The organism is Photorhabdus namnaonensis, from assembly GCF_001684335.1.
Lineage (GTDB): Bacteria > Pseudomonadota > Gammaproteobacteria > Enterobacterales > Enterobacteriaceae > Photorhabdus > Photorhabdus namnaonensis.
Genome location: NZ_LOIC01000061.1, coordinates 27,821 through 85,491 on the forward strand (window position 1 = coordinate 27,821; position 57,671 = coordinate 85,491).

The 57,671-nt window shown below is 45.0% G+C and carries 38 protein-coding genes and 3 pseudogenes (1 of these 41 cut by a window edge); 35 read left to right on the forward strand and 6 right to left on the reverse strand.

The window, feature by feature from the left end:
* The 9 genes and pseudogenes from Phpb_RS26765 to Phpb_RS26770 all read left to right on the forward strand — a co-directional run.
* On the forward strand, positions 1 to 142 hold a 142-nt coding region (locus Phpb_RS26765), incomplete at its 5' end, for a PAAR domain-containing protein (protein ID WP_240492520.1).
* Between the two features lie 104 nt (positions 143 to 246).
* Positions 247 to 1,011, forward strand: a complete 765-nt coding sequence (locus Phpb_RS10345) for a Tox-REase-5 domain-containing protein (RefSeq protein WP_065390261.1) — start codon at positions 247 to 249, stop codon at positions 1,009 to 1,011.
* Between the two features lie 12 nt (positions 1,012 to 1,023).
* The gene (locus tag Phpb_RS10350; protein ID WP_065390262.1) at positions 1,024 to 1,746 is read left to right on the forward strand and encodes an Imm52 family immunity protein; all 723 of its coding nucleotides are present in this window, start codon (positions 1,024 to 1,026) and stop codon (positions 1,744 to 1,746) included.
* 46 nt (positions 1,747 to 1,792) lie between these two features.
* Entirely contained in the window at positions 1,793 to 1,954 is a 162-nt protein-coding gene (locus Phpb_RS23715; RefSeq protein ID WP_205634762.1) for a PAAR domain-containing protein, read from the forward strand.
* 9 nt (positions 1,955 to 1,963) lie between these two features.
* Positions 1,964 to 2,131, forward strand: a pseudogene (locus Phpb_RS23720) (zinc ribbon domain-containing protein); the annotation flags it as partial.
* 184 nt (positions 2,132 to 2,315) lie between these two features.
* Positions 2,316 to 3,311, forward strand: coding sequence for an ABC transporter ATP-binding protein (locus tag Phpb_RS10355; RefSeq protein WP_065390263.1), 996 nt, complete (start codon positions 2,316 to 2,318; stop codon positions 3,309 to 3,311).
* Between the two features lie 97 nt (positions 3,312 to 3,408).
* Positions 3,409 to 4,101: an ABC transporter permease gene (locus tag Phpb_RS10360; RefSeq protein WP_240492512.1), complete on the forward strand. Its 693-nt coding sequence runs from the start codon at positions 3,409 to 3,411 to the stop codon at positions 4,099 to 4,101.
* Between the two features lie 4 nt (positions 4,102 to 4,105).
* Positions 4,106 to 4,888 (forward strand): ABC transporter permease, encoded by a 783-nt coding sequence (locus tag Phpb_RS10365; RefSeq protein WP_065390265.1) that lies wholly within the window; start codon positions 4,106 to 4,108, stop codon positions 4,886 to 4,888.
* Positions 4,889 to 4,931: 43 nt separating this feature from the next.
* Complete coding sequence (locus tag Phpb_RS26770) at positions 4,932 to 5,069, forward strand: PAAR domain-containing protein (RefSeq protein ID WP_338046869.1); 138 nt, start codon at positions 4,932 to 4,934, stop codon at positions 5,067 to 5,069.
* Between the two features lie 401 nt (positions 5,070 to 5,470).
* Here the strand turns inward: Phpb_RS26770 and Phpb_RS10375 are convergent, their stop codons facing one another.
* The 4 genes from Phpb_RS10375 to Phpb_RS10390 form a co-directional block, all read right to left on the reverse strand.
* Positions 5,471 to 6,640, reverse strand: coding sequence for an MFS transporter (locus Phpb_RS10375; protein WP_065390267.1), 1,170 nt, complete (start codon positions 6,638 to 6,640; stop codon positions 5,471 to 5,473).
* The gene (locus tag Phpb_RS10380) at positions 6,621 to 8,069 is read right to left on the reverse strand and encodes a class I tRNA ligase family protein (RefSeq protein ID WP_065390268.1); all 1,449 of its coding nucleotides are present in this window, start codon (positions 8,067 to 8,069) and stop codon (positions 6,621 to 6,623) included. Before Phpb_RS10380 ends, Phpb_RS10375 begins: the two co-directional genes overlap by 20 nt.
* A complete protein-coding gene (locus Phpb_RS10385; protein WP_065390269.1) occupies positions 8,069 to 9,373 on the reverse strand; it encodes a KamA family radical SAM protein in 1,305 nt (434 codons plus the stop codon). Before Phpb_RS10385 ends, Phpb_RS10380 begins: the two co-directional genes overlap by 1 nt.
* Positions 9,374 to 9,435: 62 nt before the next feature.
* The gene (locus Phpb_RS10390; protein WP_065390270.1) at positions 9,436 to 10,854 is read right to left on the reverse strand and encodes a hypothetical protein; all 1,419 of its coding nucleotides are present in this window, start codon (positions 10,852 to 10,854) and stop codon (positions 9,436 to 9,438) included.
* Between the two features lie 352 nt (positions 10,855 to 11,206).
* Between Phpb_RS10390 and Phpb_RS10395 the strand changes: the two genes are divergently transcribed.
* Both Phpb_RS10395 and Phpb_RS25715 read left to right on the forward strand, forming a co-directional pair.
* Positions 11,207 to 12,376: a MalY/PatB family protein gene (locus tag Phpb_RS10395; RefSeq protein ID WP_082302560.1), complete on the forward strand. Its 1,170-nt coding sequence runs from the start codon at positions 11,207 to 11,209 to the stop codon at positions 12,374 to 12,376.
* Positions 12,377 to 12,443: 67 nt separating this feature from the next.
* Positions 12,444 to 12,638, forward strand: a complete 195-nt coding sequence (locus tag Phpb_RS25715; RefSeq protein ID WP_131817512.1) for a hypothetical protein — start codon at positions 12,444 to 12,446, stop codon at positions 12,636 to 12,638.
* Positions 12,639 to 12,869: 231 nt separating this feature from the next.
* On the opposite strand, the gene hmpA is transcribed toward Phpb_RS25715, so the two are convergent.
* On the reverse strand, positions 12,870 to 14,060 hold the full coding sequence (gene hmpA / locus Phpb_RS10400) for an NO-inducible flavohemoprotein (RefSeq protein WP_065390271.1): 1,191 nt from the start codon (positions 14,058 to 14,060) through the stop codon (positions 12,870 to 12,872).
* A gap of 368 nt (positions 14,061 to 14,428) precedes the next feature.
* Between hmpA and glyA the strand changes: the two genes are divergently transcribed.
* The 5 genes from glyA to treC all read left to right on the forward strand — a co-directional run bounded on the left by glyA (position 14,429) and on the right by treC (position 21,483).
* The gene (gene glyA, locus Phpb_RS10405) at positions 14,429 to 15,682 is read left to right on the forward strand and encodes a serine hydroxymethyltransferase (RefSeq protein ID WP_065390272.1); all 1,254 of its coding nucleotides are present in this window, start codon (positions 14,429 to 14,431) and stop codon (positions 15,680 to 15,682) included.
* Between the two features lie 193 nt (positions 15,683 to 15,875).
* Positions 15,876 to 17,021, forward strand: a complete 1,146-nt coding sequence (locus tag Phpb_RS10410; protein ID WP_065390273.1) for a 3-phenylpropionate MFS transporter — start codon at positions 15,876 to 15,878, stop codon at positions 17,019 to 17,021.
* A 74-nt stretch (positions 17,022 to 17,095) separates the two neighbouring features.
* Positions 17,096 to 18,043, forward strand: coding sequence for a trehalose operon repressor TreR (gene treR, locus Phpb_RS10415; protein ID WP_065390274.1), 948 nt, complete (start codon positions 17,096 to 17,098; stop codon positions 18,041 to 18,043).
* A 148-nt stretch (positions 18,044 to 18,191) separates the two neighbouring features.
* Positions 18,192 to 19,613 (forward strand): PTS trehalose transporter subunit IIBC, encoded by a 1,422-nt coding sequence (gene treB, locus Phpb_RS10420; RefSeq protein ID WP_065390275.1) that lies wholly within the window; start codon positions 18,192 to 18,194, stop codon positions 19,611 to 19,613.
* A gap of 208 nt (positions 19,614 to 19,821) precedes the next feature.
* On the forward strand, positions 19,822 to 21,483 hold the full coding sequence (gene treC / locus Phpb_RS10425) for an alpha,alpha-phosphotrehalase (protein ID WP_065390373.1): 1,662 nt from the start codon (positions 19,822 to 19,824) through the stop codon (positions 21,481 to 21,483).
* A 91-nt stretch (positions 21,484 to 21,574) separates the two neighbouring features.
* Here treC and suhB read toward each other — a convergent pair whose 3' ends face one another.
* Positions 21,575 to 22,378, reverse strand: coding sequence for an inositol-1-monophosphatase (gene suhB, locus Phpb_RS10430; protein ID WP_065390276.1), 804 nt, complete (start codon positions 22,376 to 22,378; stop codon positions 21,575 to 21,577).
* 132 nt (positions 22,379 to 22,510) lie between these two features.
* On the opposite strand from suhB, the gene trmJ reads away from it, so the two are divergent.
* The 19 genes and pseudogenes from trmJ to Phpb_RS10520 form a co-directional block, all read left to right on the forward strand.
* Entirely contained in the window at positions 22,511 to 23,236 is a 726-nt protein-coding gene (gene trmJ / locus Phpb_RS10435; protein WP_065390277.1) for a tRNA (cytosine(32)/uridine(32)-2'-O)-methyltransferase TrmJ, read from the forward strand.
* 87 nt (positions 23,237 to 23,323) lie between these two features.
* Positions 23,324 to 23,818, forward strand: a complete 495-nt coding sequence (gene iscR, locus Phpb_RS10440) for a Fe-S cluster assembly transcriptional regulator IscR (protein WP_065390278.1) — start codon at positions 23,324 to 23,326, stop codon at positions 23,816 to 23,818.
* Between the two features lie 49 nt (positions 23,819 to 23,867).
* Entirely contained in the window at positions 23,868 to 25,082 is a 1,215-nt protein-coding gene (locus tag Phpb_RS10445; protein WP_065390279.1) for an IscS subfamily cysteine desulfurase, read from the forward strand.
* Positions 25,083 to 25,106: 24 nt separating this feature from the next.
* On the forward strand, positions 25,107 to 25,493 hold the full coding sequence (iscU, locus tag Phpb_RS10450; protein ID WP_065390280.1) for a Fe-S cluster assembly scaffold IscU: 387 nt from the start codon (positions 25,107 to 25,109) through the stop codon (positions 25,491 to 25,493).
* Between the two features lie 94 nt (positions 25,494 to 25,587).
* The gene (gene iscA / locus Phpb_RS10455) at positions 25,588 to 25,911 is read left to right on the forward strand and encodes an iron-sulfur cluster assembly protein IscA (RefSeq protein WP_065390281.1); all 324 of its coding nucleotides are present in this window, start codon (positions 25,588 to 25,590) and stop codon (positions 25,909 to 25,911) included.
* Between the two features lie 37 nt (positions 25,912 to 25,948).
* Positions 25,949 to 26,470 (forward strand): co-chaperone HscB, encoded by a 522-nt coding sequence (gene hscB / locus Phpb_RS10460; RefSeq protein WP_065390282.1) that lies wholly within the window; start codon positions 25,949 to 25,951, stop codon positions 26,468 to 26,470.
* An 11-nt stretch (positions 26,471 to 26,481) separates the two neighbouring features.
* Positions 26,482 to 28,332: a Fe-S protein assembly chaperone HscA gene (hscA, locus tag Phpb_RS10465; protein WP_065390283.1), complete on the forward strand. Its 1,851-nt coding sequence runs from the start codon at positions 26,482 to 26,484 to the stop codon at positions 28,330 to 28,332.
* A 2-nt stretch (positions 28,333 to 28,334) separates the two neighbouring features.
* Positions 28,335 to 28,670 carry an ISC system 2Fe-2S type ferredoxin gene (gene fdx / locus Phpb_RS10470; RefSeq protein WP_036779209.1) on the forward strand — a complete coding sequence of 112 codons (336 nt, stop codon included), beginning with the start codon at positions 28,335 to 28,337 and terminating at the stop codon, positions 28,668 to 28,670.
* Between the two features lie 18 nt (positions 28,671 to 28,688).
* A complete protein-coding gene (gene iscX, locus Phpb_RS10475) occupies positions 28,689 to 28,889 on the forward strand; it encodes a Fe-S cluster assembly protein IscX (protein WP_065390284.1) in 201 nt (66 codons plus the stop codon).
* Between the two features lie 182 nt (positions 28,890 to 29,071).
* Positions 29,072 to 30,367 (forward strand): aminopeptidase PepB, encoded by a 1,296-nt coding sequence (gene pepB / locus Phpb_RS10480; RefSeq protein ID WP_065390285.1) that lies wholly within the window; start codon positions 29,072 to 29,074, stop codon positions 30,365 to 30,367.
* Positions 30,368 to 30,432: 65 nt separating this feature from the next.
* A pseudogene (locus Phpb_RS10485) lies at positions 30,433 to 30,825 on the forward strand (enhanced serine sensitivity protein SseB C-terminal domain-containing protein); the annotation flags it as partial.
* A gap of 1,104 nt (positions 30,826 to 31,929) precedes the next feature.
* Complete coding sequence (prtA, locus tag Phpb_RS10490) at positions 31,930 to 33,372, forward strand: serralysin (RefSeq protein WP_065390287.1); 1,443 nt, start codon at positions 31,930 to 31,932, stop codon at positions 33,370 to 33,372.
* 810 nt (positions 33,373 to 34,182) lie between these two features.
* On the forward strand, positions 34,183 to 34,329 hold the full coding sequence (locus tag Phpb_RS26015) for a hypothetical protein (protein ID WP_165603285.1): 147 nt from the start codon (positions 34,183 to 34,185) through the stop codon (positions 34,327 to 34,329).
* 244 nt (positions 34,330 to 34,573) lie between these two features.
* A complete protein-coding gene (locus Phpb_RS10495; protein ID WP_065390288.1) occupies positions 34,574 to 50,227 on the forward strand; it encodes a non-ribosomal peptide synthetase in 15,654 nt (5,217 codons plus the stop codon).
* A gap of 992 nt (positions 50,228 to 51,219) precedes the next feature.
* Positions 51,220 to 52,362, forward strand: a pseudogene (gene tssC / locus Phpb_RS23725) (type VI secretion system contractile sheath large subunit); the annotation flags it as partial.
* A gap of 52 nt (positions 52,363 to 52,414) precedes the next feature.
* Complete coding sequence (gene tssL, locus Phpb_RS10505) at positions 52,415 to 53,089, forward strand: type VI secretion system protein TssL, short form (protein ID WP_065390289.1); 675 nt, start codon at positions 52,415 to 52,417, stop codon at positions 53,087 to 53,089.
* Entirely contained in the window at positions 53,086 to 54,156 is a 1,071-nt protein-coding gene (locus tag Phpb_RS10510) for a hypothetical protein (protein ID WP_205634763.1), read from the forward strand. The genes tssL and Phpb_RS10510 overlap by 4 nt, the downstream gene beginning before the upstream one ends.
* Before the next feature lie 81 nt (positions 54,157 to 54,237).
* Positions 54,238 to 55,341, forward strand: a complete 1,104-nt coding sequence (locus Phpb_RS10515; protein ID WP_065390290.1) for a hypothetical protein — start codon at positions 54,238 to 54,240, stop codon at positions 55,339 to 55,341.
* A protein-coding gene (locus Phpb_RS10520) for an ImcF-related family protein (RefSeq protein WP_338046870.1) crosses the window boundary here: on the forward strand, positions 55,338 to 57,671 show its 5' portion. It continues 201 nt past the right edge of the window; 2,334 of the gene's 2,535 nt are visible here — the first part of the coding sequence; its start codon is at positions 55,338 to 55,340; the stop codon falls past the right edge of the window. Before Phpb_RS10515 ends, Phpb_RS10520 begins: the two co-directional genes overlap by 4 nt.

Genomic DNA, 57,671 nt, shown 5'->3' on the forward strand with positions numbered 1-57,671 from the left:
TCAATGCAAAGGTGTCTTTCCTATTATTCAGGGGGCTGACTCTTTAACATATAAAGGGAAAGCGATTGCGCTTGAAGGAATGCAAACAGCCTGTGGAGCAAAGTTAATTGCCAGTCAGCATGAGTTTACTCTTGCCAGTTAATGTGAGTTCAATTCATGGCATTTAAAACTCTGGTCGGAAATCCGAACGGCAATTTAAAGATATTCTTTGTATTGCAAAAAATAAGATAAACAGGAGACGTTAATATGCCAATACCCTTATTAGCTCCGGTCGCAGTGGGTGCGGCTGAATATGTCGCCAGCGCCTGTGCCGGAGTATTAATTGCGGTTGGGCTGATGGAAACCGGTAAAGATAAATCCGTTATAGAGGATGACGACATTCACCATAAGAAAACGGATTTTGTGATAAGCCCTGAAATCACGGATGAAGATCGAAATATCGTCTGGAGTGCCGAAGTCCATGCGGATTTTTGGGAGGACGATGATTTAGGGGATGAATCTGTTGATGCCAGTGCGGTTCAGACTAAAGCCCAGTCTGAAACGGAAGAATGTGAAAAAACGGAAACTAAAAAAGCGTGCGAGGCTTGCCTTGCTATTCCGGTGACAAGTGAAAAATATCGCAAGGTGAGTCGCTGGAGCGCCATTACGATTAACTATCAGCGATTTATTGCGAAAACTCAATATAACCCGCTCACACAAATGATCCAGGAATTTCAATGCCTGAAAGTGACCTTTGATGGCTGGAGACCTGCGTATTGCCTGTTTCTGGAGGCCAAAGCGCGGTATGACCAGTTTTTTATTAGTGAGGATGAGCCTAAGGGTTGGTGGAAAGGTGTTAAATCAGCACAAAATCAGGCTGTCAGACATCAGGCCGTCTGTGATGTGCTGGATAGTACTCCTCATGTGGAATGGCACTTTTTACAGCCCATCAGTTATGGATATTTTAAAGTACTGTTTAGTAAATATAAAAATATCAGTGTTCACTATACCCCTTGCGACAGTTTAGTTTAACACGAGGTAAACATGGCAATAGTTCGTATAAAAATTAATGTATATTATGAGCAGAGAGAAACCATTACCGCCCATACAGCTTTGATGGATTTGTTTCATATTACACGGCAAATTGATGTCTTTTTTAACCAAGGAAAAGCTTGGTACTTAACTGGCTACTCCCGAAAGGAGGCCCTAAAACATCTTGTGTTTGATGAACAGGGACCAACGGAGGTTGCCATAAAAAGTTTCGAAAAAGATTATAAGAAAAATTTTCCTGCTCTTATTAATGGAATATGGGATGGTGAAAAGGATGAATTATCCAGTGGCATGAGTTATAGAAAAATGTTAATTGATCGCCCTAATTGGGTCTGGCTGGAAATGAACCTAAGGATTGACAGTCATCAGTTTGATGTTTCTCGATTAATTGATTTTGTCAAATATTTAGCGGCTAGCCGTGATTCTCCTTATATTCAAGTCGAAAATAATGGTTATACCGTAAAAGGCAAACAAGTTTTCCCTGATCGCCTCAGTGTCGGCTGGATGCTTTACCAGCCCCGTATTATTGATAAGTTCTATCTGCCTATGGCGGAAGATGTGCTGCCTGTGTACCAAAATAATGAACAGATCGGCACTCTGATTATCACCAAGAAAGGGATTTTTGATGGAAGAAATCAGGAGGATATTGATAAATCCAATGATATTGAAATTCAGTTGGTGAATCTGGGATTACTGCCATTAATTACCGAAATTTAATGAAAGGTGATGTTATTTACCAATCGGAAAACGATGGAGAATTTTAATGTCAAAAGCGGTTATTCTACTGGGTGATACGACAGATCATGGCGGTAAGGTGATTACCGCTATTGCTCAATATACTCACAATGGTATTCCCATAGCAGGTAAAGAAGATTTGGTGGCGTGTCCCCAATGCAAAGGTGTCTTTCCTATTATTCAGGGCTGACTCTTTCAAAACAAGCGGATTTGGCCATGTCCTTGCTGTGGTGTCGAGCATGATCGTGATATCAACGCGGCGCTCAACATCGAGCGCAAGGGCATACAGGAATTACAGGCGGCGGGACTCGTCGTTTCTGCCCACGGAGGCCAGCGTAAATCCATTGCATCGACGGTTGCGGCCTGAGAAGTGGGAAGCCTTGCCGTTTACGGTGGGGAGCAGTCACTAGAGGTCTACCTGAGGAAGCTTGGGAAGACGTTTTTTGTAACAACGCACTCGGACTCTATGGACTCAGGATAGAACAAGAGACGAATAGGCGATTGGTGCGAGTGGTTGAAAGTTAGTCTAATAATTTAATTAGCGGATTTCTATGAGCATTATTCGAGTAAGAGATTTGAGTAAATCCTACAGTATTTACTCAAAAAACCCTGGTCTGTTGGGCAGTTTAAAGTCGTTCATTAAAAGAGACTATTCAGTCGTACAAGCGGTAAAGGCGATCAATTTCTCCATCGAAGAAGGAGAAATTGTGGGTTTTCTCGGGGCGAATGGGGCGGGAAAAACGACTACTATGAAGATGTTGGCTGGTATCATTCTACCCTCTTCTGGTGATGTTAAAGTTTTGGGACATACCCCTTATGAACGTAGGAACGAATATTTAAAGTCAATATCATTTGTAGCTGGACAGAAACAGCAACTCGCTTGGGATCTTACGCCTAATGATTCCTTTATACTCAATAAGGTTATCTATGATCTCGAAGATAATGAATTTCTCAGATGTCGTGACGAACTGGTTGAACTGCTTTCTATTCGTTCAGTGATTAACAGACCGGTTCGTAATTTGTCTCTCGGTGAGCGTATGAAATGCGAATTAGCTTTATCATTGCTACATAAGCCAAAGGTTTTGTTCCTGGATGAACCCACTATTGGGTTAGATGTTAACATGCAGCGCATCGTCCGAGAATTCATTCTGCATTATAATCAGACGTATAAAGCAACAATTCTCTTGACTTCTCACTATATGGCGGATGTAGAAGCACTTGCGCGACGTGTTGTCATCATCAATTCGGGAGAGATTGTCTACGATGGGCAGCTCTCGCATTTAATTGCAAAACGTTCACCCAAAAAGATTGTAAAGGCTAGTCTTTCAGGTCCGATTAGTCCAGAGCTGAGTTCATTACCCGGCTTGCTATTCTATGATGGTCACGATATTGAATTGATGGTGGAGCGTGACACATTATCTTCTGCAATGACAAGGTTGATGTCGGAACGAGTCGTTCTTGATATCTCGATCCATGATGAACCGATAGATCGTGTGCTGGAGGGGTATTTATCCTCGAATGGTGAGTTTAATGTGCAAATCTTTTAAGCGGACCCTACAGTTATGGAGGGTGCTCATTGGTCAATCTTTCTCTCAGGCTATTGCATATCGAGCGCAGTCGATGGTTTGGATGATAGGTGGTGTAATGCCTATTGCTGTGATGTTAGTTTGGCTTAGTCTGGCAGATGGAGGGGCTATTGGCGGTTATACGCCCAGCGATTTTGCGGTTTACTTTCTTTCCATTTACCTAGTGCGTCAATTAACGTCCATTTGGGTAATGCAACGCTTGGATCGTGATATCCGCCGAGGAGAACTCTCTATGTTATTGTTGCGTCCTGTGTCTCCTCTTTATTGCTATATTGCGGATCATGTGGGACAGATGATTGTTCGAGGACCGATTATATTAGTGGTTTTTATTTCTGGTATCGTTTTAACTGGTAATTTGCAACGCTTGGATATCTGGAGCCTTTTGGTTTTTTTACCCTCACTCATGCTTGCTTGGATTATCATTTTCCATCTTTATTATTGTCTAGGCTTGTTGGCTTTTTGGATTAATAACGCAATGGCATTTGACCCATTGCTTTGGGCGCTTTATACGATACTTGGGGGATCCCTCATTCCTCTTGATTTATATCCGTCTGGTATCGCAGGATTATTGAAAGTTTTACCTTTTGCATCGGCAATCGATTCTCCAGTGCAAATAATATTAGGAAAATTAGATCGTGGAGAATTATTGACCAGTTTTTTGATGCAGTTATTCTGGGTTATAGCGCTCATGTTAATTCGTGTTTTGCTATGGTCGGTAGGATTAAAAAAATATACGGCTTCAGGAGCCTAACTAAATGCGGTACGGTTTATTATTATTGGTATTAATAAGGAATTCTTTCGTCTTAGAGCTTGAATTTCGGCTCAATGCTTTAGTCAACTTGATTAATTCCTCCCTCGCTTGCTTGCTGGCTTTGCTTGTTTTAACGGGGTTCTTCGGTCAAGTATCCCAAGTAGGAGGGTGGAGTTTCAATCAAATGGTTGCTTTACTTGGTGTGACTCTCATTGTGGAATCATTAATCGATAGCTGGTTATTTCCAAGTATCCACTCTTTATCTGAATACATCAGGCGAGGTGACTTGGATTTTATCCTTATTCGCCCCGTCGACCCTCAGTTTTTTATCACATTTCATCGTTTTAATGTGTGGGATGGTGCAAATTTCGTTGTTGGATATATAGTTGTTCTGGTTGCTATGTATCAACAAGATGCTTTGATATTTTCAAACTTTATGCAGTTTAATTTGACACTATTATTGGGTGCGTGCATTTTCTATTCTCTGTTTATGTGTTCAAATCTCATCGCTTTTTGGTTCACCAAAGTTTCTGATGTATGGATTATTTGCTATTCTCTCATGGATATGGGACGGTTTCCTGTTAGTGCTTATCCTGGTGCTATGCGATTCGTTCTGAGTTTTATATTACCAATTGTTTTCGTAAGTAATGTGCCTGTGCAAGCTGCTTTGGGCATACTTAATTTTGGTACGTTGGCTATGGCTTTTATGTACGCATTAGGGGCGTTATTTTTCACCCGATACCTCTGGCTTAAAGCTCTATCAAGATATAGTAGCGCAAGTAGTTGATGAGATGTATTTAAGGAAAATGGAGGGTAAATTCACATAATAAGTGCATAAAGGTATTTTTCCTATTATTCAGGGTGCTAGCTCTCTAAAATATAAAGGAAAACCTATTGCGCTTGAAGGAATGCAAACAGCCTGTGAGGTAAACTTGATTGCCAGTCAGAGTAACGGCCTATTCCAATAGGACTATTTTATTTGCCCTTCTTTGCCATAAAGAGCGAACCTAGGTAGTGATCAGACAAAAGCATGAGCTTTTGAACGCACTTTTAGTGCGGCCCGTAGGGTGAGCGAAGCGAGTCATCCTCACGTATTACATTCTCCATTCATGCTCTCAATATGATTGCGTTTTATGCTTCGACATTAAATGATGTTTTAAATAAGGGGTTAATTGTTCCAATAGATTACTATTAGATTGGGCTATAGTAAGTTCTTCCCAGCCATCAGTGGACAGTATAAAAACCGTTGAGAGAATTATGGTCATCTCATCCGTGGGAGTTGACGAGGTATACCCGTTAGCTTTGAATACACCTAGTTCAGTATGTATTCTGCTGATTTTGAATGGCAGAAGTGACGTTGGTAATTTCATCAAAAATCATCCTTCAATGGTATGAAGTAGAAAGAAATTGTAAGAAAAAGCGTAAATGCTAATGTTATATAGAAGAGATAACCGTAGCCAATCACTTGATAAATAGCGCCTCCCATAAGACCTCCCAAGCATAACGCACCCCAAGAGAAAAGTCTGTAAACAGCATTAGTCCTCGAAAATATACCCTCCGGTATTAATTTCTGTCTGTAAGTTACAGCAATACAACCCCAACAACCCATACCACAGCCGAGTAAAAAAATGGATAAAAGCATTACATAGATAGTATGATTCAGCGCTATAACAAGGGTAGATAAAAATGCCAAGCTCAGTGAAATGAATAACATCTTTTTTGTCGAGATAGCTCTTGATATTTTAGGGGTCAGAGAAGAGGATAAAACAAATCCCATAGAGTTCAATGCATAAAAAAAACCTGTGTACAACGGTGCATCGTTTACCTGTGACGAGATTATCATCGGAAAGACTGAGAAAAAACTAGAAATCACTAGACAAAAAGCGGCAGCATAAATGCATAACATCCTCAATGATACGTGACTGGATAGAAAATTTAATCCTTTCATCATTTCTTCAAATGGTTCATTTCTTGTTTTTATATTTTTTTGTGGGATATCTTGCATTAAGTAAAAAAATAATAAAGACAAGGAGTAGGTAATAAATGCCAAATAGAGTAGTGAGCTGTCATAAGGCTTGAAAATAAACGAACCGATAATTGGGCCAATAAAGAAAACAAAAAAATATTCCATTGATTGAAGTTTGTTGTTGATTTTTATTAATTCTGATTTTTGATAGATGCTTAAACTAAGAGTTTGAGTTGAGTTGTCAATAAATACCTCAGTAGCACCAAAAACCAATGCGCATAAAAGTATTAAAGGTATACTAATTGGGAGTAATATAATTATAATTAGAGATAACAATCTCACCATTTTAGCTAATTTTGTGACTTTTAATATAGGATGGAAGTCTAGTATATATCCAGAAAGAAAAGATGATAGAACAGAGGACAAAGTTTTTATTACATAGCTCAGTGAAAAAATAATTGGATCGGAGGTCATTGATAACATAATAAGAGGGAAGAAGATGGTCATGAGACCATCCCCGAAGTTATCTAAACCTGCGCTTGCAATAAATTTACTACTTTGATTTTTTTGCATAGACTCTCACATTTTTTTTGGCAAATAATGCAATATTGGGAACCAATGCACTAAAATAATTATCAAATATTTCCACCCACAGAGTCGCTGATTTTTGGCAGTTCACATAGTAAATTAAAGCACAAAATTCTTTATATCTATCGTAGTACTCTTTAAAATTTAAATCAGAAGAAGAAAATATATCGTCTATTTTTTTAGCTATAGATTCCATTGTATGAGATAGTGTGTTCTCTCCTGAATCTTTCTGACTTATTTTATTCATACTAAGAATCCCCTGTTTGAGATCAGAGGAAAATCTGTCATGCTCAAGTAGTGCTTTTAAATCTAAATCGATATCTTTATCTCGAGAATATACACTACAAATATAAGCTCTTGTACTATCAGAGCTTACTTTTGACGCAATAATATCATTCAACCAGATTGCAAAATTTTTACTCGTAGACATTTTTTTTCCATTAATGCAATAAAAGTGACTGACCCAATGTTGTTTATAAGGTTCAAAAATATTATTACCAAGTAATATGCTAGGTAAGTCTACCAATAATAATCCTACGTTGTCCTTCCCGTAAGCGAGTATTGTTTTGACTTTGCTATCTGAGGAAAATGGATTTTCACCATGGATTTTATAAAATATATCAGCAACAATCATTTGCTCAATAAGTGTAAAATTTCTGTTAAAAAACACTTCATCTTTATCATTTGGGTTTATATACATTCCCCATTGGTCAATTGCGGTCCATTGATAATTAATAATTTTTCTTTGATTTAATTTATGGCAAAGGATCTTGATATCATCTGATATTGGTTGACTGCTAATATAATTTTTAAGATCAACTACTGGAGTTGATAGGAAGGATACTTTTTTATCCTTCCAAATTATTTCTTGGCTTTTATATGATTTTTCAAAATCAAAATCGTAAATATCGTTGGGGGTAATAGATATGCCACAGTGATCACAAGAGTAACCTTTTATATCAGAGTGGCATTTCTTGCATTTGCCAAACAGCCAATTTCCAGTCACTGGTATATTATCTAACGAATAGGGGTAAGAGATTTTTTTAGTTACAATGGCTTGGCTAAAGATATTATTTAATGTATTGATAAGAGATTTTGACTTCTCTATTAGTTCTGGTTCCAAATAATTTAGAAATCTATCAATGTCTATATTGAAATATTTGAGTTCTTTTTTTATGATATCTTGATAGTGAATAGCCATTTCATATGTGCTGACATTTTTTTTTCTTGCAGCTACACTAATCGCGTTATCATAAACATCAAATCCTCCATAAAACTCAACTATTTTTCCTTTGCGCTTATGGTATCTTTTGAAAATATCCTGAGGCAAAAATTGTGCTGCTAGATGCCCAAGGTGGAGTCCACCGTTTGGAGTCGGCATTGCGGAAACTAGAAGATATTTTTGTGTTTTCACTACCGTAACTCCTCAATTTTTTTATGTTTTATTTTTTCTACGATTATATCAAGATTAGCTTGGCTAAAAGCTTCAACATCAATAGTTTTTTCTTCATTTTGAACGATAGGATCGAAATAAAAATAGAACTTGTTTTTGTCTATTACAGGTGATCGGAAAATAGATATACCCGATTTAGTATCATAATGACGATATGACCAAATATTACGTTTACCACCACCGCCAGGAAGATCAACGACAAAGTTCGGGATATTATAGCCAGAAGTCGAGCCTCTTAGAAGTTCTTCCAATTCTAGAGCACTCTTCAGCGTGGTGCGGAAAAATTCACTTCCTGGAACCAGATCGTGCATATATATATAGTATGGCTCAATATTTATATTTACTAATGAGTCCATTAAATTTTTGAGCTTATCAAAGCTATCATTTATATCTTTCATTAATACTGTTTGATTTCTTATTTTTATGCCATGATCAAACAGAAAATCGGCTGCTCTCTTCGTTATCCATGTTATTTCGTTGGCGTGGTTAAAATGGGTTTGAATCGAAAATTGCTTTCTCTTTTTTAGAGCGAGATTATTTGCATCAATTATTGCGCTAGTCCAATCGTCATCAGCTAGAAATTTAGTAGGCAACACGGAAAGTGATTTGGTTGCTATTCTTAATCTCTTTATAGATTGTATATTCAATAGTTCGGTTAACAACATTTTTAGATGTTTGGCAGGAAGTGTATACGCATCTCCACCACTGACTACGACATCTTCAATATTTTTATTCATCATGATGTAATCAATAGCATCATGCCAATTTTTTGGCATTGCTACATTGCGATGCTTGGTGATAGATGCCGTACTTTCACCAACCATATAGCTTCGTGTGCAAAAACGACAGTATACAGGGCAACTATGGTTGGAGAGGAACAGGACTTTATTTGGGTAACGATGTATTATCCCTTGGACAGGCGAGTCATCACACTCATTCAGTGAATCAAGTCTCAATGCAGGATGATCTTTTTTATATTCACTAAATAATGGAATAAATTGTTTTCTAATGGGATCGTCATGGAATTTATTCCAATTAATCAATGACAATACATATGGACTTATTTTTATCTGCATAGGGTTTTTAGATAACGATAGAGTAAAGTCATCAATGACTTCTTGGGGGAGTTCTTGGCGTAAAAAAAATACTAAATCCTCTCTGTTTTTAATTGTGTTTTTCACTTGCCATTTTTCAGATAAAAACGTTTCTCGATCAATGCCACGATAGCATTTCAAGCTCTTCCAGAATTCAGTTTCATTGCTCATAAATATCTTCTTGAAATTTAATTGCACGATATGAAAATATTGTGCATAGAATTTTCTAAATTTTATCTTCTTGAGAACTTGAGAAATTCGTCTGCTCTCTTATTTATCATTGAGATTATGCTTGAAATCTCATTTTTAAACTGTTTTTCAAATCCTAAAGAGCTACATTCAACTTGTGCCATACCTTCAAAAATAATTTGGGAAAATGTATCTACAAGCTTAGGCTTAAAGTTCATTTCTGCTAATAATTTTCTGTGGGTGCAGATGTGGTCTTGCAGATGCCACCCTAGGCGATCAAGTCTAAATTTGATCGATACAGCTTCTGGTTCCCACCATTTTGATTTGATATCCAGCTCATTGTCCTTAATATAACTAAGTTGGTTCAACATTTTGATGTGAACACTTTCATAGTGTGAGAAAATATCCGCTGCTGGACCAATGTCAGCAGTTACTTCGCCTACTTGTGCTTGATGCGTTTCAAAATCAATAATGCACTCAGGGTTATTTTTCTCATGAATAGTGTTGAGAATCTGTAATCCATGCGCACTTCCCTCACAAAGTATGCAGTGTACGATGTTTTCCCGTAAACTGCGCTCATGTTTTAGAGCAATAACATCCAACATCTCATCAGGAACCCCAATGAAATCTGATTGTAATTTCCTGTAGTTTTTGTGCCAGTTAGATAAAATAAAATGAGTTTTTTTATTCTTCCTGCGAGGCTCGACAGCAAGTTCAATATTATTGGCTGTGGTTATCAACTCTTGGTAAATCTGGAATGAAAGTTCTCGTACACAATCAGTATACCATTTCCAATCGCCGTCACCATCTGTGTAAGGCCATTCTTTCATAACAACGCTATCTTCTATCTTTCTTAGATTTTTTAGCAATCGGACAACGGAAATTGAGAGTTCACTATAATTTATTTCCGAATCAAGAAAGCTTGAATACTCATTACCTTGTTTTTTTTCGATGATTATCTTTGCCTGATTATAGGCGTTGTGGTCATTATTGTTTTTTGTGATTATTTTTTTTGCTATATCAGATGCTTTATCTTGATTTTTATTGAGAAAGTGATATTTTGCAAGTCCTATTTCCAATTGAGAGTGAATTAAATCTTGGTTAAATACACCTTCATTTTCGTTATGAGTATAAGAGTACCCCTTTGAGTGTCTTGTTTGTCTAGGAACATAGCTGAATTCATGGCTGCGACTACCATCGTGATTAAGTACTTGCAGAATTGGAGATGCTACAAATATGTGATTGTTAATGATTTTTTTATCATTTTCTGAAGGGTTAAATGAAGATACTTTGACGGGGAAATAGTGATCCAGGATGCAATCTTGACTGTTAATATTTTCCAGCAGTGAGTCAAGTTCATTGCAGCAACTGAGTTGATCACTGTGAATAAACAGCAGAACCGGCTTTCCAGATTTTTGATGCTCATTATTATAAAAAGAGTCAGAATTATTCCATCTAATCATATGCATACCTCATTTTAATCTATCGTTTAGTTATCAGGGAAAATTCAAAAAATAAACAACATGAAATATTTTTAACACATAATAATCATGTGTCAATACTAAATAGTCAATTCATTAATGTTTTTTTATTCCATTGATATTGAATGATTTTTTTGATTTTAAAGTGAGTTGTATACCTCTTGTCCTTACACCAGTTTGATGAATGATGTAAGAAACTAATGTGACGGACAATGGCATTTATATGTCGTAGAGGGAGATAGATACGTGTCTTAAAAACTTGTTATAATTTGCATTTCCGCGTGTCAGCTACTAAAAGTGATATTATTATCAATAGATTAGAAAGGAAGACTATATGCAGGATTGGAACATTCAATTTTTTGATGTACATGTTTCACGTTTAGGTTCTCATTCTAGCAAATGGGATAAACCTAATCAGGACAATATACTGCCATTTTCAGTTGCCGACATGGATTTTCACTCCCCACCTGCGATTCTGGCTTCCCTTTCTAATAATATTCGACATGGCGTATTTGGTTATTCCTATGTGCCCGAAGATTACTTTAATTCAATCATTAATTGGTTTTCTAGAAGACATAATTGCAATATCTCACGCGAGTGGCTTGTTTATGCGCCAGGTGTTGACTATTCTATATCTTCAATAATAAAAAACATTTCATCAAAAGGTGACGAAATTATAATTCAGGAGCCTGTCTATAATATGTTCGATTCATGTATAAAAAACACAGGTCGAAATGTACTGGTTAACAAACTTATTTATCGTAATAATGCATATTATATTGATTTTGAAGACCTTGAAATTAAAACTGCGCGAGAGTCATGTAAGGCAATTATATTTTGCAATCCACATAACCCCATAGGAAGGGTGTGGTCAGAGGATGAGATATCTCTATTAGGAGATATTTGTTTTAGGCATGGGGTTGTGGTGATCTCTGATGAGAGTTATTGTGATATGGTTTTTGGTGAGAATAAGCATATCCCTTTTCAATACCACAAAAAAAACATGCAATTTAATTCTGTAATATGTTTCTCTCCTGGCAAGTCTTTTAATATTTCAGGCATTAAGCAAGGAGGGATTATTATAAATGACTCTTATCTCAGGGAAAAGGTGAAGGATACAATTGAAAAGGAGTTTTTTAACGATGTAAGTATATTCGCTATTTCATCGTTAATTGCAGCTTATAATGAATCAGAATGGTGGTTGGATAATGTTAAAATTTATATTTATCGTAATTATCAGTTTCTTAGAAAGTATATTGGTAGATATCTACCCAAATGTAAAATAGTAGAGCTACAAGGAACATATTTAGCTTGGGTGGATGTTAGTAACACAGGATTTAATGGCGATCAGATTCTACACCTACTAAAAACCAAGGTTGGAATAACTGTAAATAGCGGTTCTATATATGGCGATTCCGGTATTTTTTTTATTAGAGTGAATCTTGCATGCAGATATAGTGTTCTAAAGGAGGCAGTAAGAAGGTTAAAGTATATGGACTATTAATAATTTTTGGTCACGTATTCAATCCATTGATGCTCATGTATAATCGCCATTCTTTCGGAGAAATTAAATGGCGATCGTTGAAGTAAAATGTCGATTTTGTCAGCAAACTGAATTTGTTAAAAAGCGATGCTGGTCACCAATGCTATCGCTGCTTATCTTGCTTCGGTACCTGCCAGAGTTGTTTCCCAAACTCGACGATGCGGGGTATTGTTCACTATTCATTTATAAGAACGGTCTGCAACAATTACGCCTGTTGGGATAGGCGCTAAATTTACCCATGACTCTTGAAATCAATGGAGCTGACGTCCAATAAGACGGGCTCCATGATAAATAAACTCTATAAAGTCTCTAAAATGATGATGAATTGGTTTTTTCAGTCACATCAAGCACATTCAATATACATGAATATTGAATATCAGAGCCCATAAATTAAAGATAGTTTATGATCAGTTCACTTTATTGGCTATTATCACCGTAATATTAAGCTGAAAATTTAAATCACCTTATGTGGACCAAAACATTCATAGTGAATAAATTGTTTATCAATTCCCATATCCAATAACTGTTTCGCTACATATTGCATAAAAGGGACTGGACCACAGAAATAGAAGTGCATTCCTTCTGTTTTTAACGCTTCATTCAGAACCGTCAGATCCATAAAGCCTTTGTGTTGATAATGAATATCCCGTTGATCTTCATCCCTTGGTTCGCGGTACCAAATTGTGCTAGTAAAATTTGGCATTGTTTGCGCCATTGTTGCGACTTCATTGCTAAACGCATGATGGCCGCCGTGTTCCGCCGCATGTAACCAGTTAATCTGGCTATTATGGTTTTGCTGGTGGAGGTGATGCAGCATACTCATCATGGGGGTCAGGCCAACGCCCGCAGAAATCAAAGTAACCGGCGTGTCTGGTTTAATATCAAGGAAAAAATCGCCGCGTGGAGCAGCCAGCCAGACGGTATCGCCTTCTTGCATTTTATCGTGCATATGGTTGGAAACGATTCCTTGTGGTTCACGTTTAATCGCAATCCGGTAGCTGGAGCCGTTTGGTGCTGCCGTCAGTGAATACTGGCGAATTTCTCGGTTGTCAAAACTATCGTCTGCCAGATAAATACTCAAATATTGACCAGGTTTATAGTCCATTACTTTCCCGCCATCTTGAGGTACAAATTCAAAGCTACAAATAACGTCACTTTTTACCTCTTTCCGATTAATACGGAATGGGCGTAAACCACGCCAGCCGCCATCTGTCGATTCACCACTATGATAGATTTGCTCTTCACGATTGATAAAAACATCAGCCAGCACGCCATAAGCTTTTCCCCAGGCGTCCAGAATGTCATTTCCCGGTTGGAACATTTCATCTAATGTTGCCAACAGGTGAGTGCCGACAATTTGATAATGTTCCGGTTGAATATTCAGACTGGCGTGTTTATGAGCGATTTTTTCCACTGCCGGTAGTAGTACCTCTAAGTGATCAATATTGGCTGCATAAGCGCAGATCGCATTGAACAGGGCTTCACGTTGATCGCCGTTAAGTTGATGACTCATATTAAAAATGTTTTTCAACTCAGGATTATGTTTAAACATCCGCTCATAGAAGTGTGCTGTCAGTTTTGGACCAGTAGCAGAAAGTAATGGAATAGTTGATTTGACGGTTGCAATAGTTTGGCTATCCAGCATGGTGAAGCTCCTGAATTTATTTCAAGTGGGTAATGAAATTTATAACATGTATTTTTAATGCAACTTATACTCTTTTAGGGATTTTGTAAATATAGAGTGTGGTCTTTATGGTGAAAAAATATGCCTAAAAGATATTTACACTAAAGAAAGAACTACTTTAGGTCATAAATTCCAACCAAACAGGAAAAATTCAGCGTAATTTTCATTCTTCTATTTAAAACAGATATCTTGCTTGTGATAGGTATGCAATCGTTTGCGTAAAATATTTTGTCAAGACTATCTCATTCGGTGAAAAGGGTTTACACTGTGTGCCATTCGGCCCCTTGGGGTGTTGTTTGAAGAGAAGTTAGCTGAGTCAGGAGAACCCAATGTTAAAGCGTGAAATGAATATTGCTAGTTATGATCCCGAACTATGGCAGGCGATGGAGCAGGAAGTTGTTCGTCAGGAAGAGCATATCGAGTTAATTGCTTCTGAAAACTATACCAGCCCAAGAGTTATGCAGGCACAGGGCTCTCAACTCACTAACAAATATGCTGAAGGTTATCCGGGTAAACGCTACTACGGTGGCTGTGAGTATGTCGATGTTGTTGAACAATTAGCTATCGATCGTGCTAAGGCGCTGTTTGGCGCTGATTATGCCAACGTTCAGCCACACTCTGGTTCTCAAGCGAACGCGGCGGTTTATATGGCTTTGCTGCAACCGGGCGATACGGTTCTGGGGATGAATTTAGCACATGGCGGTCATTTGACTCACGGTTCTCCGGTTAACTTCTCTGGTAAGTTATATAACGTTGTGCCTTATGGCATTGATGAGAGCGGTAAAATCGATTATGACGATATCGCGGCACAAGCTCAAAAACACCAGCCAAAAATGATTATCGGCGGTTTCTCGGCTTACTCCGGTGTGGTTGACTGGGCAAAGATGCGTGAAATCGCAGACAGCATTGGTGCTTATTTGTTCGTTGATATGGCGCACGTCGCTGGCCTGATCGCCGCGGGAGTATACCCTAACCCGGTTCCTCACGCTCACATTGTCACGACTACGACGCATAAAACACTGGCCGGTCCGCGTGGCGGTTTGATCCTGGCGAAAGGTGGCGATGAAGAGCTGTATAAAAAACTGAACTCTTCTGTATTCCCGGGTTGTCAGGGTGGGCCTCTGATGCATGTTATCGCAGGTAAAGCGGTGGCATTGAAGGAAGCAATGGAACCAGAATTCAAAGCGTATCAACATCAGGTTGCTGATAACGCGAAAGCTATGGTTGAAGTGTTTTTGGCACGTGGTTACAAAGTGGTTTCTGGCGGTACAGAAAACCACCTGTTCTTGTTGGATCTGGTTGATAAAGAGATCACGGGTAAAGATGCCGATGCTGCGTTAGGCCGTGCAAATATCACGGTAAATAAAAATAGCGTGCCTAATGATCCGAAGAGCCCATTTGTGACTTCCGGTGTGCGTATCGGTACGCCTGCGATCACCCGCCGAGGCTTTAAACAAGCAGAAGCATGTGAACTGGCTGGCTGGATGTGTGATGTATTGGACAACATCAATGATGAAGCGACCATTGAAACAACTAAGCAGAAAGTTCTGGCTATTTGCGCGAAATATCCGGTTTACGCATAAATTAAAATTTCAATAAATCATTACAAAACCTGCTCCGGCTAACGTTGTTTGCTTAAGCGAAATATTAGAGAAATGGTGGATGGATTTTCCCTTGGGAATATCCATTCCAATATAGTTCTCAATATATTAAATCTCTTAGGCTTAATTAGGTTAGTTTAGAGCGGGTTTTTTGCATTTTTTACCAGGGGGATTAATGGTTATTCGATCGACGCGCTGGCTGGCGTTAGATTACTTCACATATTTCTTTTCTTACGGGATATTTTTACCTTTCTGGGCAACTTGGCTCCAGGGTGAAGGTATAGAGTACGATATGATAGGGATTTTATTGGGGGCTGGTTTGGTTTCCCGTTTCCTGGGCAGTTTATTGATCGCGCCTACAGTGAAAAATCCCGCAAAACTTATTCTTGCACTGCGTATATTGGCATTGCTGACTTTGATTTTCGCTGTTGGCTTTACATTAGGAAATCATTGGGCGTGGCTTTTGATCGTCATGGTTGGTTTCAATCTATTTTTTGCGCCGATGATGCCATTGGGTGATGCGCTGGCGGGAACATGGCAAAAGCAATTTCCTTTTGATTACGGCAAGATACGGGTTTGGGGTTCAATCGCCTTTATTATCAGTTCAGCGTTAACCGGGGAATTAATTTCTGTCTGGGGACATCGTGCCATCCTCATCACGATATTATTTAGCATCTTCTCTACCTTGTTGGTGACATTACTTAGTCCCTCTATTATGCCGGTTGGGGAAGCCAAATCCGCCAAAGTGGATGTCGTGTCATTTAAACAGTTGTTGTCTGAAAAATCGGTACGCCGATTCCTGTTGTGTGTGGCTTTATTGCAGGGCGCCCACGCGGGATATTACAGTTTCAGTGCAATTTACTGGGAAAGCGTGGGTTATTCCGCCTCGGTAGTCGGTTATCTCTGGTCATTGGGCGTAGTGGCGGAAGTGGTTATTTTTATTCTGAGTAATAAATTATTTCGACGCTGGAGTGCCCGTAATCTTCTGCTGCTTTCTGGTATATGCGGTGTTGTCCGCTGGGGATTGATGGGAACATTCACCGCATTACCGGTGTTGATTATCGTTCAAATCTTGCATTGTGGTACGTTCACTGTCTGCCATTTGGCGGCGATGCGTTTTATCGGTGCGAGAAAGGAAGGGGAAATTGTGCGTTTGCAAGCGGCCTATTCAGCGTTGGCAATGGGGGGAGGTATCGCTGTCATGACGGTAATTGCCGGATTTATGTATGATTATCTGCATAGTGGCATTTTCTGGATGATGGCTTTGGTTGCTTTTCCTGCTATCTTCTTGCGACCACAGGTTAAAGCTCATAATTATTAACAATATACATTTAGTTTCTTGCAATATTTTTGTAAGAAACTAAATGCCTCTTAATCATATTTTTATGAGATATCATGTCGAATAAATTAACAATAAAAGATATTGCTCGTTTGGCTAATGTCGGTAAATCAACAGTCTCTCGGGTATTAAACAATGAAAATAGCGTAAGTCCACAAGTACGTGAAAGAGTCGAGGCGGTTATCCAACAAAATAATTTTGTTCCATCTAAATCAGCAAGAGCGATGCGAGTGAAAAGTGACAAAATCATTGCGTTAATTGTGTCGCGTCTGGGATCTTTTTCAGAGAATTTATCGATAAGTACCATGTTACCTCTGTTTTACCAGCGTGGTTACGATCCAATTATTATGGAAAGTAATTTTGATCCACAGCTTTTACAGGAACATCTACGTCAATTGGCGTTACGTCATGCAGATGGCATTATTTTGTTCGGTTTCACTGGATTGTCAGAAGAGCTCCTCTTCCCTTGGCGTGACAAAATAGTGGTATTTGCCCGCGAATATACGGGTTTTTCTTCTGTATGTTATGATGATATTGGCGCGGTATGTTTATTGATGCATGAATTCTATCGGCGGGGGCACAGAAATATCAGTTTTCTTGGCGTAGATGATTGTGATACCACGACAGGTTTTCTTCGCCATCAATCTTATCTGAATTATTGTCAACAGAAGGGGTTGCGCCCGCTTTCCGTTCAATGTGATTTAAGCTATCAGAGTGGGTTTCAGCATGTTAATAAGGTATTAAGAGAGAAAACAACAGCTTTAATCTGTGCAACCGATAGTTTGGCTTTAGGTGCATATAAATATTTGCGGCAAAATAATCAGGAAAATATACAAATAGGTAGCATTGGTAATACGCCTTTGTTGAATTTTTTATACCCTAACACGCTTTCTATTGACTTGGGTTATAGTGAGGCAGGTAAATATGCAGCCGGTCAATTAATTGCTCAGATAAACCGGCAATACCCCAAACAACAAGTAATCATTCCGAGTAAGTTGGCTTAAAAATAAGAAATATTGCCGTTTCAATGTGATCTTCAACCCATTTTTGGGAACGTTCCCATGACAAGCATAACCAAATGATATTAGGATAAAATTAGTTTACTAAGCATGCTAATTAGTAATTGATATTCACTTATGATGACTGGCTGTTATGAAAAACAAAATAAATTCTAAAGATATAGAAAAATTAATTACATTAATCGGTGGTTGTGAAAATATAGCCAGTGTAAGTCATTGTATTACCCGATTGAGGTTTGTATTAGCTGAACCAATTAAAGCCAAGCCGGATGAGATAAAGAATTTACCGATGGTTAAGGGCTGTTTTACCAACGCGGGGCAATTTCAGGTAGTGATAGGCACGAATGTTGGCGAATATTATAAGGCTTTAAATAGTCATCTTGGTCAATCTGGATTGAACAAAAAAGATAAACAGCAGGTTGAGAAGAAAAATATGAAATGGCAAGAGCGCTTCATTTCTAAGTTTGCGGAAATATGTTTTCCTCTCTTACCAGCATTAATTAGCGGCGGACTTATTCTAGGTTTCCGTAACATTATTGGTGATATTCCTTTTAGTGAAGGTAAAACTTTAGCTCAAACATATCCTATTTGGAAAACAATATATGATTTTTTATGGTTGCTAGGAGAGGCGATATTCTTCTATCTGCCAGTGGGTATTTGTTGGTCGGCGGTTAGGATGATGGGGGGAACACCAATACTAGGCATTATATTGGGAATAACACTGGTCTCGCCGCAATTAATGAACGCTTATCATTTAGGGCAACAAGTCCCTGAACTATGGGATTTTGGCCTGTTCACGATTGGAAAAGTGGGTTATCAGGCGCAGGTTATTCCGTCACTTTTGGCGGGTGTTACTTTGGGGTGGATTGAAGTTCAGTTAAAACGGGTGGTTCCTAGTTATCTCTATTTAGTTATTGTTCCGGTAGTTTCGTTAATATTGGCGACTTTTTTATCACATAGCCTTATTGGGCCATTTGGTCGGTTACTTGGTGATGGAGTTGCTTGGGTTGTTAAGGCATTGATGACGGGAAGTTTTGCGCCTATTGGTGCGGCTTTATTTGGATTCTTTTACGCGCCGTTGGTGATTACAGGTATCCATCAAACCACATTAGCCATAGATATGCAGATGGTGCAAAGTATAGGAGGAACACCAATCTGGCCTATTATCGCATTATCCAATATTGCTCAGGGTTCCGCGGTTGTTGGTATTATTTTAGTCAGTAGAAAGCATAATGAGCGTGAATTATCCATACCTGCGGCTATTTCCGCCTATTTGGGCGTCACCGAGCCGGCAATGTACGGTATTAATATCAAATATCGATTCCCTATGCTCTGTGCCATGATTGGTTCTAGTTTGGCCGGGTTGATTTGTGGGTTGAGTGGTGTATTGGCAAACGGTATTGGTGTGGGTGGCTTGCCAGGTATTCTTTCTATAAAACCGCAATTTTGGCTAATTTACGCATTAGCTATGCTTGTCGCCATCATTGTTCCGTTGATTCTCACGACTGTTATTTATCGAAGGAAGAATATGACCGGTATGTTAGCTGCTGAATAATGCGGTTAAATCTTCACAAATAAAGATATAAAAATATACCCTATGGATTTCAAGATGGATCGCGACGGCAAGGGAGCGAGTCCCCGGGAGCATAGAGAACTATGTGACCGGGGTGAGTGAGTGCAGCCAACAAAGAGGCAACTTGAAAGATGACGGGTATAACCATGTGATTATTCAATTCAGGAAATATATTGATAAGGTGTTTTTGATGGACAAAATCGTTCCGTGGTGGTTACAAGGTGTCATCTATCAGATATATCCTAAGAGTTTTCAGGATACTACGGGTAGTGGAACAGGCGATCTTAATGGCATTACTTACCGGCTTGATTATTTGAAGAAACTGGGGGTAGACGCTATTTGGGTGACGCCTTTTTACCGCTCGCCACAGGTAGATAACGGTTATGATGTCGCCGATTATTGTGCGATTGATCCGGCTTACGGCTCAATGGATGATTTTAAGCGTTTGGTTGATGAGGCACATCAACGTGATATCCGTGTCATTGTGGATATTGTTTTCAACCATACATCGACTCAACACCCTTGGTTTAAACAAGCACAGGATATTGATAGCCCTTATCGGCAATATTACATTTGGCGGGATGGGGAACCTGGAACGTCGCCCAATAATTGGGCGTCAAAATTTGGCGGCAATGCTTGGGCGTGGCATGAAGCAAGCCAACAGTATTATTTGCACTTGTTTGCTGTTGAGCAGGCCGATCTAAACTGGGAGCATGAACCCGTCCGGGCTGAACTGAAAAAGATTTGCCAATTCTGGGCTGGCCTTGGTGTTGATGGCTTCCGTTTGGATGTCATTAACTTGGTTTCTAAGCAGCAAGACTTCCCTGAATCAACTCAGGGAGATGGGCGTCAGTTCTACACTGATGGTCCGCGTATTCATGAATTTCTGCAAGAAATGAACAGAGAAGTATTCCAGCCTGCCGGAGTGATGACGGTTGGGGAGATGTCTTCTACCTCACTGGAACATTGTCAACGCTACTCTTCATTGGATGGTGAAGAGTTGTCGATGGTTTTTGCTTTTCATCATTTAAAAGTCGATTACCCCAACGGTGAAAAATGGGTTGCGGCACCGCCCGATTTTGTTGAATTGAAGAAAATTTTTGCCAAGTGGCAGCAAGGCATGCACGAACGGGCATGGAATGCGCTGTTCTGGTGTAATCACGATCAGCCGCGTATTGTTTCACGCTTTGGCGGTGAAGGTGTTTGGCGGGTGCCGTCCGCTAAAATGTTGGCAATGGTACTGCATGGCATGCAGGGAACCCCTTACATCTATCAAGGGGAAGAGCTGGGAATGACTAACCCTAATTTTTCGCATATTGAAGAGTATCGGGATATAGAAAGTTTAAATATTTATCAAGAGAAGATTGAGCAGGGCAGTGATAAACAGCAAATCTTATCGGTCTTAGCGAAAAAATCTCGTGATAATGGGCGAACGCCGATGCAATGGGATACGACTCTCAATGCAGGGTTTACTCAAGGGGAGCCGTGGATAGCGCTGAATAGTGATTATCAGGCTGTGAATGCTGAAAATGCCATCCAGGATGAAGATTCAGTTTTTCATTGTTATGCCTGCTTGATAAAACTGCGTAAAGCCTATCCGGTATTGACTTATGGCAGTTATGAAGATTTGTTGCCGTCTCACCCTTGGCTATGGTGTTATGTTCGCCGTTGGGAGAACCAAACGTTGCTGGTTATTGCTAACCTCAGCGCAGAAGTGCAAGAGTGGTCGCCGGATGCTTCTTTATCCCATTGTTCATGGGTGAAATTGATGGGGAACTATCCTGAAAACCAGTTACCTGTAGAAAATATGCAGCTACAGCCTTATGAAGCTGTTTATTGGTTAGCGGAGTAACAGCGGCTTTTATTGCTAGTTAAATGAATCGCAGAGTAGACCGCACTTTTTGCGGTCTACCTGATTACTGTCTTGTGACGCTGATTTGAAATTAACGTTTCAATGCTTCTGATAATTCATCACGCATTTCGGCCAAAATGTCTTTAACAACGCGTGGATTACCTGCGACAAGGTTGCCGGAATGAATGTAATTATGACCGCCAACGAAATCAGTTACAATACCGCCAGATTCACGAACTAACAGCTCGCCGCCCATAAAATCCCACGGTTTTAGGCCAATTTCAAAGTAACCATCCACTCGACCAGCCGCAACATAAGCCAGATCCAGTGCAGCGGAGCCTGTACGACGGAAATCAGCGCAACGAACAAATAATTTACCCAAAGTATTAATAAAAACAGTGGAATGATGTTTTGCTTTGAATGGGAAACCTGTCGCCAGAATAGTGCCATCCAGATCGCGGGCATTGGTGCCACGCAAACGGTAGCCATTCAACTGCGCCCCTTGACCGCGGGTTGAGGTGAAAAGTTCATTACGCATTGGGTCATAAACAACCGCGACTTCAGTACGGCCTTTAATGCGTACCGCAATAGAAACGGCGAAGTGAGGGAGGCGTTTGATAAAATTGGTCGTGCCATCCAGTGGATCGATTACCCATTGAATATCAGCTTCTTCGCCTAGTAGTTCGCCACTCTCTTCGGTAATAATCGAGTGTTTGGGATAAGATTTGCGAATAACGTCGATAATGAGCGCTTCTGCGGCTTTGTCAACATTGGTAACAAAGTCATTATTGCCTTTTTGGCTCGCTTCAACCGCATCGGGAGTTTCATAATTTTTGGCAATTAGGTTGCCGGCTTTACGCGCGGCGCGTATGGCGATGGTCAGCATCGGATGCATGGGATATCTTCCACCAGGATGTTAAAGAACGGGTAATTAATCGGCGCATAGTATAGCAGTAATTCGGAAAAATACTAATGTTGTGTTAAGATATTTGGTTCTTATAACCATCCAGACTATTCAGAAGTTGCCATGTTAGAAAATATCCGCATTATCCTGGTTGAAACTTCCCACACCGGGAATATGGGGTCAACCGCCCGGGCAATGAAAACAATGGGATTAACCAATCTTTATTTGGTTAATCCACTGGTTCAGCCAGATTCTCACGCGATTGCACTTTCTGCCGGCGCCAGCGATGTTATTGGTAATGCGACGATTGTCGATAGTTTGGATAAAGCGCTGGTGGGTTGTGGATTAGTGATTGGCACCAGCGCCCGTTCAAGAACGTTATCGTGGCCGATGGTTGAACCTCGTGAATGTGGTGAACGCAGTGTTCAGGAGGCTGAACACGCGTCGGTCGCCATTGTTTTTGGCCGTGAGCGGGTAGGGTTGACCAATGAAGAATTGCAGAAATGCCATTATCATCTGAATATTCCAACTAATCCGGAATACGGTTCGTTAAATCTGGCGATGGCGGTTCAGCTTGTCAGTTATGAAATCCGTATGGCTTATTTAGCGCGTCAGGATAAAAATGAGCAAAAAACCGATGAAGTGGAATATCCATTAGCTGATGATATGGAACGCTTTTATCATCATCTTGAACGTATATTAAATGATTCCGGTTTTATCAGAAAAGCGCATCCCGGCCAGATAATGAATAGATTAAGGCGGCTTTTTACCCGTGCCCGGCCAGAGATGCAGGAACTGAATATTCTGCGTGGTATCTTGTCCTCCGTTGAAAAATGGGCGAAGAAATAGTTGAGTAAATTACTAGGTTAAATAGTTGACTAAAATACTCAGGAATGACACAATTTCGCTCATATTTCACCACGGGGTAATTCATTTATGAGATTGACATCTAAAGGGCGTTATGCGGTAACTGCCATGCTTGATGTGGCGTTGCACTCACAAGAAGGCCCGGTACCATTGGCCGACATTTCTGAACGTCAGGGTATTTCCCTCTCCTATCTTGAACAGCTATTTTCTCGCTTGCGCAAAAATGGTTTGGTTTCAAGTGTCCGTGGTCCGGGTGGTGGTTACTTATTGGGCAAAGATGCCAGTGACATCGTTGTCGCCGAAGTGATTTTCGCAGTTGATGAATCGGTAGACGCGACCCGTTGTCAGGGTAGAGAAGGGTGTCAGGGCGGTGATCGCTGCCTGACTCATGCTTTATGGCGCGATTTAAGTGATCGTATTACCGGTTTCCTGAGCAGTATCAGTTTAGAAGAATTAGTCAATAACCAAGAAGTATTGGACGTTGCTGGTCGCCAGGATAACGATAAACGCCGTGCACCTAACGGTAGACCACAAGAAACAATTAATGTCAATCTGCGCCCATAAGCAGAGCTTGTGATGAATTGAAGTATTAGAAGTAGGGAGCATGTGAGCAATGAAATTACCAATTTATTTAGACTACTCAGCAACGACGCCGGTTGATCCGCGTGTTGCTGAAAAAATGATGAACTATCTGACCAGGGACGGGATATTTGGTAATCCCGCTTCTCGTTCACACCGTTTTGGCTGGCAGGCTGAAGAAGCGGTTGATATTGCCCGTAATCAGATTGCTGATTTGGTGGGTGCGGACCCGCGAGAAATTGTTTTTACTTCTGGCGCAACGGAGTCTGACAATCTTGCCATCAAAGGCGCGGCTAATTTTTACCAGAAAAAGGGCAAGCACATCATCACCAGCAAAACCGAACATAAAGCGGTTCTGGATACTTGCCGTCAATTGGAACGTGAAGGGTTTGAAGTCACTTATTTGGCGCCTCAGAGCAACGGGTTGATTGATTTAAACGATCTGGAAGCTGCGGTGCGTGATGACACCATTCTGATTTCTATCATGCATGTTAACAATGAAATTGGCGTGGTGCAGGATATTGCCGCCATTGGTGAAATGTGTCGCAGCCGCGGTATCATTTTCCATGTTGACGCCACTCAGAGCGTAGGCAAACTGCCAATTGACTTAACCAAACTGAAAGTCGATTTGATGTCTTTCTCCGCCCATAAAATTTACGGCCCGATGGGGATTGGCGCACTGTACGTTCGCCGTAAACCACGTATTCGTATTGAAGCGCAGCAACATGGCGGCGGCCATGAACGCGGTATGCGTTCTGGTACTTTGCCTGTTCATCAGATTGTGGGTATGGGTGAAGCTTATCGCATCGCCAAGCAGGAAATGGAGAATGAATCCCAGCGTCTGCGTGGCCTACGGTTGCGTCTGTGGCACGGTATCAAAGATATCGAAGAGGTCTTCCTGAACGGAGATTTGGAGCACGGCGCGCCGCATATTCTGAATGTCAGCTTCAACTATGTTGAAGGTGAATCATTGATGATGTCATTAAAAGATCTGGCGGTTTCTTCGGGTTCTGCATGTACTTCTGCTAGTTTGGAGCCATCCTACGTACTGCGTGCGTTGGGGATGAATGACGAACTGGCTCACAGCTCTATCCGCTTCTCTTTAGGGCGCTTTACGACAGAAGAAGAGATCGACTACGCCATTGAACTGATTCACAAATCTATTGGCCGCCTGCGTGAACTTTCTCCACTGTGGGAAATGTTTAAACAAGGTGTGGATCTAAACAGTATCGAATGGTCTCATCATTAATCAGACGGTTTCAGGAGTAACAACATGGCTTACAGCGAAAAAGTAATTGATCACTATGAAAATCCACGTAACGTCGGTTCTTTCGATAGTGAAGACCCAACGGTTGGCAGCGGCATGGTCGGTGCCCCCGCGTGTGGTGACGTGATGAAACTGCAAATCAAAGTCAATAATGAAGGCATTATTGAAGACGCGCGTTTCAAAACTTACGGTTGCGGTTCTGCGATTGCTTCCAGCTCTTTAGTGACTGAATGGATGAAGGGCAAATCTCTGGAGCAGGCGGAATCGATTAAAAATACTGAAATTGCCGATGAATTAGAACTGCCGCCAGTGAAAATCCACTGTTCTATTCTGGCGGAAGATGCGATTAAAGCGGCGATTGCGGATTATAAAAGTAAACGTCAGGGCAGATAACGGCCCTTAATAATAAGAAGAAATTTGGTGGATACTGGCTGTTACATACCATCCAGTATCCGCCTTTGCTGGTTTTAATAAGTGAGGTTGTTGTATGTCAATTTCCCTTACAGAAAGTGCTGCACAACGCGTTTCGTCATTCCTGTGTAACCGTGGAAAAGGTGTTGGTTTGCGTCTGGGGGTCAGAACATCAGGCTGTTCAGGTATGGCCTACCTGCTTGAATTTGCCGATATGATTAACGAAGACGACACAGTGTTTGAAGATAAGGGTGTCAAAGTTATCGTAGATGGCAAGAGCATGGTCTACCTCGACGGTACAGAGCTGGATTTTGTTAAAGAGGGCCTTAACGAAGGCTTTAAATTCAACAACCCAAATGTTTCCAGTGAATGTGGTTGTGGAGAGAGTTTTAACGTTTAATTCCATTTTTCGGCCAAATCCAGAGTAAGTTTAGATTATGGACTATTTCACTTTATTTGGGCTGCCGGCTCGTTATGCTGTTGATCGTGAGCAACTGGCAAGCTGTTATCAAGAATTGCAACGTCAGTTTCATCCAGATCGCTTTGCTAGTCAGCCAGAGCGTGAAAAAACGCTGGCGTTGCAGCAAGCTGCGACTATCAATGACGGTTATCAAACGCTCAAACATCCACTGAAACGCGCTGAATATATGCTCTCTCTGCATGGTTTTGATTTAGCCAATGAACAGCACACCATGAGTGACAACGCTTTCCTGATGGAACAGCTCATGTTGCGGGAAGAGTTGGAATCTATTGCCAGCAAAGCTGATCCAGAAGCGGCATTGGCGGATTTTGCGGCTCGTCTGAGTGGGATGATTAAAACCCGCAGTCAGCAAATGGTGCGGCAATTGGATGAACAGCAGTGGGAACAAGCAGCCGATACGGTGCGTAAATTGCGTTTTCTGGATAAATTGCAACAGCAGGTTGAGCAACTGGAAGAACGTTTACTGGACGACTTTTAAGGAAAGCGTATATGGCTTTATTACAAATTAGCGAGCCGGGATTATCCGCTGTACCACACCAACGTCGTTTAGCTGCCGGTATTGATTTAGGCACGACACACTCATTAGTTGCCACTGTTCGCAGTGGGCAAGCGGAAACATTGATGGATAGTGAAAATCGTTACCTGCTTCCCTCAGTTGTTCGCTACCATGAAAAGGGGCTTGAAATTGGTTGGCAGGCCCGTCGACAGGCGGTACATGATCCCGCTAATACCATCAGCTCAGTAAAACGTATGATGGGGCGCTCTCTGGCTGACATTCAGCAACGTTATCCAAATCTTCCATATCAATTTCAAGCGAGTGAAAACGGATTGCCGTTAATCAACACCGCAACGGGTTTGGTCGATCCCATTCAGGTTTCTTCTGAAATTCTTAAATCGCTGGCGCAGCGTGCGGAAGAGACACTGGATGGTAAGCTTGACGGTGTTGTGATCACGGTTCCTGCCTACTTTGATGATGCACAGCGTCAGGGAACAAAAGATGCGGCGTGTTTAGCCGGATTGCACGTTCTGCGCTTGCTTAATGAACCGACTGCCGCTGCGATTGCCTACGGACTGGATTCTGGTCAAGAAGGTGTGATTGCGGTTTATGACTTAGGCGGCGGTACATTTGACGTTTCTATTCTTCGGCTAAGCCGTGGTGTCTTTGAAGTGCTGGCGACTGGTGGCGATACTGCACTGGGTGGTGATGATTTCGATTTGATACTGGCTGATTGGATTCGTGAACAGGCGGATATTGGCGACCGAAATGACCATAGTCTGCAACGCCAACTATTGGATACGGCTACTCAGGTAAAAATCGCCTTGAGTGATGCTGATATTGCAGAGATAAACATTGCCGGTTGGCAGGGTAAAATCACCCGTTGCGAATTTGAAGCCCTGATAACACCATTGATAAAACGGACTTTACTGGCAAGTCGCCGGGCATTGAAAGATGCAGAAGTCTCTGCGGATGAAGTTTTACAGGTGGTTATGGTGGGTGGTTCAACCCGTGTACCGCTAGTTCGTCATAGGGTTGGCGAGTTTTTTGGCCGCGAACCGCTGACTTCCATTGATCCTGATAAAGTGGTTGCGGTGGGGGCTTCAATTCAGGCGGATATTCTGGTGGGTAACAAGCCAGATAGCGACATGCTGTTGCTAGATGTGATCCCGCTTTCACTTGGGCTGGAAACGATGGGGGGCTTGGTTGAAAAAATTATCCCTCGTAACACGACCATTCCGGTTGCCAAAGCGCAAGAGTTCACCACTTTCAAAGACGGCCAGAGTGCAATGAGTATTCATGTAGTGCAAGGGGAAAGAGAATTGGTAAGTGATTGCCGTTCACTGGCCCGTTTTACCCTACGTGGTATTCCGCCATTACCCGCTGGTGGGGCCCATATCCGGGTGACTTTCCAGGTCGATGCTGATGGCTTGCTGAGTGTCAGTGCGTTGGAGAAATCCACTGGCGTCGAAGCTTCTATTCAGGTGAAGCCTTCCTACGGCTTATCTGATGGAGAGATTGCTCGCATGATAAAAGATTCTATGGCGAATGCTCAGGAAGATCTCAGTGCGCGTAAACTGGCAGAACAAAAAGTTGAAGCGGCGCGAGTACTGGAAAGTGTCACCAGTGCGTTAGAAAAAGACGCCGATCTACTGAATGAGCAAGAACAGGCGGCAATTGATGCGGCCGTAGAAACACTTATAACAAGCGTTCAGGGCAATGATCCTGAAATTATTGAAAACGCGATTAAACAACTGGATAAGCAAACGCAGGAATTCGCTGCGCGCCGGATGGATTCATCTATTCGCCGGGCGTTGGCGGGCCATTCTGTGGACGAGATTTAATTATGCCGAAAATTGTCTTTTTACCTCATAACGATCTTTGCCCTGATGGCGCAGTTCTGGAAGCCAAAGAAGGGGAATCCATTCTGAATGTTGCATTGCGCAATGGGATTGAAATTGAGCATGCTTGTGAAAAATCCTGTGCTTGCACAACTTGCCATTGTATCGTTCGTGAAGGTTTCGATTCACTGGAAGAGAGCTCTGAACTGGAAGATGACATGCTGGATAAAGCTTGGGGGCTTGAACCGGAAAGTCGTCTGAGTTGTCAGGCTAGAGTTTCCGATGAAGATTTAGTGGTAGAAATTCCCAAATACACCATTAACCATGCCCGTGAGCACTGATTGGCAGGAGAAAAATAAATGAGCCTGAAATGGTCCAATAGCCGTGAAATTGGTGAAGCGCTATATGACAAATTTCCTGAGGTAGATCCGAAAACGGTTCGCTTTACTGATATGCACCAGTGGATTTGTGAACTGGATGATTTTGATGATGCGCCTGAAAAATCCAATGAAAAGATTTTGGAAGCGATCCTACTTGTTTGGTTGGATGAGTTTGAATAACAAATCGCATTAATTTGTTATTTATCCGTCATAATTTTGATGTAGGCTGAACTTCAATGAAAAACTGGCTCTGGCCGGTTTTTTTATAGGATTGATATCTGGCAGACGAATAATTATATGGGTAGAAGCTTGAATAAGCTCCTCACTGCCATTGAGTGGTAATAATAAGAGGTGAAAAAAGAATGACTAAACAAATCATGCCGATAACACTGTCTTATGAACCAGCAGCAGCTTGCTGGGGTGAAAAAGCGCTGATTAGTTCCAGTGATGAAGGGATAACCATCCATCTGGTTGGTAAAGGTAAATTAGGGGCAGTACAACGTGCCGGGCGTAAAATTGACGGGCAGGGAATTCGTCATGTGGCTCTGATTGGCGAAGGTTGGGATTTAGAGAAAAGTTGGGCTTTTTGGCAAGGATTCCGTGCGCCAAAAGGTAATCGTTCGATTGAATGGCCTCAATTGCCTGCGGCTGAAAAACAGGAATTGGAAAGCAGAATTAAAATTATTGATTGGGTGCGTGACACCATCAATATGCCAGCGGAAGAGCTTGGGCCGGAACAATTGGCGAGGCGGGCGATTGATCTAATGTGTGGTATGGCTGGTGAATCAGTAAGTTATCGCATTATTAAAGGCGAAGATTTACGTGAACAGGGTTATGCTGGCATCCACACCGTTGGCCGTGGCTCTTCTCGTGATCCGATTTTGTTGGCGTTGGATTACAACCCAACTAACGACCCGCAAGCGCCGGTGTTTGCCTGCCTGGTAGGGAAAGGCATCACATTTGATACTGGCGGCTACAGCCTGAAACAATCTTCCTTTATGGATTCCATGAAATCGGATATGGGTGGAGCCGCGACCCTGGCAGGTGCATTGGCGCTGGCAATCAGTCGTGGCTTGAAACATCGAATTAAACTGTTCCTCTGCATAGCGGATAACATGGTCAGTGGTAACGCCTTTAAACTGGGTGATGTTATTCATTACCGTAATGGTAAATCTGTTGAAGTGATGAATACGGATGCGGAAGGTCGTCTGGTTTTGGCTGATGGTCTAATTGATGCCAGCAGAGAGAAAGCGAAATTAATCATCGATGCGGCAACCTTGACCGGTGCGGCGAAAACGGCGGTGGGTAATGACTACCACTCTGTACTCAGCTTCGATGACAAATTGGCGGCTGATCTGTTAGCGGCCTCCGCGTCCGAGAATGAACTGTTCTGGCGCCTGCCGCTAGCTGAATTCCATCGTAGCCAACTGCCATCGAATTTTGCTGACTTGAACAACGTTGCTGGGTCATCACATACTGCGGGAGCAAGTACTGCGGCGGCTTTCCTGTCTCATTTTGTGGAAGAATACCAAAAAGGTTGGATTCACATTGATTGCTCGGCGACTTATCGTAAATCCGCAGTAGAACATTGGTCCGCGGGTGCAACAGGTTGTGGGGTTCGTTCGATTGCTAATTTGCTATTGGCGAAGGCGAAATAAATTTATTTTATCTAAAAAACTGATTGGAGATTTTTATGGGTTCATTAAGTGAATTAATTTCGGTTGAGGTTGATGTTCCAAGTGGTAGTAAAATAACGCTTAGCCAACCGGAAGAATATCCCTCACAGCTCATTGAAGCTTTGGTCAGTTTATTTAGTCAACGTAAACCTGTTCGCCGTGCTTTTATCATTCAAGCGCATGATAAAAATGTGGATGAAAACCCCAATTTATTAATTGGACTGGAAATAAGCGGCGCGGCAGACGAAATTGATCAATTAATCCACGAAGCAGGCACTATTGCTTGTGAATACACCTCCGAAGAGGAGCCGATTGACTTCTGTTTAGTTGATGAAAAAGAGGGCGGTGTTAGCCATTATTTGATTCAACATACGCAGCCATTTTACCAGCGTAAATTAGGCAGTTGGTTACGTGGAAGTATTCCGGTGATGAATAAGTGACTATTAACGGGTGATAATATAGTTGTCGGTAGAATTGAAATCTCCTGTTTATTACCACAACCATTACCGAATCAAGTAGAAATTAAAAAGTCTGAGCCCAGTAAAATACAGGACTCAGACCTTGATGAATTCGTGATTTAAATTGAATAATTCACAGAGCTAGGGAGTCTTGTCTGCTATATTATTTTAAATAAACGTTAGTAGAAAAAATTTTAATTACTCTTATTGAATGTTTTTCTTAAATAACTTAATTTTAATAATTGATGCATGAATCTTATTTTTAACTAGAATAGATGAAATAAACTATAAATCAGAAAGAGATAATTATAATCTGGTTTTGTTTCATATATATAATAAGTATGTTTTTTATTTTTTTAAAGAAAATAATAATAAAATTCAATGTCAGAAACAATTATTAACCGAAGAAACTAAAATTCTAATAGTCTGTAAATAACTTAGTGCTCCCATTATATATTAACCTCTTGTCTTTTAAATAAAATTATTATTGATTGATATTTATATTTTACAATAAAGCTATTTTAATTGGCTCAGAAAATAATTTACAGAATAGATAAAATATCCGTTACCGGTTAATACACATTTTCTTTATTTATTTCACGGGGTTTTTATTTTTTTGTTGACAATAAGATATTGATTTTAATATTTTTTATTGCTTTTCAAGAGCATCTAATCACTATGGAATAGAATTTTTATTCTAATTTTCTTTGTGTTATGGTCTGTTTAAATAGTTACTTTATAAAATTATTGATAATTGTTTTATAAGAATTTTTAAGTTCACTATATTGATAGTTAAATATGTAATAATATTGAAAGAGAATCTTGATAAGAGATTAGCGATATTTTTTGCCTTAAACAGCTATGTTATAGAAAACAATTATTTATTTGTTTTATGCTATTTTTATCACGTTTATATTAAAAAAATATGTTAATTGTTTTTTACGTAATTAGCTTTAATGTTACTTTTATGGACAGGGATGTTTAATTGAGTGGCCGGGATAGCCCATTGCTTATGGATTCTATTGACAGGTGTTTAATTAAATAAGCAGATTTTTATATCTAAGCTTTGAACTTATGGAGAAATATATGTCTTTAAAGAGGAAGATTTCATATTTGGAAGAAGTTAATGGTTCAGCAAAGGCAAATGAGGTATTGACCTGGCTACAGGCTTATATTCCAGGTAAAGATCCTAATATTGTCGTTGGGCATGAGCCCAGTAAAGATGCAGCGAAAGAGTTAATCCGAAGTGATTACCGTTGGGGGCATCAGAGTAATGACAAATCTGAAACTTTCCAATTAACGTATAGTTTCCTGGAGAATGAACCGGATAATATGCCGTGGATTATTTATGGATTCTCAGCATTTAATGAAGAACAAAAAGCTGCCGCAAAACTGTCAATTCAATCTTGGACTGATGTCGCGAATATTAAATTCACGGAAACCTCTGATGTCAGTAAGGCGAATGTCACTTTTGGTTTCTTTGATATTAGTTTAACAGGGGATTATGCGTTTGCTGAGATGCCGCGCCCATCTTTGACACAGGTAGGAACTTGGTATAATGCGGAAAGCCGTACTTTCTTAAAAAATGATATTGAATTGAATGGTTATGGCCGGCATACATTTACTCATGAGATCGGCCATACACTGGGGTTGGATCATCCGGCTGATTATGACGCGTCTGATGATGTAATACCGACTTATAAGAACAAAGCTACCTATTTTGAAGATAGCGGTGCTTATACCGTCATGGGTTATTTCAGTGAAAAAAATACCGGACAGGACTTTAAAGGTAGTTATTCTGCTGCGCCATTACTTAACGATATTTCAGCCATTCAGTCGCTGTATGGCGCGAATAATATTACCCGTGCCGATGACACTGTATATGGTTTTAATTCCAATACCGATCGCGATTTTTTTACTGCAAAAGATGAAAAGAGCAAACTTGTGTTCACCGCCTGGGATGTGGGTGGTAATGATACCTTTGATTTCTCTGGTTTTACTCAGGATCAACGTATTAACTTGAATGAAGCTTCTTTCTCGGATGTGGGCGGCTTGAAAGGAAACATCTCTATTGCCCGTGGCGTCACGATTGAAAATGCGATTGGCGGCAGTGGTAATGACATTCTGATAGGGAATGACGTCGCCAATACTTTAAAGGGCGGTGCCGGTGATGACATTATCTACGGTGGACTGGGAGCGGATAATCTTTGGGGCGGGGAAGGCAAAGATACATTTGTCTACCTGAGTGCCAAGGAATCACCTTTTCTTGAGCGTGATTGGATTCATGACTTTATTTCCGGTGAAGACAAGATTGATGTGTCATTGTTCGATCTGGGTGAAGCAGGAAAAGGCACTATTAAGTTTGTCGAAGAATTCACTGGCGCTATTGGGGAAGCAGTGATTAGCTATGATAGCGTTAATAAGGTAAATGATTTCGTGATTAATATGGGGGGAGAATTATCCCACGATGGCTTTGGAGTGAAAATCGTCGGAGAGCCGCTGACAGAAGCTGATTTTATCCTTGCATAACACAACAATACAACAACACAACCGCATCTGACTGGATGCGGTTATTCATTTAATCACTTTGAGCGTCTGGACGTGTAATTTTGCTGTCTTCTGTATTCCGTCTTCTGTCCTCTATTTCCTGTCCTCTGTTTTCTGCCCATGTGGTTGGAGTTCTTAATCTACCATTTTTCTATAATATAAGTAGTCAAGTATATTTGGATAAGTAATGAATGATGTAATTTTTTATTTTAAAACAATCGCGAAATAATTTATTTCTAATTTGAAATTATCTTTTAATGATATTAAATATAATTAACAGATACGTTGGTCGTATTATTTTATTATGAAAAAATAATATATACGGAAGCTAGTTTTAGTTTGAAATTGTTTCATGTCGGTGTTAAATGTAATTAACGTTTACATTAGTTGTATAATTTGATTATTATAAAATAATATGTAATCAGGCAGGTTGATAATTTTTACGTGTATAAATATACATTAATTAATATAACCAAATGATAAATCATGCTTTTTATGGTGCAATCTGTTTCACGTCGGAATACGTGGAGGTTAATCTTACAGAAAATTATCAAGGTAAATTCGGTATTAATTGGGGATCAGGAGGTTTAATTTGTCTTTATAATTACTTGATTTTTTATGAAATAATTTACATTTGATATTAATTCAAAATGGACAAAATACAACAGGGATTTAACACTCATGTCAGTAAATATATTCAATAAATCCATTTTTATTTAGTTGTGGAATTCAGCATCGGCCAATAAAAAGTTGCACAAAATCAAAGACGCTTATTAAAAAAATAGGAAAAAAATGAAATATCTTTTGCCGGTTCACTGGATGAGCCGTTTATTCCGTTATCGGGAAAATAATTGTCGCAGAATTGTTAATTATGCGGTTATCAGCCGGACTATTACATCCAGCGTCCAAGAGAATGTGCTGTCTGAGGATTTTAATTGATGCCTGGTGTGCGCCTGTTCTTATTTCTTTGAGGAAAGAAAGAAGGGCAAAACATTTGTGATGATTGTTGAGAATGGCAGTTTTCAAATAACTATACCCTATGGATTTCAAGATGTGTCGCGACGGCAAGCGAGCGAATCCCCGGGAGCATAGGAAACTATGTGACCGGGGTGAGTGAGTGCGGCCAACAAAGAGGCAACTTGAAAGACAACGGGTATAACAGATTCGTTGAGGTAGTAAGTATATGAAAGATAGCATGGCTAAAAAGGAAATTATCTTTGACGCTGGATTAGAACAAGTACCGTCAGAAAAGGTTGGTGATGACCTATCTGTTCAGAAACTTAATTTGTTGTCAGAAGCTGAACGCACACTGCTGTTGAAAACTTGGAACGCCACTGAAATCGTCTATCCCGGCCAGTTAGGTATTCATCAGTTGTTTGAACGACAAGTGGAGAAAACCCCGACAGCCACAGCGTTAATAGCAAGGGATAAGGCCCTGAGTTATGCGGAATTGAATATTCGCGCTAACCGACTGACTCATCAACTGATTAAACAAGGGGTTGGCCCGAATGATCATGTGGCAATCCTGTTAGAGCGATCTATTGAATTGGTGGTGGCTCAATTGGCTATTCTCAAGGCGGGGGCGGTTTATGTCCCTATCGATCCCGGAGCGCCGAACGAGAGAAAAAATTGGCTGATAAACGATTGTTTAGCTAAATTGTTGCTCACCAGTGCAGAAGTGGATATTCCGGCTGATCTGGATGTTCCGCTAATTCATCTCTCTGATGAGACAGACGTGAGCAAGGAGGTGGGTTTTAATCCTGACTTACTTTGTGCCAGTACCGCGCCAGCGTATATTATGTACACCTCCGGCTCGACTGGCACCCCTAAAGGGGTGATCGTGCCTCACCGTGCTGTGGTCCGGTTGGTTATTAATAATAGCTATGTTGAAATTGAACCCAATGACCGAGTTGCCTTTGCGGCTAACCCGGCATTCGATGCCAGCACCTTTGAAGTCTGGGCCCCTTTGCTCAATGGTGGGGCGCTGGTAGTCATTGACCACACGACTTTGTTGACGCCACAGGAATTTGTACAGGCATTAGACCGTTATCGAATTAATATCTTATGGTTAAGTGTCGGTCTGTTTAACCGGCTGGCGGCGGAGTTGTCCCCAGTGTCGCCACAATTGAAAAGCTTAATTGTCGGCGGCGATATCCTTGATCCTCATGTGATTGCCCAAGTTTTACGTAACAACCCGCCTCAGCAGTTATTGAATGCCTATGGACCGACCGAGGGCACTACCTTTACCACCACATACCGGATTGAAGCTTTAGCCACAGGAACAACCAATATCCCTATTGGTCGACCCATTGCCAACACGCGGGTTTACTTACTGGACGCGCAGGGCCAGCCGGTGCCATTAGGAAGGGTGGGCGAGATTTATGTGGGAGGCGACGGGGTAGCCTGCGGTTATCTCAATCGCCTTGAATTGACCGCTGAACGTTTTTTGGTTGATCCATTTAGTGATGTACCGGATGCGCGGATGTATCGGACCGGCGATTTGGCCCGTTATCTGCCGGATGGCAATCTCGAATTCCTTGGCCGCAACGATCAACAAGTGAAAATTCGGGGCTTTAGGATTGAGCCGGGGGAAATTGAAGCCTGCTTGGTGGAGTATTCGACAGTACGTGAAGCGGTGGTATTGGCGTTAGGCGAAGGGCAGAACAAGCAGTTAGTTGCTTATGTACTGGCAGAGTCGGATAACGAATTGCCTACTCACTTGCGTGAACATTTAACTGAGCGGTTGCCTGATTATATGGTGCCGGTGGCCTTTGTGCGTCTGGATGAATTCCCGCTAACTCCCAATGGCAAATTGGATCGCCGGGCATTGCCGACACCGGGTGAAGACGCCTTTGCTCGTCAGGTTTACTCCGCACCGCAAGGGGAGCGGGAAATTGCATTGGCGACTATTTGGCGCGAGTTACTGGGTATTGAACAGATAAGTCGATATGACAGCTTCTTTGCCTTGGGTGGTCATTCACTGCTCGGCATACGTATGATTGAACAGCTACGCCATTTAGGGCTGACATTGGCTGCCCGCGATCTGTTTCAATCGCCAATATTGGCGGAGTTGGCCCAAACATTGGGACAGCATCAGATTATGGCAGTGCGGCCGAATGTCATTACCCCGGCGACCACTGCATTGACGCCAGCGATGTTGCCGCTAATTGATTTGACTCAACCTGATATTGATCACATCGTCGAGCAGGTACCGGGTGGAGTGGTCAATATTCAGGATATTTATGCGTTGTCACCGTTGCAGGACGGTATCTTGTTTCACCATCTGCTAGCGAAAGAGGGTGATCCTTACTTGCTGGCCTATCCAATGATCTTTGCTGACCGTGGTTTGCTAGACCGCTATTTATTTGCGGTACAACAGGTGGTTGACCGCCATGATATTTTGCGTACCGCGTTTATCTGGCAAGGATTATCCATTCCGGCGCAGGTGGTTTGGCGTCAGGCGCCGTTGTTAGTGACTGAATTGAAGTTAAACCCGACTGACGGGCCGGTCAGTGACCAACTGGCGCAACGTTTTGATCCGCGGCAACACCGTTTCGATCTAAATCAGGCGCCGTTGTTGCGCTTTGTGATAGCACAGGAAACCGATGGTCGCTGGTACGTATTGCAATTACAACATCACCTGATTGGTGACCATACCACGCTGGAAGTGATGAACCGCGAAGTTCGGGCCTGCCTTGACGGACAGGGTGATAATCTACCGGCGCCGGTACCATTCCGCAATCTGGTGGCTCAGGCTCGGCAAGGGGTTGACCAGACAGAGCATCACCGATTTTTCACCGACATGTTGGCAGAAGTGGATGAACCGACATTACCGTTTGGGCTGACCGAGGTTCATCGTGATGGTTCTCAGGTCACACAAGCGCACCGGATGCTGTCTCCCACACTGAATGACCGCCTGCGTGCTCAAGCGAGACGTCTGGGTGTCAGTTTGGCAACCCTGTGTCATCTGGCTTGGGCACAGGTGTTGTCGCGTACCAGTGGACAAGAGAAAGTGGTGTTCGGCACTGTGCTGTTTGGGCGCATGGCGGCGGGGGAAGGGGCTGACAGCGGCATGGGGCTGTTTATCAATACCTTACCACTACGGTTGGATATCGATGATACTCCGCTACAGGATAGCGTCAGGGTGGCGCATACCCGATTAGCTGGATTGCTGGATTATGAGCATGCTTCATTGGCGCTGGCTCAACGTTGCAGTGGAGTACAGGGAGGCACGCCGCTTTTTAGTGCCCTGTTGAACTATCGGCATAATGAGCAACCGATGATCCCGCATGAAACGATGCCGGGTATTGAATTTCTGGGCGAACAGGAACGGACCAACTACCCGTTTGTCCTGTCAGTAGAGGATGGCGGCGCCACATTGGGGCTGACTGCACAGGTGGTACAACCGTTTGATTCAGAACGGGTATGCGGTTATATGCAACAGGCGCTGGAAAGTCTGGTGGATGCCCTTGAACTCGCGCCGGAAACGCCGGGACGGATGTTAAACGTTTTACCTGCGTCGGAACGCACATTATTACTGGAAACCTGGAACGCGACAGAAACACCTTATCCTGAACAACTCTGTATCCATCAGTTGATTGAACAACAGGTAGAGAAAACGCCAGAAGCCACTGCACTGGTGTCTGAAAATCAGACGCTAAGTTATGAACAACTGAATGCCGGCGCTAACCGGCTTGCCCATCAACTGCTTGCCTTGGGTATCGTGCCAGATCAACCGGTGGCGATTTGTATGGCAAGCTCACCGATGCGGGTGATAGCGGTGCTGGCGGTGCTGAAAGCGGGTGGGGCCTATGTACCGTTGGATCCGGCTTATCCGGGAGAACGATTGTCGCATATCTTGAACGATGTAGCTCCGGCTAGGGGGTTGAAAACAAGGGGTTTGAAGACAAGGGGATTGAAAACAATAGTGCTGGTGGACAGTACCGGGCGGGCCGCATTGGGTGAGCAAGCGCTTGCGGGGCTGACGGTACTAGACCCGAATATCTTACCTGACCAGCCGGACAGCAATCCGCAGGTTCTTTCATTGACCTCTCGCCATCTGGCCTACGTGATTTACACTTCTGGATCGACCGGCATGCCCAAAGGGGTGATGATTGAACATCGTGGGTTGGTCAATCTTATCCGGGATAAAATCAGCCGATTTGACATTCGCCCTGCTAGCCGGATGTTACAGTTTGCTTCATTTGGCTTTGATGCTGGAGTCTGGGAAATCATGATGGCGTTAGGCAGTGGAGCCAGCCTGATTATTCCTGACGAAACCGTTCGTCAAGACCCGCGTCGTCTCTGGCATTATCTGGAAGAACAATCGGTGACGCATGCCTGTTTGACCCCTGCTTTGTTGCGAGAAGGGGGCGATTTGCCAACGATAACCATAAAACCAACATTGATATTGGGCGGTGAGGCCCCTGGCCCAGTGCTACTGCGGGCGTTAAGTCATCAAGCAACGCTATTTAATGCCTATGGCCCGACAGAAATTACCGTCTGTGCCGCCAGTTGGCGTTGTCCGTCACACTATACTGATCTATTGGTTCCCATCGGACGCCCGACGGCGAATACGCGTATTTATCTGTTGGATAACTACGGCCAGCCAGTTCCATTAGGCGCGGTGGGGGAACTCTATATTGGTGGGGATGGTGTCGCCCGTGGCTATCTCAATCGCCCTGATCTGACCGACGAACGTTTTCTGGCTGACCCATTTAGTGATGCTGCCGATGCCCGGATGTACCGGTCCGGGGATTTGGCGCGCTACTTGCCGGACGGCAATCTGCTGTTTGTTGGCCGTAACGACCAGCAGATTAAAATTCGTGGTTTCCGTATTGAGCCGGGTGAAATTGAAGCTCGATTGGCGGAACATCCTATGGTGCGCGAAGCTCGGGTCGTAGCTTTAGGGGATGGGCAGGATAAGCGTTTAGTCGCCTATATCGTAGCCGAAGCGGATAGCGGACTGGCGGCCAGTTTGCACACCCATTTGAGTGCTATATTGCCTGATTATATGGTACCCACGGCCTTTGTGCGTTTGGCGGCTTTCCCGCTGACGCCAAATGGTAAGTTGGATCATCGGGCATTACCGGCTCCAGGGGAGGATGCCTTGGCCCGTCAAATTTATGTCGCGCCACAAGGGGAAATGGAAATTGCAGTGGCGGCTATCTGGCGTGAATTGCTAGGCGTTGGGCAGATCGGCCGACATGACAATTTTTTTGCCTTGGGCGGACATTCCCTGTTGGCGGTGAGGATGGTAAACCGCATCGCTGCTTTCGGTGCCGATCTGCCGTTGGCCTCATTGTTTATGTTTCCATCACTGTCTGCGTTTACCGAGAAAATCTGTGCGCAACGTCATGCGGGCAATGATAAATTGCCTGAAATTAGGCCAATATCCCGTGATAGTGTCTTGCCCTTATCGTTTGGTCAACAGCGTCTGTGGTTTCTGGCGCAATTTGAGGGGGTGAGTGATACCTACCATGTTCCGACAGCCCTGCGTTTACGTGGTCGGCTAAACCTTTGTGCCTGGCAGCAAGCCCTGAATCGCCTGTTTGCTCGTCATGAGGCGCTACGTTCCGTCTTTATCACCGTTGATGGTCAGCCGCAGGTTGAGCTGTTACCGGCGGAATTTGGTCTACCGGTGAAAAAATACGATTTGCGTAAAGCATCTAACGTGAACGAACAATTTAAGCGTTTGTGTGCACAGGAAGCTAAAACGCCGTTTAATCTTGCTCGTGGCACCCTCATTCGTTGCGCACTGATCCAACTGGCCGATGAAGAGCATATATTCTTACTGACTCAGCATCATATTATCTCCGATGCTTGGTCTTTAAAGATACTTGAATCAGAACTGGTTGCACTTTACGCGGCTTGTCTAAATCAACAGCCTGATCCGTTGCCGCTATTGACTATTCAATATCCTGATTATGCGGCTTGGCAGCGGCAGGTATTTTCTGGTGAAGGAGTAAAGGCGCAGAGTGATTACTGGCGCCGGACGTTGGCAGACGCACCGGTATTGCTTGAGTTGCCGATAGACAGACCTCGACCCTTCCAACAATCGTTTACCGGCGGTCGGGTAGCGGTGCGCATTGATGCTCCGCTGGTACAGGCGCTAAAACATCTGGGACAACAGCACGGCGCCACACTGTTTATGACACTGTTAACCGCTTGGGCTGCATTGCTATCGCGCTTGTCCGGGCAGGATGATGTCGTCATTGGTATACCAAGCGCTAACCGCAATCTGCGGGAAATTGAACCACTGCTTGGTTTCTTTGTTAACACATTGGCGTTGCGTATCGATTTATCCGACATGCCGGATGTGGCCACATTATTGCGTCGTGTGCGACAGACGACACTGGGAGCGCAGGAGCATCAAGATCTGCCTTTCGAGCAGGTGGTAGAAATTGTTCAACCGCCGCGCAGACCGGAGCATACGCCACTGTTTCAGGTAATGTTTGCCTGGCAGGAGAATGAAACAGAGGAATGGCAATTATCGGAATTAGCAGTAACGCCATTCGAGTTGGAATACGATATAGCGAAATTCGATCTGCAACTGGAGTTAACGGAAAAAGCAGGCGAAATTGTCGGAGAGCTGAACTACTCTTCGGCCCTGTTCGACCATGAAACCATCGAAAGGCAGGTGGGTTATTTGCAGGCCATATTGCGGGCAATGGTGAACCAGCCTCAACAACCTGTCATGGCTATCGACATTTTGTCATCCGCGGAACGGGAGTTGTTGCTGGAGAATTTGAATGCGACCGAAGAACCGTATCCTACTCAGGTGTGTGTTCATCAGCTATTTGAACAACAGGCAGAAAAGACCCCGGATGCCATAGCAGTAATCTATGAAAACCAGACGCTCAGTTACGCGGAACTGAATGTCCGCGCCAATCGGTTAGCCCATCAGCTTATCGCCTTAGGTGTAACGCCGGATCAGCGGGTGGCGATTTGTGTGACACGCTCACTGGCGAGGATAATCGGGTTGTTGGCGGTGCTGAAAGCGGGCGGAGCCTATGTGCCGTTAGATCCTGCCTATCCCGGTGAACGTCTGTCTTATATGCTCACTGATGCGACACCGGTTATTTTGATAGCGGATAATGCAGGGCGGGCAGCGCTAAGTGAGGACGTGTTGGCGACGCTGACGGCGCTCGATCCGAATACCTTGCCGGAGCAGCCAGATAATAACCCGCAAATCTCTGGATTGACCCCACAGCATCTGGCCTATGTGATTTACACTTCCGGTTCCACCGGCAGACCAAAAGGCGTGATGATTGAACATCGTAGCGTGGTTAATTTAACACTGACACAAATTACCCAGTTTGATTTTTGCGCTGCCAGCCGAATGTTGCAGTTTGCTTCATTTGGTTTCGATGCCAGTGTCTGGGAAATCATGATGGCGCTGAGCTGTGGGGCCATGCTGGTTATTCCTACAGAAACAGTGCGGCAAGATCCACAACGCCTCTGGCATTATTTGGAAGAACAAGCGGTGACCCATGCCTGTTTGACACCGGCTATGTTTCATGATGGCGCCGATTTACCGGCGATAGCGATAAAACCGACATTAATATTTGCAGGAGAAGCGCCGAGTCCCGCGTTATTTCAGGCACTGTGCCGCCGGGCCGATGTGTTTAACGCTTATGGGCCGACGGAAACCACCGTGTGCGCGACCACTTGGGATTGCCCGCCAGATTATACCGGGGGACTCATTCCCATCGGCAGCCCGACCGCCAACAAACGTCTCTATCTGCTGGATGAACACCGCCAGCCGGTCCCATTGGGCACCGTGGGAGAATTGTATATCGGCGGCGTTGGGGTAGCGCGTGGTTATCTCAATCGCCCTGAATTGACCGCTGAACGTTTCCTGAATGATCCGTTTAGTAATGAGACGGATGCCCGAATGTACCGGACAGGAGATTTAGCCCGTTACCTGCCGGATGGCAATCTGGTCTTCGTTGGCCGTAATGACCAACAGGTTAAAATCCGTGGTTTCCGCATTGAGCCGGGAGAAATTGAAGCACAACTGATTGAACACCCTGCGGTAAGTGAAGCGCTGGTATTGGCGTTAGGTGACGGACAGGATAAGCGTCTGGTGGCTTATGTGGCGGCGCAAGTGGATGAGGAGTTGGCAGCCAAACTACGTGAACACCTGAGTGATATTCTGCCTGACTATATGGTACCGGCGGCTTTTGTGCGTTTGGATGCCTTTCCGCTGACCCCTAACGGTAAGCTGGATCGCCGAGCACTGCCCGCACCGGGGGAGGATGCCTTTGCTCGTCAGGTCTATGAAGCGCCGCAAGGGGAAATTGAGATAGCGTTAGCGGCTATCTGGCGTGAATTACTGAACATTGAGCAGATTGGTCGCCATGACAGTTTCTTTGCCTTGGGCGGTCACTCGCTGTTGGCGGTCAGAATGATTGAACGTTTACGACGTATTGGGTTGGGCCTATCAGTGCAAACGCTATTCCAGCATCCGACATTAAGTGTATTGGCCCAATCTTTGGCGCAGCATCGTGAAATTAGCGTGCCTGATAACGGTATTACCGCGGATACGATGGTGCTGACGCCAGCCATGTTACCGCTGATTGATCTGACTCAAACTGAAATTGATCGCATTGTTGAGCAAGTACCGGGTGGAATTGCCAATATTCAGGATATTTATGCCTTGTCACCGTTACAGGATGGCATTTTATTTCACCATTTATTGGCAAATGAAGGTGATCCCTATCTACTGATCACTCAACAGGCTTTTGCCGATCGGCCCTTACTTGGCCGTTATCTGGCGGCGGTTCAACAGGTGGTTGACCGCCATGATATCTTGCGTACCGCTTTTATCTGGGAAGGATTATCTGCGCCGGCTCAGGTAGTTTGCCGTCAGGCGCCTTTGTCAGTAACGGAATTGACGCTCGATCCAGCGGATGGGCCGATAAGTGACCAACTGGCTCAACGTTTTGACCCGCGCCGACACCGTATTGACCTGAATCAGGCACCGTTATTACGTTTCGTTGTAGCACAGGAGAGCGATGGCCGTTGGATTGTATTGCAATTGCTGCATCATCTCATTGGCGACCATACCACGTTGGAGGTGATGAACAGCGAAGTACAGGTCTTCCTCTCTGGGCGAATAGACGACGGGCGAATGGACAGCCTGCCTGCGCCGGTCCCGTTCCGTCATTTAGTGGCGCAGGCTTGGCAGGGAGTCAGTCAGGCAGAGCATACTCGTTTCTTTACCGACATGTTGGCTGAGGTGGATGAACCGACGCTGCCATTTGGGTTGGCGGAAGCACATCATGATGGCTCACAGGTGACGGAATCTCACCGAATGTTGCCGGCAGGACTAAACGATCGCTTGCGTGGTCAGGCGCGGAGGTTGGGCGTCAGTGTGGCGGCGCTGTGTCATTTGGCGTGGGCACAGGTATTGTCGCGTACCAGTGGTCAGCAACAAGTGGTGTTTGGCACCGTGTTGTTTGGACGTATGCAGGCGGGTGAAGGATTTGATAGCGGCATGGGGCTATTTATTAACACCTTGCCGTTGCGGTTGGATATCGATCATACCCCGGTGCGGGACAGTGTACGCATAGCACATAGCCGACTGGCGGGATTGTTGGAGCATGAACACGCTTCACTGGCGCTGGCGCAACGTTGCAGTAGCGTAGCCAGTGGAACGCCGCTTTTCAATGCGCTGTTGAACTATCGCCATAATACTCAGCCGGTAACGCCGAATGAGATCATGAACGGTGTCGAATTTCTTGGCGCACAGGAGCGGACTAACTATCCATTTGTCTTGTCGGTAGAAGATGAGGGGTCTGATCTGGGACTGACAGCGCAAGTAGTGCAACCGTTCGATCCAGAACAGATATGCGGCTATATGCAACAGGCATTGGAAAGTCTGGCGGATGCCCTTGAGCAGACGCCTGACATGCCGGCACAGCGGTTAGAAATTCTGCCGGCGACTGAACGCATATTATTGTTAAAAACCTGGAACGCCACTGAAACAGCCTATCCTGAGCAGTTGTGCATTCATCAACTGTTTGAACAGCAGGTGGAGAAAACCCCACATGCCACGGCGCTGGTGTGTGAAGAGCGGTCTCTCAGTTATGCGGAATTGAACGCTGATGCTAACCGATTGGCGCACCAACTTATTGCTCTGGGTGTGACGCCGGATCAGCGGGTGGCGATTTGCGTAGCAAGCTCACCGGCGCGGATAGTGGGGTTGTTGGCGGTGTTAAAAGCGGGAGGCGCTTACGTGCCATTGGACCCTGCCTATCCGGGTGAACGTCTGGCTCATATTTTGACTGATGCTGAACCGATTATTTTATTGGCTGATAGCGTTGGACGTTCAGCCTTAGGCGAGCAAATACTTGCGAGGCAGACTCTCCTTGATCCGAATTCATTACCTGATCAACCGGATAGCAACCCACAACTGCCTACATTGACCGCCCGTCATCTGGCGTATGTGATTTACACTTCCGGCTCGACCGGCACGCCAAAAGGGGTGATGGTTGAACATCGTGGTTTGGTTAATCTTATCTGGGATAAAATCGCCCGATTCGACATTCTGCCTGCTAGCCGAATGTTGCAATTTGCCTCATTTGGCTTTGATGCCAGTGTTTGGGAAATCATGATGACGTTATGCAGTGGCGCCACACTGGATATTCCTGTTGATACTGTTCGTCAAGATCCCAATCTTCTCTGGCATTATCTGGAAGCGCATGGGGTAACACACGCCTGCCTGACTCCGGCCCTGTTGCGGGATGGAGCTGATTTGCCTGCGATAACGATAAAACCCACATTAATATTGGGAGGTGAAGCGCCCAGTGCGGCGTTGCTTAGGGCGCTGGGCGGCAAGGCAACGGTATTCAATGCTTATGGCCCGACAGAAATCACCGTTTGTGCCACGAGCTGGCGTTGCCTATCAAACTATTCAAGTTACTCAAACTGTGGGGATGAACTCATTCCTATTGGGCGCCCGACAGCCAACACTCGTATCTATCTGTTGGATGCCCTCGGCCAGCCGGTGCCGTTGGGAGGCGTAGGTGAACTCTATATTGGTGGCGTCGGTGTAGCGCGTGGCTATCTCAATCGTTCTGCATTGACTGATGAACGTTTCCTTGCAGACCCATTTAGTGAAATGGCTGATGCCCGAATGTATCGAACCGGCGATCTGGCACGCTATTTGCCGGATGGCAATTTGGTGTTCGTTGGCCGTAATGACCAACAGATTAAGATCCGTGGTTTCCGAATTGAGCCGGGGGAAATCGAAACCCGGTTGACAGAGCATTCCGCTGTGCGTGAAGCGTTAGTACTGGCCTTTGGTGATGGTCAGGACAAACGGCTGGTTGCCTATGTGGCGGCGGCAGAGGATGACGGGTTGGTTAACTGCTTGCGTGAACACTTGAGCGAGTTGTTGCCTGATTACATGATACCGGCGGCTTTTGTGCGACTGGAGGCTTTTCCGTTGACGCCTAACGGCAAGCTGGATCGCCGGGCGCTACCCGCGCCGGGGGAGGAAGCCTTTGCCCGCCAGATTTACGCCGCGCCGCAGGGAGAAACCGAAACCGTACTGGCTGATATCTGGCGTGAATTATTGGGTATTGAGCAGATCAGCCGGTACGACAGCTTCTTTGCTTTGGGCGGCCATTCGTTGCTCGCGGTACGCATGGTTGAACGTCTGCGTAACTTGGGATTAACGTTGGCGGTACGTGATCTGTTCCAATCGCCGGTATTGGCTGCACTGGCGCAAACATTGGGGTTGAATCAGGCGGAAAGCGTACCGGCGAATGTCATTACACCGGCTGCCACGGTGCTGACGCCGGCAATGTTACCGCTGATTGAGCTTACTCAAGCTGAAATTGATCACATTGTCGAACAGGTACCGGGCGGGATAGCCAATATTCAGGATATCTATGCGTTATCGCCGTTACAGGATGGGATCTTGTTCCACCATTTGCTGGCAGACGAAGGCGATCCTTATCTGTTGGCCGGTCAAATGGCCTTTGCTGATCGGAAGCTGTTAGATCGTTATCTGGCGGCGGTTCAGCAGGTGATTAATCGTCATGACATCTTGCGGACTGCCTTTATCTGGCAAGGATTATCCGTGCCGGCACAGGTTGTCTGCCGTCAGGTGCGATTGTCGGTGACGGAACTGATATTAGATCCGGCTGACGGGCCGATCAGCGAACAATTAGCGCAACGTTTTAACCCACGCCAATATCGCCTTGATTTGGGGCAGGCGCCGCTGTTGCGCTTTGTGGTGGCACAGGAGAGTGATGGCCGCTGGATTGTGTTGCAACTGATGCATCATTTGATTGGCGACCATACCGCGTTGGATGTAATGAGTCATGAAGTTCAGGCATACCTTGACGGGCAGGAAAGCGACTTACCTGCCCCGGCGCCATTCCGCAATCTGGTGGCGCAATCCCGGTTAGGGATGAGTCAGGCGGAACATACCCGTTTCTTTACTGAAATGTTGTCCGAGGTGGATGAACCGACATTACCGTTTGGCTTGGCGGAGGTCCGCCATGATGGCTCGCAGATGACCGAATCGCACCGGATGTTAACCCCTGAATTAAATGATCGCTTGCGTGGTCAAGCTCGGCGGTTGAATGTCAGTCTGGCGGCGCTGTGTCACTTGGCTTGGGCACAAGTGTTGTCGCGTACCAGCGGACAGAAGCAAGTGGTATTTGGCACCGTGTTGTTTGGACGCATGGCGGCGGGTGAAGGGGCTGAAAATGGCATGGGACTGTTTATCAATACCTTGCCGCTCCGTTTGGATATGGATGATACCCCGGTGCGAGACAGCGTACAGGTAGCACATCACCGGCTGGCGGGATTGCTAGAACATGAATATGCATCACTGGCGCTGGCTCAACGTTGTAGCGGAGTGCAAGGGGGAACGCCGCTGTTTAGTACCTTGTTGAACTATCGACACAACGCGTCGTCGTCGACGTCGAATGAAATCATGAGCGGCGTCGAATTCCTTGGTGCACAGGAGCGGACTAACTATCCGTTTACACTGTCGGTGGAAGATTTTGGTGAGGCATTGGGGCTGACTGCGCAAATCGTCCAGCCGTTTGATGCCGAACGGGTGTGTGGCTATATGCAACAGGCGCTGGAAAGTTTGGTCGACGCGCTTGAACATGCCCCGGAAACTCCGGTTCGGCAGTTGGAAGTATTACCGGCGGACGAAAGGAAACTGCTACTAAAAATCGGCAATGGCTTGCAAACGGCCTATTTCGACCCGTTGTGCATTCATCACCTGTTTGAACAACAAGTGGCGAGAAATCCTGAAGCTACAGCATTGATATACGAAGAACAAACCCTCAGCTATGGGGCATTGAACGCGCTGGCAAACCGACTGGCTCATCAATTAATTGAACTCGGGGTAGAGCCTGATCAGCGGGTGGCGATTTGTGTCACGCGTTCACCGGCAAGAGTGGTCGCGTTGCTGGCGGTACTGAAAGCGGGCGGCGCTTATGTTCCTTTGGACCCATCTTATCCGGGTGATCGGTTGGCTTATATGCTTACGGATGCAGCGCCGTCAGTGGTACTGGCGGATAACGCGGGCCGTACCGCGCTAGGCGAACAGGCGCTTGCCGCATTAACTGTGCTTGATCCAACGATCCTACCTGATCAACCGGATAACAACCCGCAAGTTCCTGAACTCACTTCACGACATCTGGCCTATGTGATTTACACATCTGGTTCTACCGGCACGCCGAAGGGGGTGATGGTGGAACACGGTGGCTTGGTCAATCTGATTGGGGAGAAAATCACCCAATTTGACATTCGCACGGATAGTCGGCTATTGCAATTTGCCTCATTTGGCTTCGATGCCAGTGTCTGGGAAATCATGATGGCTCTGTGTGGGGGAGCGATACTGGACATTCCGGTTGATATGGTTCGTCAGGACCCGCTGCGCCTGTGGCGTTATCTGGAAGAGCGGCGGGTAACGCACGCTTGTTTAACCCCGGCTCTGCTACGGGATGGGGCCGATTTACCGGCGATAGCGATAAAACCCACTTTAATACTGGGCGGAGAAGCGCCCAGTGTGGCGTTGTCGCAGGCACTACGTGGTCGGGCAACGCTGTTTAATGCTTATGGCCCGACAGAAATTACCGTCTGTGCAACCTGTTGGCGTTGCCCGCCAGACTATACGAAGGTGCTGATCCCTATAGGACGCCCGACAGCGAATAGTCGTATTTATCTCTTGGATAATCACGGCCAGTTTGTGCCGTTTGGGGCAGTGGGAGAATTGTATATTGGCGGCGTCGGTGTCGCGCGAGGCTATCTCAACCAGCCTGATTTAACAGCTGAACGCTTTCTGGCAGATCCATTCAGTGATGAACCGGATGATCGCATGTACCGCACTGGGGATTTGGCCCGTTATTTGCCAGATGGCAATCTGGTGTTTGTGGGGCGTAACGATCAGCAGATTAAAATTCGTGGCTTCCGTATTGAACCGGGTGAAATCGAAGCGCGGTTGACGGAGTATCCTGCGGTGCGAGAGGCGATAGTATTGGCGTTAGGCGACGGTCAGGATAAACGTCTGGTGGCTTATGTGGCGGCGCCAGAGGATAACGGGCTGGCAGGCCAATTACATCGTCATTTACGAGCTTTATTGCCTGACTATATGGTACCGGCGGCGTTTGTGCGTCTGGACGCCTTTCCGTTGACTCCGAACGGCAAGTTGGATCACCGGGCATTGCCAACGCCTGATCAGAACGCGTTTGCTCGCCAGATCTATGAAGCGCCGCAAGGGGAAACAGAGATCGCCTTGGCGGCTATTTGGCGTGAATTACTGGGGGTTGAGCGGATTGGTCGGCATGACAATTTCTTTACCCTCGGTGGACACTCGCTGCTCGCCATGCGGATGATCAATCTGGCCGCGGAGCGGGGGTTAATTTGCTCGCTAAATAATCTGTTCCAATTCCCGGTACTAGAGGAACTGGTGGCGGAGATCACCTCAGATCCGCTGTCTCAGTGGCAAATCAGCGCCATACCGGTACGACCGGATGGCACCGAGCCGCCGCTCTTCTTCGTACCGAGCGGCATGGATGATTACTCATATGTTTTCGGGCTGGCGCAGCATATTCAGGCGGATTACCCGATTTATGCGCTACCTTGGCCGTCTATCAATGAGGAACAGGTATCGACCATTGAAGCGCTGGCCGCCAGAATGATCACCTTTATGAAAGCAGTGCGACCAGAAGGCCCGTATCGGATATACGGCTACTCTTCCGGCGGCATACTGGCTTATGCCATTGCTCAACAACTTTTGCATGCCGGAGAGACAGTTAATTTCTTGGGGCTAATTGATACGCCTGCTCCTCACTGTTTCAAGACACGAGTCGATCAACCTAAACTTCAATTCCTTGCTGAATTGGCAAGGCAGTCAGTGGATGAGTATCCTCAAGAGATTGAAGCGTTGCATCAGAAAATGGATGAACTGACTTTAGTGCAATTTATTGCGGCCGCGCAGGAGCTGGAATTATACCCATCAAATCTGCGCCCTGACTTAATTGCCAAACGTTGGGTACAGATGGGAAATTATGTCCAAATGGTCAAGGATTATCAGCCGAAAGCTCTGGCGATAACGCTACATCAATTCTATGCAATGGAATCTTATCCGCAGATCCCATTTGTCACCGATGTTGCGCTACAGTCTGTAACGATGGAGCCATCGTTAGGTTGGGAACAGATAGTTCCTGACTCTTCGTTACAGTTAACCTCGGTTCCGGGGGATCATTTTAGTCTGATGGAAGATAGTGAAAATAAAACTGTTTTGGCTAAGACCTTAAGTATGGCGTTGGCCATGAATTGTGAAGCGGAGGCGCTGTAATGCCGGTGATATTGTGCGGTGAAAAGTTGTAATTAGTAAATAACTTGTCCGGTTAAAGGTTTTCATAATAGCCGGACAATCTTACTGAATATAGGCACCGAATGTTAATCATTTCGGTGCCTTATTTTTTTATGAAGACCTACATCTGGCGCTAGCGGAGAAATCCTATTTTTCAGCATTGCCTACGCTGGTAAACAACGCTTACACCATTAAATATTTCCACCACCCGTACCGCTTGAATGTTGAATATAATGGGAATTATTTGCTGTCATTTGACTACTTATAATCTTATTAGATTGAAAATAATTCGGCATGCTTCTATCCTTATAAAGTAGAAGATTCTCTGTGAAAGTGTGAGTAATATCAGTTGTTATTAATTCATCGTGCTAGACTATTCTGGTCTGCGTGACTGAATTTATTCTCATTCGCATTAACTTAAGTCGATGATCATGCTTTTTTTACTTGTTTCATTAAATTTTTTACCTGTTGCGCCGTAAGGGTGAAAATTGTCTTGGTTGTTGTTATTAAACTTAACTTATTGAAAATTAAATATAATTTAATATTTTATCATTGGTTTTACCTATGTAAATAATATAACCTATCTAGCGATTAATATTATTAAAATAAGTTCAATTTTTATGAAAATAAATTCAATTTCGTTTAGATTTCGTTGATATATTGTTTATTTAATCCCTTGGTTAAGATGTTTTATATCTGGCGGTGATGAAAAAAAATGCTTTACGATAAAAAATGACTTGATTTTATATAAATCTATTTACAAAATCCCCTTACCCAGAAAATGGCCTGCCTGATAAATCCATTTATCTATTGAGGCGGGGGTTGTCGGTTTTCTCTTATTTTCCGCTTGGTTAGTTCCTGCTTTGAAATATCTGAATCCGGTTTTGTTTCTGAAATGCGTTGTGGCATGAGCATCATGCCGCTCATTCTATTTTATTGTTGAGGAGTCACTTATGACACATAGTTTTCAAAACGAGATCCCTAAATCGCGTATTAATATCAAATTGGATTTGCATACCGGAGGTGCGCAGAAAAAAGTTGAGCTGCCGCTGAAATTATTAGTCATGGGAGATTACAGCAACGGGCAGGAACATCGTCCTCTAGCGGAAAGAAAAAAGGTGGCTATCAACAAAAATAACTTTGATAGCGTACTGGCTGAATTTAGCCCTTCGGTTAATTTGACGGTTGAAAATACGCTGGCTGCCGATGGTAGCGAGGAGAATATCGCCCTTACTTTTCAGCAAATAAAAGACTTCGAGCCTGAACCAATCGCTCGCCAAATCCCGCAACTGCGGGCCCTGCTTTCGATGCGCCATCTATTGCGCGATTTGAGATCTAACCTGCTTGACAACGCCACCTTTCGCCGGGAGCTGGAACATATCCTCCAGGATCAAGCGCTAAGCGATGAATTACGGGCTGAACTGGCTGCGATTAAAGATATCGGCAACTACTTTGACCGCGCCGAATACATCAAGTGGCAATCATTCCGCGAAAGTGACGACGCTCGCTATATCGGCCTGACTTTCCCCCGGGTGCTAGGGCGTTTGCCCTATGGCCCGGATACCGTACCGGTGCGGACTTTTAACTATGTTGAAGAGGTCATCGGTCCGGATCACAACAAATATTTATGGACCAACGCCGCCTTTGCTTTTGCCGCAAACATGGTTAAAAGCTTTGTCAGTAATGGCTGGTGCGTCCAGATCCGCGGTCCGAAAGCGGGGGGCGCGGTGACTGATTTGCCGATCCATCTTTACGATCTGGGAACCGGTAATCAGGTCAAAATTCCATCGGAAGTGATGATTCCAGAAACCCGCGAGTTTGAATTCGCGAATCTGGGTTTTATTCCGCTCTCGTACTACAAAAACCGGGATTACGCTTGCTTCTTTTCCGCCAACTCGGCGCAAAAACCGGAGTTGTATGACACCGATGAAGCGACGGCTAACAGCCGTATCAATGCGCGTCTGCCCTATATCTTCCTGCTGTCACGCATTTCCCATTATTTGAAACTGATTCAGCGAGAAAACATCGGCACCACCAAAGATCGACGTTTGCTTGAAATTGAACTGAACAACTGGATCAACAGCTTGGTGACTGAGATGACCGATCCTTCCGATGAGTGCCCGGGGTACTGGGCGATATTCAGCTTGAACTGTTTGCGGTATTGAGAACATGAATAAATCACATTTATTAATTAAAAAATCGCCACCGGATATCGATGCTCTGTTACAGAACAGCTACTTGTTGGTGGCAGAACTCTGTCAGGGCGCACGGGTGGAACAAGCGGATGTGGTGTGGCAGCACTGCACCAGCGAGATAGAACAGACACGGCAAGCGTTGCGTGACGCTGATGTCAGTGAATCCGCGATTAATCATATCAGCTACGCCCATTGCGCCCTGCTGGATGAAACCGTGCTGGAACGGGTGCCGGAACAGGGACATGCCGCCTGGCGGGCGACATCATTGCAGGAGCATTTCTTTAATACCGCCGAGGCCGGCGACCAGTTGTATGAACGGATGCGTACTGTACTGCATGAACCGGCCCCTGATCGGACAGTATTGACCTGTTTTCACCGCGTATTGCTGTTGGGATTTCAGGGAAAGTGTCAGGAGGATGCCTCACTGATACGTGAACAACTGGTGGACCGCTTACGTCAACAAGTCCTCCCTTTCGGCACGGCTCAACAATCACCGGCGTTAACCGATGTGTCATCGCCTCGTCGCTGTCCGAGTTCCATAGTCGGCCAACTGGCCGCGACGGTCTCCGTGATGGTCATCGTGTTACTCGGTGTCCAGTGGGGATTAGGTCACTATCTGGCAACACTATTTCCGGGGTTGGCGAGATGAGTGTCATATTGCGGCGGGTGTTATGGGGATGGGGAGCCGGGCTGGCGTCGCTGCTCTGTCTGGTCTGGTTGCCTTTATCACCTGAGGGCCGGTGGGTGGGGGCAGTCATCATCCTGCTCTGCACGCTGGCGGGACTGTTTTATAGCGGGCGTTCCCGACAGCGGGAGCGCCTTAACAGCCTGTCAGCAATGCTGCCGCCTGAAAATGATCGCCTCCCGATCGTGTTGGTATATAGCGATATTCAGGACAGCCTGTTTGGTGATGAATTGTTGCGTCAGACGCCACAAGGCTACTGGTTGTGCTTACCGTCGGGGACTTCTCTGTCTGATGGAGTAGCGAGCTTGCTGGCTGCCCGGCCCTCTTGGGGCAGCCAGTTAAGTGTGATGGCGGTAATAAACCCGCAGCAATACCGTGACGCCGCCGTGTTGGCGGGTTGGGTGCGAGAACTACGCTGGCAGCTATCTCAAGTGCGTCGACAACGTGCTATTCCGTTGCCTTTACTGTTAGCGGGCTACCTGGCCGGACCATCCCGACAACCTGATGATTCACCGTGGTTTGAGTGGCAATCAGGATGGACCACCGTAACGGCCTGGCGCGAAGGCGCCTCTTTTCAACCACTCGCGGATTGGTTGGAACAGGGCACGCTAGCGCAACAGATGGCACGTTTTCCACGTGGGGTTGAGTTGACTGGCTGGGCTGATTGGATGAAGGCGCATGTACTGCCCGTCTGCCTGACTCCGAAAGAGGGCTTATCACCTTGTCCGCCGCTGGCGATGGTCTTGAAGTTTGTACCGGCGTTACCGCATTGGTTAACCGGCCATGTCTGGCAACAGTGGTTACAAACCAAAACAGCGCTGAACCGGGCGGGCGATCCGGTAGTCACATCGGGCGCCGATGATGATGCCGCGACATTGCCATTCCCGGATAGCGTATTGCGCCTGTTGCCTACGGCTACGGCACAATGGCTGATGGGTTATTACAATCAGTGCCGTCCTCACCGCTTTAATAATGGCGCTACCCCGGTAGAGAAAGAGGAATTCTGGAAAAAGGCTAATAATGTGTCCTAAATTAGTGGACCACAACATGATGCTATTCCGGATAAAGCTCCATGTCCGGTACGTCCAGTCACCTTGCGCTGGTTAATATTTTTGATCGTTTGCCTGGTGACAGGCGCAATCACGACATTATGGTTTTGGCAAGATACACGTTCAGGCAGTGTGTTCTGGTACTGCTTTTTCGTTTTCCCGTTTTCATTCTGGTTGCTTTGTTTTGGCATACGACGACTCGGCTATAAATGTCAACAAGTGTGGGCCGATGGTTGGGACAGGGAATGTCAGGCCATTCGTGAGCAGGAAATTCGTAGAGGACAGCGCGGTGCCCGATTGATTTTTACTCACGCGTCTGCTCCTGCGGGCAACGATGCCACGAAACTTCCGGGTACGTTGCAAGAGAAAAAGGCGTTGATGTCACCGGTAACATCAAAAGATCAAGACTCGGTGATCCAATATGCCCAGCTTTCTGACGAATTATTTGCTGCCAAACGTTTCATGACGGCGCGAGAGCTGCTTTTAGCCGATGTGCTCCCGTTCTTAGAAGCGCTGCCTTCCCGCTGGCGCCGCTACTGTTCTATCCAGCTCAATGTGAGTGAATCCGATGTCATGATGCCGGAGATATTTCTCCCAAATACATTGACTTGTCCGGGACAAGGGCTGGCAGTTTTGGATAACTGGCTAGATATGAAACCAGCTTCACCTTCGGTTTTGATCGTTATCGCCGCAGAAGTACAGGATATCCCTCTAAATATTGCTGGAGAAGCTGTTGTGGCACTGATTTTTGCTAATCACCCCATCCCGGAGGAAATCTCAACTGAGTTGACGATGATCCACAGGCCACACTGTGAGCCGGTTGTGCGGACTTCTGTAGCGATAGAACGGGCATTGCTCTGGGCAAAGCAGAGGACAGATAACATAGGTAATAGTTGGTTAACCGGTTGGGGAACATCGACTGACAGTGTGTGGAGTGCGGCAATAGAACAACAAGGGCTTTTACTTAAGGATGGGGAGACCTGTTGGTTGCTGGAGAAATCCTTTGGCTATACAGGATGCGCGGCGCCTTGGTTAGCTTTGATTTGTGCCAGTGAGCAAGCCAGACAAGAACAGACCGCACAATTGTATGCGCATAAAACCAGCGCTGATCAACTTTGGGTGGGTGTCACTACGCCCTTACTTTCAGATAAACAGGATCTTTCATGAAACTTCATTCTCTATTTGTCTCTATTCTTACGATCATTCTTGGCATCTTGCTTTGGTTCGGAGGAGCATTATTGATGCTTCCGGAGCAGGTTGCTCAGTGGTTTGGCTGGGACCCTCTGTTTTGTCACACGATGTTGATGGCTTGTGGTTTTCTAACTGCATTGTGTGTCATGGTGGGTTGGCTGATAAATATGTGGCTGACCGCCAGTGGCAAGGGAAATGCCCGGTTGAAGTGGGGTAAGTTTGATGCCGAAGGCAATGGCAATAACGAAAAAATTTCTGTAGCGACAGAACTCCCTGAATCAGTCTCCGCTATAAAAGACTTGCCTGATCGCATGCGCCTCCGTTACGGGAGGTTCTGGTGGTATAAAGTCCGCATTTTACTGGTGGTGGGTGAAGTGGAGCAAGTGGAAGCCATCGCGCCGGGGCTGACTACCGCGCACTGGCTGGAGGGTTATCGCGTGCTGTTGCTCTGGGGCGGCAGTTTGCAGGCTGAACCGGATACCGCCCAGTTGATGGCGCTGCGTCGCCTGCGCCGTTACCGGCCGCTTAATGGCATTGTCTGGGCGCTGACCGAAGACCAAAGCGCACAGCCGGCGTGGATGGACAAAGCCCTGCGGATGTTGCAAAAACAGGCCCGACAGTTACGCTGGCAGGCTCCGGTCTACTTGTGGCAGGTGTGTCACAGTGTCTGGTCTCAGGAAGAGCGCATCACTCAGGCCGTCGGCTGCTTTTTTCCTGAACGCTGTACCCCGGATATCGTGGCGACCCAGTTACAAGAATTGGTTGACCCGCTGCGTCGGCGCGGCATGCAGCAATTGCTGGAGAAAACGGCCCACGATTTTCTCTGTCGTCTGTCCGCGAACTTGAAACAACAGGGGATTGTTCACTGGAAACAGGTCCTGACGCTGTGGTTAGCGGAGTATGGCGATGTGGTCTTGCTGCGCGGTCTGATGTTCAGCTTACCGCTCAAAGCGCAGGCGACCAGAGTCCCGCAGGGCTGGCTGCCCGACTCGGCCTGGCAGGGGGTGTTGGAGGGCAGTCGTCGTTTCCACGGCCAGCGGGTTGGCATGCTCCGCACACAAACCATCTGTCGTGGCCTGATAGTGCTGGGCTTATTGTGGGGCGCCGGCATGGCGCTCTCCTTCTTCACCAACCGTGACCAGATAGCTGTGGTGCAGGCGGCGGTAACGGACCTCAAAACTCAGCCGGAAAATTCCGACGCTCAGTTGCTGGCCTTAAAGGAGCTGCGTAACGAAGTGGGCCGGCTGCAATACCGGGCTGAACATGGTGTGCCGTGGTATGAGCGTTTTAGTCTGAGTCAGAATCAGAAACTGTTGACGACGGTGCTGCCCTATTATGCGCAGGTCAATAACCGCCTGATACGGGACAGAGCGGCGGCGGTACTGCATGCGAAACTGAGCGCATTAGTGAATTTACCGCCGGGCAGCCCTTTGCGGGCGAAGTGGGCGCAAGCCGGTCACGACCAGTTGAAAGCCTACCTGATGATGGCGCAGCCGGAAAAAGCGGATGCCGTGTTTTTAACCCGGATACTGAATGAAAATGAACCTGAGCGGGCCGGTATTGCCCCCGGCGTTTGGCTGGACACGGCGTGGGGTTTGTGGAAGTTTTATGCGGAGAATCTGCCTGCGCATCCCGAATGGCGGATAACGCCGGACAAAGCGCTGGTTAAACAGGCGCGTCAGTTGTTGTTGCTCCAGCTCGGTAAGCACAATGCCGAATCAGCGCTCTATCAGCAGATGTTGCAATCGGTGGAGAAAAATTACGCGGACCTGACACTCAACCAAATGACCGGCGACACCGATGCTGAACGGCTGTTTACCACCTCCCGCGTGATACCGGGGATGTTTACCCGTCAGGCATGGGAAGGCGGGATACAAAAAGCGATAGCGGAGGCGGTGGCGTCACGTAAGGAGGCGATTGACTGGGTGCTGAGTGATAACCGTCAGACGGTCTCGGCTGCGGTATCACCCGAAGAGCTGAAAGCCCGCTTGACCGCCCGTTACTTCACCGATTTTGCCGGCGTGTGGCAGGATTTTCTCAACAGTTTGCGCTGGCATAAAACCCGGAGCCTGTCGGATGTTATCGACCAGCTAACCCTGATGGCGGACAGGCGTCAGTCGCCGCTGATTGCGTTGATGAACACGCTGGCCTATCAGGGGGAGACCGGACAACAGGGGCCGACATTATCGGATTCATTGGTGAAATCCGCCAAAACGTTGCTGAATAAAAAAACGCCTAAGGTGATTGACCAACAGACGGCTGGCGTGCGTGGGCCAATGAACGAGACCTTTGGGCCGTTGTTGGCG

What these genes read in the sequence shown, in the direction of transcription:
- Phpb_RS10445 (WP_065390279.1), top strand. Translation starts at nt 23,868, where the DNA reads ATGAAATTACCAATTTATTTAGACTACTCAGCAACGACGCCGGTTGAT.
- treB (WP_065390275.1), top strand. Translation starts at nt 18,192, where the DNA reads ATGAAAAACAAAATAAATTCTAAAGATATAGAAAAATTAATTACATTA.
- iscU (WP_065390280.1), top strand. Translation starts at nt 25,107, where the DNA reads ATGGCTTACAGCGAAAAAGTAATTGATCACTATGAAAATCCACGTAAC.
- treC (WP_065390373.1), top strand. Translation starts at nt 19,822, where the DNA reads ATGGACAAAATCGTTCCGTGGTGGTTACAAGGTGTCATCTATCAGATA.
- suhB (WP_065390276.1), bottom strand. Translation starts at nt 22,378, where the DNA reads ATGCATCCGATGCTGACCATCGCCATACGCGCCGCGCGTAAAGCCGGC.
- Phpb_RS25715 (WP_131817512.1), top strand. Translation starts at nt 12,444, where the DNA reads ATGGCGATCGTTGAAGTAAAATGTCGATTTTGTCAGCAAACTGAATTT.
- Phpb_RS10395 (WP_082302560.1), top strand. Translation starts at nt 11,207, where the DNA reads ATGCAGGATTGGAACATTCAATTTTTTGATGTACATGTTTCACGTTTA.
- hscA (WP_065390283.1), top strand. Translation starts at nt 26,482, where the DNA reads ATGGCTTTATTACAAATTAGCGAGCCGGGATTATCCGCTGTACCACAC.
- tssL (WP_065390289.1), top strand. Translation starts at nt 52,415, where the DNA reads ATGAATAAATCACATTTATTAATTAAAAAATCGCCACCGGATATCGAT.
- Phpb_RS10355 (WP_065390263.1), top strand. Translation starts at nt 2,316, where the DNA reads ATGAGCATTATTCGAGTAAGAGATTTGAGTAAATCCTACAGTATTTAC.
- fdx (WP_036779209.1), top strand. Translation starts at nt 28,335, where the DNA reads ATGCCGAAAATTGTCTTTTTACCTCATAACGATCTTTGCCCTGATGGC.
- Phpb_RS10510 (WP_205634763.1), top strand. Translation starts at nt 53,086, where the DNA reads ATGAGTGTCATATTGCGGCGGGTGTTATGGGGATGGGGAGCCGGGCTG.
- Phpb_RS26015 (WP_165603285.1), top strand. Translation starts at nt 34,183, where the DNA reads ATGAAATATCTTTTGCCGGTTCACTGGATGAGCCGTTTATTCCGTTAT.
- Phpb_RS10360 (WP_240492512.1), top strand. Translation starts at nt 3,409, where the DNA reads ATGCCTATTGCTGTGATGTTAGTTTGGCTTAGTCTGGCAGATGGAGGG.
- Phpb_RS10385 (WP_065390269.1), bottom strand. Translation starts at nt 9,373, where the DNA reads ATGAGCAATGAAACTGAATTCTGGAAGAGCTTGAAATGCTATCGTGGC.
- treR (WP_065390274.1), top strand. Translation starts at nt 17,096, where the DNA reads ATGTCGAATAAATTAACAATAAAAGATATTGCTCGTTTGGCTAATGTC.
- prtA (WP_065390287.1), top strand. Translation starts at nt 31,930, where the DNA reads ATGTCTTTAAAGAGGAAGATTTCATATTTGGAAGAAGTTAATGGTTCA.
- iscX (WP_065390284.1), top strand. Translation starts at nt 28,689, where the DNA reads ATGAGCCTGAAATGGTCCAATAGCCGTGAAATTGGTGAAGCGCTATAT.
- iscA (WP_065390281.1), top strand. Translation starts at nt 25,588, where the DNA reads ATGTCAATTTCCCTTACAGAAAGTGCTGCACAACGCGTTTCGTCATTC.
- Phpb_RS10495 (WP_065390288.1), top strand. Translation starts at nt 34,574, where the DNA reads ATGAAAGATAGCATGGCTAAAAAGGAAATTATCTTTGACGCTGGATTA.
- trmJ (WP_065390277.1), top strand. Translation starts at nt 22,511, where the DNA reads ATGTTAGAAAATATCCGCATTATCCTGGTTGAAACTTCCCACACCGGG.
- Phpb_RS10350 (WP_065390262.1), top strand. Translation starts at nt 1,024, where the DNA reads ATGGCAATAGTTCGTATAAAAATTAATGTATATTATGAGCAGAGAGAA.
- pepB (WP_065390285.1), top strand. Translation starts at nt 29,072, where the DNA reads ATGACTAAACAAATCATGCCGATAACACTGTCTTATGAACCAGCAGCA.
- Phpb_RS10365 (WP_065390265.1), top strand. Translation starts at nt 4,106, where the DNA reads ATGCGGTACGGTTTATTATTATTGGTATTAATAAGGAATTCTTTCGTC.
- iscR (WP_065390278.1), top strand. Translation starts at nt 23,324, where the DNA reads ATGAGATTGACATCTAAAGGGCGTTATGCGGTAACTGCCATGCTTGAT.
- Phpb_RS10410 (WP_065390273.1), top strand. Translation starts at nt 15,876, where the DNA reads ATGGTTATTCGATCGACGCGCTGGCTGGCGTTAGATTACTTCACATAT.
- Phpb_RS10390 (WP_065390270.1), bottom strand. Translation starts at nt 10,854, where the DNA reads ATGATTAGATGGAATAATTCTGACTCTTTTTATAATAATGAGCATCAA.
- Phpb_RS10375 (WP_065390267.1), bottom strand. Translation starts at nt 6,640, where the DNA reads ATGCAAAAAAATCAAAGTAGTAAATTTATTGCAAGCGCAGGTTTAGAT.
- Phpb_RS23715 (WP_205634762.1), top strand. Translation starts at nt 1,793, where the DNA reads ATGTCAAAAGCGGTTATTCTACTGGGTGATACGACAGATCATGGCGGT.
- hmpA (WP_065390271.1), bottom strand. Translation starts at nt 14,060, where the DNA reads ATGCTGGATAGCCAAACTATTGCAACCGTCAAATCAACTATTCCATTA.
- glyA (WP_065390272.1), top strand. Translation starts at nt 14,429, where the DNA reads ATGTTAAAGCGTGAAATGAATATTGCTAGTTATGATCCCGAACTATGG.
- Phpb_RS10345 (WP_065390261.1), top strand. Translation starts at nt 247, where the DNA reads ATGCCAATACCCTTATTAGCTCCGGTCGCAGTGGGTGCGGCTGAATAT.
- hscB (WP_065390282.1), top strand. Translation starts at nt 25,949, where the DNA reads ATGGACTATTTCACTTTATTTGGGCTGCCGGCTCGTTATGCTGTTGAT.